General features: G+C 68.2%; 46 protein-coding genes and 2 pseudogenes (1 of these 48 only partly in view). 19 read left to right on the top strand and 29 right to left on the bottom strand.

The genetic code is table 11. The features are described 5' to 3' along the window. Nucleotides 1-175 precede the first annotated feature (175 nt). The 4 genes from AB0B91_RS03395 (at nucleotide 176) to AB0B91_RS03380 (ending at nucleotide 4,955) form a co-directional block, all read left to right on the top strand. Complete coding sequence (locus tag AB0B91_RS03395) at nucleotides 176-2,710, top strand: SDR family oxidoreductase (protein WP_358314632.1); 2,535 nt, start codon at nucleotides 176-178, stop codon at nucleotides 2,708-2,710. Next, the gene (locus tag AB0B91_RS03390) at nucleotides 2,707-3,150 is read left to right on the top strand and encodes an acyl-CoA thioesterase (protein ID WP_358314630.1); all 444 of its coding nucleotides are present in this window, start codon (nucleotides 2,707-2,709) and stop codon (nucleotides 3,148-3,150) included. Before AB0B91_RS03395 ends, AB0B91_RS03390 begins: the two co-directional genes overlap by 4 nt. Before the next feature lie 18 nt (nucleotides 3,151-3,168). Further along, nucleotides 3,169-3,981 carry an SAM-dependent methyltransferase gene (locus AB0B91_RS03385; RefSeq protein ID WP_358314627.1) on the top strand — a complete coding sequence of 271 codons (813 nt, stop codon included), beginning with the start codon at nucleotides 3,169-3,171 and terminating at the stop codon, nucleotides 3,979-3,981. Between the two features lie 125 nt (nucleotides 3,982-4,106). Beyond that, nucleotides 4,107-4,955 (top strand): serine protease, encoded by an 849-nt coding sequence (locus AB0B91_RS03380; RefSeq protein ID WP_358314624.1) that lies wholly within the window; start codon nucleotides 4,107-4,109, stop codon nucleotides 4,953-4,955. A 12-nt stretch (nucleotides 4,956-4,967) separates the two neighbouring features. Here the strand turns inward: AB0B91_RS03380 and AB0B91_RS03375 are convergent. From AB0B91_RS03375 to AB0B91_RS03350, 6 genes and pseudogenes are all read right to left on the bottom strand, one after another. After that, nucleotides 4,968-5,204 (bottom strand): annotated as a pseudogene (locus tag AB0B91_RS03375) (cupin domain-containing protein); the annotation flags it as partial. Nucleotides 5,205-5,512: 308 nt separating this feature from the next. Continuing rightward, nucleotides 5,513-6,220 (bottom strand): PLP-dependent aminotransferase family protein, encoded by a 708-nt coding sequence (locus tag AB0B91_RS03370; RefSeq protein ID WP_358315693.1) that lies wholly within the window; start codon nucleotides 6,218-6,220, stop codon nucleotides 5,513-5,515. A 131-nt stretch (nucleotides 6,221-6,351) separates the two neighbouring features. Further along, a complete protein-coding gene (locus AB0B91_RS03365; protein ID WP_358314621.1) occupies nucleotides 6,352-6,855 on the bottom strand; it encodes an N-acetyltransferase family protein in 504 nt (167 codons plus the stop codon). After that, the gene (locus AB0B91_RS03360) at nucleotides 6,852-7,274 is read right to left on the bottom strand and encodes an arsenate reductase ArsC (protein ID WP_358314618.1); all 423 of its coding nucleotides are present in this window, start codon (nucleotides 7,272-7,274) and stop codon (nucleotides 6,852-6,854) included. Before AB0B91_RS03360 ends, AB0B91_RS03365 begins: the two co-directional genes overlap by 4 nt. Nucleotides 7,275-7,282: 8 nt before the next feature. Next, a complete protein-coding gene (locus tag AB0B91_RS03355) occupies nucleotides 7,283-8,083 on the bottom strand; it encodes an aquaporin (RefSeq protein ID WP_358314615.1) in 801 nt (266 codons plus the stop codon). Further along, entirely contained in the window at nucleotides 8,080-8,463 is a 384-nt protein-coding gene (locus tag AB0B91_RS03350) for a metalloregulator ArsR/SmtB family transcription factor (protein ID WP_358314612.1), read from the bottom strand. Before AB0B91_RS03350 ends, AB0B91_RS03355 begins: the two co-directional genes overlap by 4 nt. An 83-nt stretch (nucleotides 8,464-8,546) precedes the next feature. Here AB0B91_RS03350 and AB0B91_RS03345 point away from each other — a divergent pair, with 83 nt between their 5' ends. Further along, nucleotides 8,547-9,053, top strand: a complete 507-nt coding sequence (locus AB0B91_RS03345; RefSeq protein WP_358314609.1) for an ArsI/CadI family heavy metal resistance metalloenzyme — start codon at nucleotides 8,547-8,549, stop codon at nucleotides 9,051-9,053. A 186-nt stretch (nucleotides 9,054-9,239) separates the two neighbouring features. On the opposite strand, the gene AB0B91_RS03340 is transcribed toward AB0B91_RS03345, so the two are convergent. The 5 genes from AB0B91_RS03340 to AB0B91_RS03320 all read right to left on the bottom strand — a co-directional run bounded on the left by AB0B91_RS03340 (nucleotide 9,240) and on the right by AB0B91_RS03320 (nucleotide 11,858). Further along, nucleotides 9,240-9,572 (bottom strand): YnfA family protein, encoded by a 333-nt coding sequence (locus tag AB0B91_RS03340; RefSeq protein ID WP_358314606.1) that lies wholly within the window; start codon nucleotides 9,570-9,572, stop codon nucleotides 9,240-9,242. A 107-nt stretch (nucleotides 9,573-9,679) separates the two neighbouring features. Then, on the bottom strand, nucleotides 9,680-10,132 hold the full coding sequence (locus AB0B91_RS03335) for a MerR family transcriptional regulator (protein ID WP_358314603.1): 453 nt from the start codon (nucleotides 10,130-10,132) through the stop codon (nucleotides 9,680-9,682). Between the two features lie 37 nt (nucleotides 10,133-10,169). Continuing rightward, entirely contained in the window at nucleotides 10,170-10,514 is a 345-nt protein-coding gene (locus AB0B91_RS03330) for a hypothetical protein (protein WP_358314600.1), read from the bottom strand. Between the two features lie 164 nt (nucleotides 10,515-10,678). Then, nucleotides 10,679-10,807 (bottom strand): hypothetical protein, encoded by a 129-nt coding sequence (locus AB0B91_RS03325; protein ID WP_358314598.1) that lies wholly within the window; start codon nucleotides 10,805-10,807, stop codon nucleotides 10,679-10,681. Between the two features lie 445 nt (nucleotides 10,808-11,252). After that, nucleotides 11,253-11,858 (bottom strand): TetR/AcrR family transcriptional regulator, encoded by a 606-nt coding sequence (locus tag AB0B91_RS03320; RefSeq protein WP_358314596.1) that lies wholly within the window; start codon nucleotides 11,856-11,858, stop codon nucleotides 11,253-11,255. Nucleotides 11,859-12,021: 163 nt separating this feature from the next. Between AB0B91_RS03320 and AB0B91_RS03315 the strand changes: the two genes are divergently transcribed. Next, complete coding sequence (locus tag AB0B91_RS03315) at nucleotides 12,022-12,474, top strand: DUF1801 domain-containing protein (protein ID WP_358314594.1); 453 nt, start codon at nucleotides 12,022-12,024, stop codon at nucleotides 12,472-12,474. A gap of 251 nt (nucleotides 12,475-12,725) precedes the next feature. On the opposite strand, the gene AB0B91_RS03310 is transcribed toward AB0B91_RS03315, so the two are convergent. From AB0B91_RS03310 to AB0B91_RS03290, 5 genes and pseudogenes are all read right to left on the bottom strand, one after another. After that, nucleotides 12,726-12,869, bottom strand: coding sequence for a hypothetical protein (locus tag AB0B91_RS03310; RefSeq protein ID WP_358314591.1), 144 nt, complete (start codon nucleotides 12,867-12,869; stop codon nucleotides 12,726-12,728). Between the two features lie 134 nt (nucleotides 12,870-13,003). Beyond that, on the bottom strand, nucleotides 13,004-14,986 hold the full coding sequence (locus AB0B91_RS03305; protein WP_358314588.1) for a recombinase family protein: 1,983 nt from the start codon (nucleotides 14,984-14,986) through the stop codon (nucleotides 13,004-13,006). Then, the gene (locus AB0B91_RS03300) at nucleotides 14,983-15,336 is read right to left on the bottom strand and encodes a hypothetical protein (protein ID WP_358314585.1); all 354 of its coding nucleotides are present in this window, start codon (nucleotides 15,334-15,336) and stop codon (nucleotides 14,983-14,985) included. The genes AB0B91_RS03305 and AB0B91_RS03300 overlap by 4 nt, the downstream gene beginning before the upstream one ends. After that, nucleotides 15,333-15,761: a hypothetical protein gene (locus AB0B91_RS03295; protein ID WP_358314582.1), complete on the bottom strand. Its 429-nt coding sequence runs from the start codon at nucleotides 15,759-15,761 to the stop codon at nucleotides 15,333-15,335. Before AB0B91_RS03295 ends, AB0B91_RS03300 begins: the two co-directional genes overlap by 4 nt. Nucleotides 15,762-16,041: 280 nt before the next feature. Next, nucleotides 16,042-16,209 (bottom strand): annotated as a pseudogene (locus AB0B91_RS03290) (ATP-binding protein); the annotation flags it as partial. 476 nt (nucleotides 16,210-16,685) lie between these two features. Between AB0B91_RS03290 and AB0B91_RS03285 the strand changes: the two are divergent. Then, complete coding sequence (locus tag AB0B91_RS03285; RefSeq protein WP_358314579.1) at nucleotides 16,686-22,148, top strand: LamG-like jellyroll fold domain-containing protein; 5,463 nt, start codon at nucleotides 16,686-16,688, stop codon at nucleotides 22,146-22,148. A 73-nt stretch (nucleotides 22,149-22,221) separates the two neighbouring features. Next, nucleotides 22,222-23,124 (top strand): hypothetical protein, encoded by a 903-nt coding sequence (locus tag AB0B91_RS03280; protein WP_358314546.1) that lies wholly within the window; start codon nucleotides 22,222-22,224, stop codon nucleotides 23,122-23,124. A 52-nt stretch (nucleotides 23,125-23,176) separates the two neighbouring features. Here the strand turns inward: AB0B91_RS03280 and AB0B91_RS03275 are convergent, their stop codons facing one another. From AB0B91_RS03275 to AB0B91_RS03265, 3 genes are all read right to left on the bottom strand, one after another. Next, nucleotides 23,177-23,551, bottom strand: coding sequence for a hypothetical protein (locus AB0B91_RS03275; RefSeq protein WP_358314543.1), 375 nt, complete (start codon nucleotides 23,549-23,551; stop codon nucleotides 23,177-23,179). A gap of 133 nt (nucleotides 23,552-23,684) precedes the next feature. After that, nucleotides 23,685-24,698, bottom strand: a complete 1,014-nt coding sequence (locus AB0B91_RS03270; protein WP_358314540.1) for a hypothetical protein — start codon at nucleotides 24,696-24,698, stop codon at nucleotides 23,685-23,687. Between the two features lie 23 nt (nucleotides 24,699-24,721). After that, nucleotides 24,722-25,027, bottom strand: a complete 306-nt coding sequence (locus AB0B91_RS03265; protein WP_358314538.1) for a helix-turn-helix transcriptional regulator — start codon at nucleotides 25,025-25,027, stop codon at nucleotides 24,722-24,724. A gap of 222 nt (nucleotides 25,028-25,249) precedes the next feature. Here AB0B91_RS03265 and AB0B91_RS03260 point away from each other — a divergent pair, with 222 nt between their 5' ends. Continuing rightward, a complete protein-coding gene (locus AB0B91_RS03260; RefSeq protein ID WP_358314535.1) occupies nucleotides 25,250-25,684 on the top strand; it encodes an ATP-binding protein in 435 nt (144 codons plus the stop codon). A gap of 402 nt (nucleotides 25,685-26,086) precedes the next feature. Here the strand turns inward: AB0B91_RS03260 and AB0B91_RS03255 are convergent, their stop codons facing one another. Further along, entirely contained in the window at nucleotides 26,087-27,217 is a 1,131-nt protein-coding gene (locus AB0B91_RS03255) for a hypothetical protein (protein ID WP_358314532.1), read from the bottom strand. 109 nt (nucleotides 27,218-27,326) lie between these two features. Beyond that, entirely contained in the window at nucleotides 27,327-28,691 is a 1,365-nt protein-coding gene (locus tag AB0B91_RS03250; protein WP_358314530.1) for an alpha/beta fold hydrolase, read from the bottom strand. Nucleotides 28,692-28,792: 101 nt separating this feature from the next. Here AB0B91_RS03250 and AB0B91_RS03245 point away from each other — a divergent pair, with 101 nt between their 5' ends. Further along, complete coding sequence (locus tag AB0B91_RS03245) at nucleotides 28,793-29,884, top strand: histidine kinase (RefSeq protein WP_358314527.1); 1,092 nt, start codon at nucleotides 28,793-28,795, stop codon at nucleotides 29,882-29,884. A 5-nt stretch (nucleotides 29,885-29,889) separates the two neighbouring features. Then, nucleotides 29,890-30,519 (top strand): response regulator transcription factor, encoded by a 630-nt coding sequence (locus AB0B91_RS03240; protein ID WP_358315690.1) that lies wholly within the window; start codon nucleotides 29,890-29,892, stop codon nucleotides 30,517-30,519. Nucleotides 30,520-30,538: 19 nt separating this feature from the next. Here the strand turns inward: AB0B91_RS03240 and AB0B91_RS03235 are convergent, their stop codons facing one another. The 4 genes from AB0B91_RS03235 to AB0B91_RS03220 all read right to left on the bottom strand — a co-directional run bounded on the left by AB0B91_RS03235 (nucleotide 30,539) and on the right by AB0B91_RS03220 (nucleotide 34,130). Beyond that, nucleotides 30,539-31,903, bottom strand: coding sequence for an MFS transporter (locus AB0B91_RS03235; RefSeq protein ID WP_358314498.1), 1,365 nt, complete (start codon nucleotides 31,901-31,903; stop codon nucleotides 30,539-30,541). After that, nucleotides 31,900-32,784 carry an alpha/beta hydrolase gene (locus AB0B91_RS03230; RefSeq protein ID WP_358314496.1) on the bottom strand — a complete coding sequence of 295 codons (885 nt, stop codon included), beginning with the start codon at nucleotides 32,782-32,784 and terminating at the stop codon, nucleotides 31,900-31,902. The genes AB0B91_RS03235 and AB0B91_RS03230 overlap by 4 nt, the downstream gene beginning before the upstream one ends. An 80-nt stretch (nucleotides 32,785-32,864) precedes the next feature. Beyond that, nucleotides 32,865-33,401: a DUF1707 domain-containing protein gene (locus tag AB0B91_RS03225; RefSeq protein WP_358314494.1), complete on the bottom strand. Its 537-nt coding sequence runs from the start codon at nucleotides 33,399-33,401 to the stop codon at nucleotides 32,865-32,867. Between the two features lie 3 nt (nucleotides 33,402-33,404). Next, complete coding sequence (locus AB0B91_RS03220; protein WP_358314492.1) at nucleotides 33,405-34,130, bottom strand: PadR family transcriptional regulator; 726 nt, start codon at nucleotides 34,128-34,130, stop codon at nucleotides 33,405-33,407. 330 nt (nucleotides 34,131-34,460) lie between these two features. Here AB0B91_RS03220 and AB0B91_RS03215 point away from each other — a divergent pair, with 330 nt between their 5' ends. Both AB0B91_RS03215 and acnA read left to right on the top strand, forming a co-directional pair. After that, nucleotides 34,461-35,189 (top strand): metal-dependent hydrolase, encoded by a 729-nt coding sequence (locus AB0B91_RS03215; RefSeq protein WP_358314490.1) that lies wholly within the window; start codon nucleotides 34,461-34,463, stop codon nucleotides 35,187-35,189. Between the two features lie 146 nt (nucleotides 35,190-35,335). Then, complete coding sequence (gene acnA / locus AB0B91_RS03210) at nucleotides 35,336-38,080, top strand: aconitate hydratase AcnA (RefSeq protein WP_358314488.1); 2,745 nt, start codon at nucleotides 35,336-35,338, stop codon at nucleotides 38,078-38,080. A gap of 199 nt (nucleotides 38,081-38,279) precedes the next feature. Here acnA and AB0B91_RS03205 read toward each other — a convergent pair whose 3' ends face one another. After that, nucleotides 38,280-39,116 (bottom strand): ABC transporter permease, encoded by an 837-nt coding sequence (locus tag AB0B91_RS03205; protein WP_358314485.1) that lies wholly within the window; start codon nucleotides 39,114-39,116, stop codon nucleotides 38,280-38,282. A 29-nt stretch (nucleotides 39,117-39,145) separates the two neighbouring features. Then, nucleotides 39,146-40,075, bottom strand: coding sequence for an ATP-binding cassette domain-containing protein (locus AB0B91_RS03200; RefSeq protein WP_358314482.1), 930 nt, complete (start codon nucleotides 40,073-40,075; stop codon nucleotides 39,146-39,148). A gap of 70 nt (nucleotides 40,076-40,145) precedes the next feature. Here AB0B91_RS03200 and AB0B91_RS03195 point away from each other — a divergent pair, with 70 nt between their 5' ends. Continuing rightward, on the top strand, nucleotides 40,146-40,781 hold the full coding sequence (locus tag AB0B91_RS03195; protein ID WP_358314479.1) for a TetR/AcrR family transcriptional regulator C-terminal domain-containing protein: 636 nt from the start codon (nucleotides 40,146-40,148) through the stop codon (nucleotides 40,779-40,781). Between the two features lie 116 nt (nucleotides 40,782-40,897). Here AB0B91_RS03195 and AB0B91_RS03190 read toward each other — a convergent pair whose 3' ends face one another. After that, entirely contained in the window at nucleotides 40,898-41,227 is a 330-nt protein-coding gene (locus AB0B91_RS03190) for a type II toxin-antitoxin system PemK/MazF family toxin (RefSeq protein ID WP_358314476.1), read from the bottom strand. Further along, nucleotides 41,193-41,528 carry a ribbon-helix-helix protein, CopG family gene (locus tag AB0B91_RS03185; RefSeq protein ID WP_358314473.1) on the bottom strand — a complete coding sequence of 112 codons (336 nt, stop codon included), beginning with the start codon at nucleotides 41,526-41,528 and terminating at the stop codon, nucleotides 41,193-41,195. The genes AB0B91_RS03190 and AB0B91_RS03185 overlap by 35 nt, the downstream gene beginning before the upstream one ends. 136 nt (nucleotides 41,529-41,664) lie before the next feature. Between AB0B91_RS03185 and AB0B91_RS03180 the strand changes: the two genes are divergently transcribed. From AB0B91_RS03180 to AB0B91_RS03160, 5 genes are all read left to right on the top strand, one after another. Beyond that, nucleotides 41,665-42,354 (top strand): sulfite exporter TauE/SafE family protein, encoded by a 690-nt coding sequence (locus AB0B91_RS03180; RefSeq protein WP_358314470.1) that lies wholly within the window; start codon nucleotides 41,665-41,667, stop codon nucleotides 42,352-42,354. Between the two features lie 304 nt (nucleotides 42,355-42,658). After that, nucleotides 42,659-45,529, top strand: coding sequence for an AAA family ATPase (locus AB0B91_RS03175; RefSeq protein ID WP_358315687.1), 2,871 nt, complete (start codon nucleotides 42,659-42,661; stop codon nucleotides 45,527-45,529). Nucleotides 45,530-45,809: 280 nt separating this feature from the next. Further along, a complete protein-coding gene (locus AB0B91_RS03170; protein WP_358314467.1) occupies nucleotides 45,810-46,916 on the top strand; it encodes a substrate-binding domain-containing protein in 1,107 nt (368 codons plus the stop codon). A 61-nt stretch (nucleotides 46,917-46,977) separates the two neighbouring features. Beyond that, entirely contained in the window at nucleotides 46,978-47,730 is a 753-nt protein-coding gene (locus tag AB0B91_RS03165; RefSeq protein ID WP_358314464.1) for an ATP-binding cassette domain-containing protein, read from the top strand. Next, a protein-coding gene (locus AB0B91_RS03160; protein WP_358314461.1) for an ABC transporter permease crosses the window boundary here: on the top strand, nucleotides 47,727-48,694 show its 5' portion. 295 nt of this gene lie beyond the right edge of the window; the window shows 968 of its 1,263 coding nt (coding positions 1-968); the start codon lies at nucleotides 47,727-47,729; the stop codon falls past the right edge of the window. The genes AB0B91_RS03165 and AB0B91_RS03160 overlap by 4 nt, the downstream gene beginning before the upstream one ends.

Here is a 48,694-nt window from a genome sequence, read left to right as displayed (position 1 = left end):
GCCTTCGCCTTCGCCTTCGCCTTCGCCTTCGCCTTCGCCTTCGCCTTCGCCTTCGCCTTCGCCTTCGCCTTCGCCTTCGCCTTCGCCTTCGCCGTCGGGGTCGGGGGCCGAGCGGCTGGCGGTGCTGCGTGCCGCCGCCGACGCGGTGCTCGCGGGCAAGGAGGTGACCCGGTGCGTGATCGTCCAGGAGGATCCCGGTGGGGCCGGCTTCGCCAAGAGCCTGCACCTGGAGGCGCCCTGGGTGGCCACCACCGTGGTGACCCTGCCGCTCGACGCGGCCGAGGCGCCCGCGCGGATCACCGCGGAGGTCACCGCGACCGACCGCTTCAAGGAGGTCTGCTACGACGCCGATGGAGTCCGGACAGAGCCCGTGCTGGTGCCGGTGGAGCTCAACGGCGCCGCGCTCCCGCTCGGCCCGGACGATGTGCTGCTTGTCACCGGCGGCGGCAAGGGCATCACGGCCGAATGCGCCCTGAGCCTGGCCAAGGAGACCGGCACGCGCCTGGCCCTGCTGGGCCGGTCCGACCCGGCGGCGGACGGCGAACTGGCCGCCAACCTGGAGCGGATGGCGAGCACCGGAGTGACCGCCCGCTACCTGCGCGCCGACGTCACCGACCGGGCGAAGATGGCCGAAGCGGTCGCCGCGCTCGAAGCGGACCTCGGCAAGGTCACCGGCGTCCTCCACGGAGCCGGCGGCAACGTGCCCAAGCTGCTCGGAGAGCTCACCGACGACGACTACGCCGCCACGATCGACCCCAAGGTCGCGGGGCTCGAAGCGGTACTGGCCGCCGTCGACACCACCGCCCTGCGGCTGCTCGTCACGTTCGGCAGCATCACCGGACGGGCCGGGCTGCGGGGCGAGGCCCACTACGCCATCGCCAACGAATGGCAGAGCGACCTGGTCGAACGGCTCGCACACGAGCTGCCGCACTGCCGATGCCGGGCCGTGGAATGGTCGCTGTGGTCGGGCGTCGGCATGGGCGAGCGGCTCGGCTCGGTGGAGAACCTCGCCCGCGTGGGCGTCACCACCATCACCCCCGACCAGGGGGTGGCCATGCTCCGCGAGCTGATCGCCGACCTCGGCGCGCCCGTCGTCACCGTGGTCACCGGCCGGTTCGGCGAGCTGCCGACGGTGACCTTCCGCGCCGGACGGGAGGGGAGCGATGATCTGCCACTGCTCCGCTTCCTGGAGCAGCCGCGCGTCTCCTACCCCGGCATCGAGCTCGTCGCCGACTCCGAGGTCAGCTGGGCCAGCGATCCCTACCTCGCCGAGCACGTCTTCGGCGGCGGGGAAGGGGCCGTCCTCCCGGGCACGGTGGGCATGGAGATCATGGCTCAGGCCGCGGCCGGGCTGCTCGGCACCGAGACCGTGCCGGTCCTGGAGGACGTGGAATTCCTCCGGGCCATCGTCGTTCCCGAGGACACTCCGGTGACGGTACGGGTGGCGGCGCTGCGAACCGGGCCAGGCCGGGTCACCACCGCGGTCCGTACGAGTGCGACCAAATTCCAGATCGACCACTTCCGGGCGGTCTGCGATTACTCGGGCGCCAAGCTGGAAACGCTCGGGCACACCGGCGATCACTCCGGCGCAGAGCCGGAAACGCTGGGGTACACCGGCGACTATTCCGGCGCAAAGCCGGAAACGCTCGGGCTCACCCGGCCCGGCGACGTGGCGCTGCCGCCGCTGGCGTTCGACCCCGCGACGGACCTCTACGGGCCGATGCTCTTCCACGGCCCGAGGTTCAAACTCGTCGAGAGCATCCACCGAACCGGCGCCCAGCACGTCACAGGCCGCCTCCTGGCCGGCACGGGCTCCTCCTGGTTCGGGCGGTATCTCCCTTCCCGGCTGCTGCTCGGCGACCCGGCCGCCCGGGACGCCTACATGCAGCCGATGCAGACCTGCGGGCCGACCGTGCTGGCCATCCCCTCGGGAGTGGAACGCATCGTGCCGGGCCCGTCGACCGGCGAGCAGGCGACCGACGTCTACATCCGGCACCGCTTCGACGACAAGTGCTGGGACATCGAGGTCACCGACCGCGACGGCGCCGTCATCGAGACCTGGCAGGGCTTCCGTACACAACTGGTCAGCAAGTACGAGGTTCCCCGCGAATGGGTTCCCATGCTGCTGGGCTCCTACCTGGAACATGTCCTCATCGAGCAGAACCTGGCGGGCCGCGTCCTGTTCGACGCCGACGGCGACGGCCTGGAGCGGCGACAGGCCAGCCGGCTGGCGGTCCAGCGGCTGCTCGGCGCCGACGCCGAGGTCGTCTGGCGCCCGGACGGCAAGCCGGAGGTGGTGAGCGGCGACACCGTGTCGATCGCGCACGCGGCCGGCGTCACCATGGCCACGACCACCGCGGGGTGCGACCTGGAGACGGTCACGGCCCGGAGCAGGCAGACCTGGTCGACGCTGCTCGGCGCCGACCGGCTCGCGCTGGCCGAGGCCATCGCGGACGAGGCGGGGGAGGACTTCGACACCGCGGCCACGCGGGTATGGACGGCCGCCGAGTGCCTGGTGAAGGCGGGCCGGCCCGTCGACGCCGCCGTCACGTTCGACTCGGCGCGGGAAGGCGGCTGGGTGGGGCTCGTCGCCGGCGACCACCGGATCCTGACGATGTCCACCAGGCTGCGTGGCGTGGCCGCCCCGGTCGTCCTCGCGATCCTGGCCGCGACCGACCCGAACGCCGGCAAGGCCGGTGAGCTCCGGTGACCGGCGACGCGTACGAATACCGGCACGTCGTGGGCATCGAGGACACCGACCTGCTCGGCAACGTCAACTACGTCAACTACATCCGCTGGCAGGGCCGCGCCCGGGAGATGTTCCTGCGGGACTTCGTCCCCGACGTGGTGGCCGGTTTCGCCGACGGGGTGCGCCTGCTGACCGTGAGCTGCCACTGCGACTACCTGCGGGAACTCGCGGTCTTCGACGAGGTGATCATCAGGATGCGTCAGGGAGAGCTGGGCCAGACCCAGTCGGTGATGACATACGAGTACTGGCGTCAGCTCCCCGACGGCGGAGAGGAACTGGTCGCCACCGGCGAGCAGCGGATCGCCTGCGTACGTCCCGACGAGAAGGGCCACCTGGTCCCGGCGCGGATCCCGGAACAGATGCGGCGCCTGCTCGAACAGGTGCGCGGCCCTCGCCGTTGACCATCGAAGGGAATGACCATGCACGCTGTTTCCGCCACCGCCCGCTGGACCGCGGCCGCCAGGGCGAAGGAGTCGCGGCGCGATGACGCGATCTTCACCGACGACCTGGCCGAGGAACTGGCCGGAGAGGAGGGCGCGACCCTCTTCGCCCGCTACGACAACCCGGGCGTGGGCGAGTTCATCGCCATCCGGACCCGCTACCTGGACGACGTGATCTCCGTACGCTCCGACCTCACGCAGGTCGTCCTGCTGGCGGCCGGCCTGGACACCCGCTCCGTACGGCTGCCATGGCCGCCGGAGACCGTGCTCTACGAGATCGACCAGGCCGACCTGCTGGACGACAAGGACAAGAGGCTCGCCGAGCTCGGCGCCCGGCACGGCTGCGTTCGGCGGCCCGTCGGCGCCGACCTCACCGGCGCGTGGCCGGAGGCGCTGCGGGAGGCCGGCTGGGATCCGTCGGCGCCGACCCTGTGGGTGGTCGAGGGGCTGCTGTTCTATATCCCGGAGCCCGACGCCCGCGTGCTGCTGCGGCGGGTCGCGGAGATCTCCGCCCCGGGAAGCGTGCTCGCCGGGGATCTGCTCAGCCACCAGTCGATGATCAGCGAGTTCTCGCAGGAGGCACTGCGCAGGCTGACCGAGGACGGCTGCCCGTGGCTGTTCGGCACCGACGAGCCCGAGGAGTTCCTGTCCGGATGCGGCTGGCGGGTCACCGAGCTGAAGACCCCCGGCGAGGAGGGCGCCTCCTACGACCGGTGGCCGTGGAACCCGCCATTGCCCCGAGACGTCATGGGCTTCCCCCGGAACTTCCTCTTCATCGCCGACAACGGGTAGCCTTGCGGGTGCGGCTGGTGCCTCTGACCAGCCGCTTTCCACCCTCAGATCGTCTGGGTGCGGTTGCTATCGCGTTGAGTTCGCAGCGTTCAAGGTGTCTCCTCAGCCGCTCCCTTAGGAGACATGTGTTCCAGGCAACAGGCAGGCGATCAGTGATGCTGGCCACCCTCATGGCCTTCGCGATCGCACTGATCACCACCACCACGGCCGCTGCGAGCGTGAACCGTACCGCCATCATCGGGGGCAGAGCCGCGACGGCACCCTACTCGTTCATGGTGTCCTTCCGGCTGCGGGAAGAGCCCGACCACCACTGCGGCGGCGCCCTCATCGCCGCGGACTGGGTCGTCACCGCCGCCCACTGCAAGGGACTCATGAAACCCGGCGAGACCCGGGTACGGATCGGCTCCCTCAGCCGCGACAAGGGCGGAGTCCTCACCAGCGTCAAGCGGGTCATCACCCATCCCGACTGGGCCGGACTCCACACGCGCGGGCAGCGCGAGGGCGACCTCCTGCTGGTCCAGCTGGACCGGCGAGTAGACCTCCAGCCCATTCGCATCGCCGACGCCCCCGGCCGGGTCGGCGACCTGAGCCGCGTCATCGGCTGGGGCATGACCTGCGAGGACGAGACCAGATGCGGGAACGGTCCCCGGCAGTTGCAGGAGCTCGACACCGTCCGCGTACCCGACGACCGTTGCGAGGGTCTCGACCACGGCACCGAGCTGTGCACCGGTGACCGCGCCGGGCGCGCGGCCAGCGCCTGCCACGGCGACTCCGGTGGCCCGCAGATCCGCATGATCGCCGGCCGGTGGGAGCTGATCGGAGCCACCTCACGCGACGGCGACGACGTGGACAGCCGCATGGGTGGGGGAGCAGGCTGCTCCACCAACCCGAACGGCGGGCCGGGAGTCGGCATCTGGACCGACGTGACCCACTACCGCTCCTGGATCACCCGCACCATCGGGGAACAGGTCTGACCTGCGTCCCCGCTACCACAGTGCTGCGCTCCCCGACCAAGTCACGCGGTCACCTTGGGTGGTCGGGGCGCTGATGGCCAGGAACCGGAGGATTCCGCCCGAGTCGTTGGCCATCTGGTGGGGCAGCCCTGGCGGGATCTGTATTCCCTGGCCGGGTTCGAGTACGACCTCTCCATCAGGGGTGCGCATTGTGGCCTGGCCGTCCAGGACGTAGAAGTACTGACGAGCGTGATCGTGATAGTGCCACGTCTCTGCGGTTCGGGGGCATGTGCTCCTCGATCACGGACAGGCCTCCGGTGTTCACCAGCCGTCACCCGTCGCATCCGTGGCCCCATGAGTAGTGGGGGGTCCTGCTTGGCCCGTACGACCGGTGGCACCAGGCGGGGCGGCAGGACCATCCAGGCCAGGCGGAGGGCGGGACCGAGGGTCTTGGAGGGAGTGCCGCAGTACACGACATGGTCGGGGGCGGTGCCCTGCAGGACACCGACGGGCTGGCGGTCGTAGCGGTACTCGCCGTCGTAGTCGTCCTCGACGATCACCGCGCTGGTGGTCCGGGCTCAGGCGCTCAGTGCTTGGCGGCGTTGGGAGTGCAGCGGCACACCGGTCGGGTACTGGTGGGTGGGGGTGAGGAACGCCGCCCCCGTGTCCGATGTGAGCGCGTCGACGCGGGCGCCGCGGTGGTCGACGGGCAAGGGCAGAACGGTGGGACCGGCACGGCGGACGACGTCGCGGAAGAGCTTGTGGCCTGGGTCCTCGATGGCGACCGTATGGATTCCGGTTGCGGCGAGCACGCCGCTGAGCAGGCTCGGCCCTCGGTAGTAGCCGGAGATGATCACGATCTGGTCCGGGGTGGTCACCACGCCACGGGTACGGCCGAGGTAGCCGACGAGCGCGGTGCGCAGCTCCACGTGGCCTTGCGGGTCGCCGGCGCCGAAGACTTCCGGCCGTGCGGTGCCGAGGACGCGGCGGGTGGCGGCGAGCCAGGCCCGGGTGGGGAAGGCGCTGACATCGGGAAGCCCGGGGCGCAGGTCGTGGCCGGGCGTGGTCGGTGTGGTGGGCCGGCCCGCGGACGCCGGGGCCGGCTTGGAGATGTGGGCGACGGTGGTGCCTGATCCGGGGCGGATCGTGAGGTAGCCCTCCTCGGCGAGTTGGTCGTAGGCGGCGGTGACGGTGCCCCGGGCCAGGCCGAGTTGCCGGCTCAGCCCTCTGGTCGAGGGCAGGCGCGTGCCGGGGGACAGCCGACCTTCGCGGATCGCCGTGCACAGGGCGGATTCCAGTCCGGCCCGCCGCCCGCTCGGAGCGCCCGCGTCGAGGAGCTGAACGCCCTGAGCACGGCGTAGATGCCAAGCGACATGATGAGAACGTCAGGCGTCGCGACACGAAAACGAAAGTAGATTCAGGCGATGACCGGGCTGCGACGCTCGATGAGTACGACGTCGCGCCAGAGGCCGTGATGGCGGCCGACTCGCTCCCGGGTGCCGATCACCCGGAACCCGGCCTGAGTGTGCAAGGTGAGACTGGCGGTGTTCTGCGGGAAGATCCCGGATTGGATCGTCCAAATGCCGGCGGCCTCGGTGGAGGCGATCAGGGCGGCCAGCAAGATGGAGCCGACGCCTTGACGACGAGCGCCGGGATGGACATAGACCGAGTGCTCCACCACCCCGGCGTAGACGCACCGGTCGGAGACCGCGGTGGCCGCCACCCAGCCGAGCACCCGGCCGGTGTCGTCCAGGGCGACGTGGCGGTGCGCGGGCAGCCTGGCCTCGTCGAAGTGCGACCAGGTGGGGGCAGCAGTCTCGAAGGTCGCCTGTCCCTCGTCGATGCCGAGCTGGTAGATGGCCAGCACCTGGGCGGCATGCTCGGGTGCCATGGCGGCGACCTGCACGGTCGTGCTGTTCATCCCCGTCTCCCGGGGAGGAGGTCGTCGATCAGCACACGGACGCGGGCCTCGATCTGATCGCGGATGGGGCGCACGGCGTCGACACCCCGGCCTGCGGGGTCGTCGAGTTGCCAGTCCTCGTAGCGCTTGCCGGGGAAGATCGGGCAGGCATCGCCGCAGCCCATGGTGATGACCACGTCGCTGGCTTGAACGGTGTCGCCGGTGAGCACCTTGGGGATCTCGGCGGAAATGTCGATGCCGGTCTCGGCCATCGCCTCCACCACGGCAGGGTTCACCTGGTCGGCGGGCGCCGATCCGGCCGAGCGGACCAGGACGCGATCGCCTGCCAGGTGGGTGAGGAAGGCGGCGGCCATTTGGGAGCGGCCGGCGTTGTGCACGCAGACGAACAACACCTGCGGCTTGTCGGGCTGGTCGGACACCGTTTCTCCTATCGGGGCAGGTCGGCCGCGGCCGTTTGGTGAGCAGTGTCAAGGGCGGGTGCCGTGCCGGGCCGGGGCGCGTTCGGGTAGAGGGCGGTCAGCAGCAGGCCGCCGAGCCCGGCCCCGGCCAGCTGGGCGGCGATGAAGCCGGGCACCGAGGCGGGCGCGATCCCGGCGAAGGTGTCGGTGATGGCCCGGCCCAGGGTGACGGCGGGGTTGGCGAAGCTCGTACTGCTGGTGAACCAGTAGGCGGCGCCGATGTAGGCGCCGACCGCCACCGGCGTCAGCGCCGGGCGGCCTTGCCGGGCCAGGGCGAAGATGACCACGATGAGCCCGGCGGTGGCCACTACTTCGCCCAGCAGCAGATGCGGCGCTGAGCGGTCCCGGGCCGAGATTTGGACGGCCTGCAGTGCGAACATCGCGTTCGCCAGCACGGCTCCGGCGAGCGCGCCGGCGATTTGAGCGGGCAGGTAGGCGGCCAGATCGCGGCCGCGTACGGCTGGGTCCGCCTCGCGGCGGGTGAGGAGCCAGGCCACCAGGGAGACGACCGGGTTGAAGTGCGCGCCGGACACCGGCGCGAAGATCACGATGAGCACGGCCAGGCCCGCCGCGGTGGCCAGGCTGTTGGCCAGCAACTGCACGCCGACGTCGCGCGACAGGCCGGCCGCCATGATGCCGGAGCCGACCACGATGGCGACCAGGGCCGCGGTGCCGGCGAACTCGGCCAGTGCCCGGCGCGCCAGGGAGGCTGGCGCGTCGGCAGCGCCAGCAGTCGGACGCCGGCCTCGACCGACCCGGGCCGGGCTCACCGGGCATCCAGGGTGAGTGTCTCGGGCAGGGCGAGCACGCCGGTCAGGCGCTTGAGCGTGGCCGGGATGATCCAGTAGTAGACCCAGGTGCCGCGCCGCTGGCTGTCGATCAGACCGGCCTCGCGGAGCACTTTGAGATGGTGCGAGATGGTCGGCGCCGTCACCGCGAACGCGCCGGTCAGCTCGCAGACGCACACCCCCTCCCCGGCCTGGCGGCCGCCTTCGTGCGCGCCGATCAGTGACAGCAGCCGCAACCGGATCGGATCGCCCAGGGCCTTGAACACCCGCGCCAGCTCGGCCGCTTCGTCCTGGCCGATCGGCTCGGCGACCAGCGGCGCGCAGCACCCGGAGGCGAGCACCGGCAATTCCTGCTTCGACATATCTCTAATTTGACAGAATCCTAAGCAGGAGCGCAAACTCGAAACTGCTTAGACATCCGTCGAAACAACGATCGGAGATCGTCATGTCCCGCGTCCAACTCGCCCTGCGCGTCGCCGACCTGGAAGGCTCGATCGCCTTCTACTCCAAGCTGTTCGGCGCCGCACCGGCCAAGCTGCGGCCCGGCTATGCCAACTTCGCCATTGCCGAGCCCCCGCTCAAGCTGGTGCTCATCGAAGGCGAGGAGGGCCAGGACACCCGCATGGATCACCTGGGCGTCGAGGTAGAGGACACCGCGCAGGTCGACGCCGCGACCCAGCGGCTCAAGGACGCCGGGCTGGCCACGTTCGAGGAGAACGACACCTCCTGCTGCTACGCCCTGCAGGACAAGGTCTGGGTCCATGGCCCTGGCAACGAGCCCTGGGAGGTCTACGTGGTCAAGGCCGACGCCGACACACTCGGCAAGTCGGCCACCGCCCAGGATGCGCCAGCCCAGGATGCGGCAACCGCGCCGTGCGTGTGCGGTCAGGCCACGCAGCAGCCTGGCGGGCAGGACGTCCCCGCCGCCGGGGCGAGGGCCGGCTGCTGCTGACCGGCTTGACGGGCCCGCCGCATCCCGCGGCAGGGCGCCGTCGCCGATCGGCACGGCGCCGACCGCCCCAGGAAGCCTCCACAGCGCAGCAGGTTCATGCTCGCGGCGATCACGGGCGTCGCCGGCGGGGGAACCGCTGATCCCGACGATCGTGCCGCTCTATTCGGTGGACATCAAGACCGCAGGTCAGCCGCGCGGCGCGTACATGATCACAGCGACACCGGCCAGGCAGACCAGCGCGCCGATGACGTCCCACCGGTCGGGCCGGAACCCGTCGGCGACCATGCCCCACGCCAAAGATCCGACGATGAACACGCCGCCGTAGGCGGCCAGGACGCGGCCGAAGTCGGCGGCCTCCTGCAGAGTGGCGACGAACCCGTACAAGCCCAGCGCGATCACCCCGGCGCCGATCCAGGCCAGGCCGCGCTGCTCGCGAACCCCCTGCCAGACCAGCCACGCCCCGCCGATCTCGGCGAGGGCGGCCAGAGCGAACAACAGCAGCGAGCGAACGATCGTCATGGCAGGTAGTACAGCGCATGCGCTGACCGAGATGGTGAGGGGAAGGACGGTCGGTGCGCGGTGGTCGTGGTCGGCGCTCACGTGGTCGGCGCTCACGTGGTCAGTGCTCACGTGGTCAAGTGCTCTTCGGCAGTGCGACCGGCGGCCAGGGCGGCAAACGGCAGCGGGCAGTCCGGGCAGGTGCAGTTCGTCAGGCTGTCGCAGCCCGCGCTGACCACCTGGGTCAGCGCGGCACGGATGGTGGTCAGGTCGGCGATGCGCGCGTCCACCTCGGTGATCTTGGCCTGGGCGCGGACACGCAGGTCGGAGGTGGGGTGGCCGCGACGGCCGGTGTCGATCAGCTCGGCCACCTCCTCCAAGGTGAAGCCGAGCCGTTGGGCGGCTTTGATCACCGTGAGCAGGGTGACGGTCTCCGGCGGGTAGGCGCGGTGCCCGCCGGGGCTGCGCGCCGGTTCGGCGATCAGCCCGCGCCGCTCGTAGTAGCGCAGCGTCTGCAGGTTGACCCCGGCCCGCTCGGCCACCTGCCCGCTGCGCAGGAACGGCCCGCCGATGTGGTCCATCACACCCTCCTCTCCCGCTGGTCGGCGCGCGGCCTGTTCACACCGACGCCGCACCGGCGCGGGCCTGCAGCGCGTCCAGCACCGCCACCTGCTCCGGCGGCACCGCCACCTCCAGCGTCATGCCGCCGTGGGCGATGGTCAGGGTGAAGGTGAAGAACGAGCAGCACCCGTTCTCTCGCGCGCTCAGCTCAGCGGCCCGCGCCGCGAGCTCCGGACTGAAGACGAGCGCCAGCCGTAACCGCGTACGATCCAGCCGCACCACAGCCTGTACCGCGTCGGCGAACAACGCGTCGAACTCGGCCACCCGCAACGGCTGCTCAGCCGTGGGCAGCGTGCACGCCGAGGGCACCCATTCCTGGTCAAAGGCGATGTCCCGTGTCATACCTCGACGGTAAACCTGTACCCAGGTACCGGATGCAACCCTGCTCGACACTACTCTTTCCAACCGCTTCAGCGTGCGCGAGCGGCGGGCTCACGCCGGGGGCCTGCCAGCGTCGCGAGCCCCCGCAGCTTGGCAATGTTGTCGGGTCACGGGATGTTGCTGTGTCACGGGATCACCACCGCCATCCAGATCGGCTCGCGGCGGTCCTGGATCGCCGCGATGGCCTGGTCGACCTCGGCGAGCGGAAACCGGTGCGTGATCAGTTCCTCGGCGTTCAGAACATCGGTGGCCAACAGGTCGAGGACTTGATGGACGTCCGCCCGCGTGTGCCCCGGCGCCCGACAAAGCGCCAGCAGTTGGCCATCATCGCCATACGAGAACCAGCTTGGCCTCGCACATCCGGGCGTAGCGCCGCGCCACCGTCCGGTCCACCGAGCTCCTCGGTTACCGTACGGACGCCCGTTTGTGGGCCTCCGTACCGCCCTCGCACCTCGCCGAGACCGGCGCCGCGATCGCCGCACACCCCGAGGTGGCCTTCTGCGCGGCGACGACCGGACCGACGAACCTGCTGGTCTCGGCCCGTTTGCCGGGACAGCAAAGACCTTTACCGCTACCTCACCGACCAGATCGGGGCACTGCCGCTGGTCCACAAGGTCGAGACCGCACCGGTGATCCGGACCGTCAAGCGGGCGGGCCGCTATTTCTAGTCAGCGCTGTGAGGGCCCTGCGGACGCCGCTCTATGTGCTTCGAGATCTAGTTGATGTTCCGTACGCGGCCATGAACATGTCCAGCAGCCCATCGACCGCGCTCTCGTCGACGAGACGGGTTGACAGCAGGTGGCGGTAGTACAGAGTGCCGCACAGCACCTCCGCGGCGAATTCCAGGTTCGCTTCCGCGACCAGTTCGCCGGTGTGCTGGGCGCGGGTGATCCGGTCGAGGGTGCTCTGCTCGACGGTGACCAGGAATCGTTCGTGCAGGGTCGCTCGCAGCGTGGAATCGCCCTGTGCCTCGGCGATGACCGCGCGGTAGGCGGGGCCGATCGGCGGGCTGGAAAGGGCAAGGCTTGAGCGCAGGAACTGTTCGCGCAAATCCGCGCGGACGTCCCCGGTGTCTCGATAGTCCAGGTCGCTGGCCCACACGCGGTTGAGCGCGTCGAGCAGCAGCGCCGCCATGGACGGCCAGCGCCGGTAGATGGTGTGCTTTCCGACCCCGGCCCGTCTGGCGACCGCCTCGATGCTCAGGCCCGCGTAACCGACCTCCGCGGCCAGATCGAGAGTTGCTCGCAGCAGCTCTTCAGTGCGCGCAGCGCCTCGGCGCCGTGGCGTGGCAGGCGTGTCGGTCATGATCCCATTCTATCGGCACGTGGCGTGCCGTTGACAGTGTCGAGGGCTACGTGCAGGATTAGCTCTCGATCGGCACGATGCGTGCCGATAGGGGAGTGGTTGGTACGTCGCCACCCACGCGCCCAAGATTGCGCCACATCAGACCCACAAAGGGAGATCTGCCATGAGCAGCACGCACGCGGGATTCACGGCCGAGGAGCGGGCCGCGATGAAGGACCACGCCCAGGAGTTGAAGACGGCCGCGCGCCGCGACTCGCGCGCAGGTAAGGCGGCGGAGAAAGCGGCGGAGGCGGAACGGGAGGTGCTCGCCAAGATCGCCGAGATGCAGGACTCGGACCGGATCATGGCCGAGCGCGTCCATGCCGTTATCACGGCCAACGCCCCTGTCCTAGCGCCGAAGCTCTGGTACGGGATGCCCTCCTACGCGCTGGACGGCAAGATCGTCTGCTTCTTCCAGAGCGCGGAGAAGTTCAAGGCGCGCTACGCGACGCTCGGGTTCAGCGACCAGGCGAAGCTGGACGAGGGCACGATGTGGGCAGCCGGTTTCGCCCTGACCGAGGTGACGGCCGAGGTGGAGGCGCGGATCGGCGCGCTCGTGAAGCAGTCGGTGAGCTGAGGCGCGCCCTGGCGCGTTCAAGCCCGACATACCGGGTTGGTCGTGACCCACGGCTACAGCGCAGGGGTGACCATGGCTGCCGGCGTACTCCTTCCTGCGCAGACGTGCGCGCAGGTAACCGCGCGGAGCCGACTCGTGACGGTGATCCCGCCCGGCCGGATCACCGTTGAGTCTGTTGCTGCTCGCGCTGATCGGGGCAGTCCCCCACTCGCGTAGCCACCGCTAATCCGGCGCTGACAACGATGGGATTGTCACTGCCTGGCGGTTTCGGTCGTCTCCCTGATGTGCGCGTTGCGCAGCAGGATTAGCTTGGTCATGTAACGGCGCAGGACAAGGGCGTCTACGGCAGTGCCCAATGGGCCGGCGGGCGCGGCAAAGTCGACGATGTCTTTCATCAGAGTCGCCTCGATGCCGCTGTCGCCGTCGTGTGTCGATTCGAAAGTGTGCGCGTGGCGCCAGTGCCGGAATGGCCCGTCTACTTGTTCGTCGACGAAGTACGAGGGGCTGTTGTAGGCGCTGATTGTCGAGGTCAGGTGCCAAGTGAAGCCGAAGTGCCGTGCTCGCCAGGTGACTTGATCGCCCAGGGAGAGCTGCCCGGAAGTGACCCCCGCGACTGCTTGCTCGCGTGAGTCGCGCATGGAGGAGGCGTGCAACTCGACCGACAAGGAAGCATCGAAGACGACCGCGGGCGGCGCGAGGACCAAGGTGGCCACCTCGAAACGGGACATGCGCGGAGCTTAGCTGTCGCGTAAAAGGCGTAACCCGGTGGGTGCGGCGCTCTGTTGATCGGTTCGGGCCAGGTATCTGGTGCTGTAGGTGTCGGCAGCTGGCGACGTTGGCTTGGGCTGCGACGAGTCGGCTCTTGAGCCGGTAGCTGGGTCCGTTGATGGCCACCAACGGAACGCAGGCGGTCTTGGCTGGACGGCCCGGGACGTGACGGTTGAGTGCTGGGTGAGGGAGGGGCGGATGAAGGGTCATCGAGAGGGATCCGCAGTTGGATCTTCACTTGCCAGCCGGTGACTTCCACTTCCTCGACGACCAGACGGAGCAGGGCTTGCTGCTGGTCGAAGTCGAGGATGTCGATCCCGGTAAGAGCGCGCTCGGCGAAGGTGGCCAGTCGGTGGTGAAGCTGACCGGCTTGGGCCAGTTCGTGTTGCTGGGAGGTGAGCGCGTCTCGTCGTGCGGTCAGGTCTGAGCGGCGGCGCTCGATGCCGTCCGCGCGTCGTTGCAGGTCGGGCAGGTCGGTTAATCCGGCCTGGTAGAGGTCGGCGAGACGGCGGCGCTCGGCCTGGGCTTCAGCAAGCTTGCGATCCAGCCGGGCGAGTTCGTGCTTCAGCAGGTCAGCGTCGCCGATCTGGTCGGCGCGTGCCTGCTGACCAGCCATGAGGACCTCGGGACGCAGGAGGGCGTCGCGGATCTGGGCGAGCACGAAGGTGTCCAGGGCCTCGGCGCGGATGTTGCGCTCGGGGCAACGCCGGTCGCTGCCGCCGGACCGGAGCGGGTCGTGGTTGCGGCAGTAGTAGTAGCGGTGCCAGGTGCCGTTGCGGCCGCGCATCTTGTGGCAGTTGGTTCCTATGCGGCAGGGACCGCACTTGACCAGTCCTCGGAGCAGCCACTGTCCGGGCTCGGTCCGCCGCGGGCTCCACTTGCTGTTGTCCCAGGTGACGTGCTCGACAGCGGCGAAGGTGGCCTCGGACACGATGGCGGGCACCGTGATTGCGATCCACTCCTGCCGCGGTCGCGGCACCTGACGTGGCCGGTGGCTGGGCCCCGGCTGCGGCACCGACTCGGTGCGGTTGAAGTAGACCCGGCCGATGTATGCCTCGTTGTGCAGCAGTCGGGCCAAGGTGGAGGTGCCCCAGGTCCCGCGACCGCTCCTGGGGGTCGCTACCCGGTCGGCGGCCAGGCCCCGGGCGATCTGCCGCAGCGACAGGCCACGGGCCGTGTAGTCGTCGAAGATCCGCCGGACCACCGCTGCCTCCGCCTCGAAGACCTCCAGATGGGCGGGACGATCGTGTGCGCGCACCAGACGCCGGTAACCGTAGGGCGCCCGCCAGGACACCACCTCCCCGGCCCGGGAACGAAACAGCTTGCCGCGCCGATAACGCTCAGCGATCTTCGCCCGCTCGTACTCGGCGATCACGCCCTGCACCTGGGTCAGCAGCGTGGCCTGCGGATCGTTGGAGATCGGCGGAGCATCGGTGAAGACCACCGTGACCTGCAGACGGGCCAGTTCATCCAGGACGACGACCTGGTAGGCATAGACGCGGGCCAGCCGGTCCGGGGACAGGCACCACACGCGCTCGAACATCCCGGCTTCGGCGCCGTCACGCAGCGCGTCCAGGCCCGGACGGTCCAGCCGCGCACCTGAGCAGCCGTCGTCGACGAACTCCGCGATCAGCTCGTCACCCGCTGCCGCCACCCGCTCGCGCAGGACGGCCAGCTGCGAGCCGATGGTGCCACGGGCTTGCTGGCTCTCGGTGGACACCCGCGCATATAGCACCGATCTCATCGTGCCCACCGCCCCTTGCGCCGCTGCGCCCACTGGGGCGCCGGTCCCTCGCAGCGGTCGGCGCTCTCCAGCAGCAGAGCGAAGGCCTCGGCCAAGACCTGTAACCGCGGATCGGCATACGGGCTCCAGGCCGGGCGGCGGGCGCCCACCAGCACGGCGCGGAAGGCCACCTCCCCGGCAGGCCAGGCGATCAGGCCGGCCAGGCCCCGGCGGGCGAACCGGGCCGCAGCCGGCGAGGACGGCATCCGCCCGTGCTCCAGCACCTGTGCGCGCAGAATTTCATACTCGGCCTGGGACGGCTCGCCTGGCAGCGGGAACCACATGCCCTCCCCGGTCCTGCCAAAGATCACCGCCGCCGGATCCGCTCGATGGTGCGGCGGTGCAGCACCACTCCGAACTGCTCCGCCACCACGCCGACCAGAACCGCACCGGACATCGTGGCGGGGGCATCGCGCAGCATCGATGCGATCTCCTCGGTCATCTTGACCGGCCCGCGCCGCCCTGGCCGGCCGTCCAGCAGACCGGTCATGCCCATGCGGAGGAAGGACGACTTGATCAGGTAGAACCCCGATCGTGAGTAGCCGTGGGCTGCGGCGGCCTGGGCCGGGCTGAGGTGTTCGACCGCGTGGGCCCGCAGCAACTCGTACTTGGCCTGCACCTTGTCCTCGGGCAGGAAGAACCCGCCGGAGGCGAACAACGGGGCCGAGACCGCGTCGGGTTGTGGGTGCACCAGCCCGGAGGCTGCCAGGAACCTCAACCGTTCCGTCGTGTCCATCGACACCGCCTCCTGTGCCCGACGGTAGTCGCACCAACGGTCGTTGTCGACGGTTTCGCGCCGCAGGCTGCGGCCAGCTCGCGTCAACGTCGGCCCCAAGGCCAGTTGATGATGAAATGCGAGGAATGTCCGCAGGATTAGGCGGTGTATTCCACTGGACGCTGCGGCATGGATCACTACGCATCATGGACTCCTTCGACGGCGGACCGACGTAGACGTCGACGATGCTCAGGGTGGAGATAGAGCCCATCCACCGGACCGTCAGATGCCAGCGTGACCGTCAGATACAGCTTTGCGTTCCGTTGGTGGCGATGACTTCGCAGTGGTGCGGCAGGCGGTCAAGGATGGCGGTGGCCAGGACCTCGTCGCCGAAGCCCCGGCCCCACTCGCTGAAGGCCTTCTTGCTTGTCAGCAAGATCGAACTCTTCTCGTACCTCTTCGAGATCACGGTGGTCGAGGAGGCGCGCACTTCTCATCCCGCCTCTCTTGCGTCGTGCTGTAACCGGGATCTGATCGTGGTTGTGCATTGGCGCTGTAAGGCAAATATAAAGATCAGGCCCTGCGGGGGCGGCTCTATGTGCGAGGCCGAAACCATCCTGTTGGCGTGCCAGGGGTGTTGGGGCCGGTGGTGTTGTCGCTCGTCAGGGCTGGATCTTGCTCTTATCGGGCGCACCCCATCGTGCTGGGGCTCCAGGCGTTACAGATAATGTGTTCGAATTTTGAGTGATCTATCTCACTCTTGTCAGCTTTGTTGGTCAAGGATATTGATCTTGTGTCATGCCAACTCACGCCTGATTGAGGGTGTTAGTGAACGAATTACGACGTACAACGAGGTTGGGTGGGAAACCACCCCGGCAAATCGCTCTGGCGACGGTGCTCACGGTGGCAGCATCGCTACTGGTAGCGGGAACGGTTACGTCGGCCATGGCCGACCCCGAGCCGACTGGGAGCGCTCCCGGCTCGACGAAGACCGTCTTCCCACGTCCTGACGATCCGGACGCCCCACTGCGTGCCGCGCTCCAGGAGGCGAAGCAGCGCAACCAGACTATCCCCGTTGAGTCCGCATTCACCGAGACATCACGTACGTGGGCCTACCCGGACGGGCATCTGGCGACGGAGTCGTATTCCGGCCCGGCTCAGCTCAAGCAGGGCGACGGTTCGTGGGCGTGGATCGACACCTCTCTGGTCGAGCAGAACGGGGTGCTGCGACCCAAGCGGGCCAAGGGCGGCGTGCGCCTGTCGGCTGGTGGCACGCAGCCTTTCGCGACCATGAAGCTGGGCAGGGACCGTTCGTTCGGGCTGTCCTGGCCGACGGCGTTGCCACACCCTCAGATCAAGGGCAACGTGGCCACGTACGTAGGAGCGGCCGGACCGTCGGCGGACCTGGTGGTAACCGCCCTGCCGACCGGATTCCGGCACGACATCGTGTTACGCGAACGGCCGGCTGGAGCGGTGGAGTTCCGCATTCCGGTGCAGGCACGTGGGCTGGCCCTCAAGACGACCAAATCGGGTGGCCTCTCGCTGACGGTCGCCAAAGGCAAGCAGGTAGCGTCGGCTCCGACGCCGCTGATGTGGGACGCGGCGACCGACAAGCCGAGCGCTGAGCACCCGGGCCGCCAGGCCAAGATCGAGACCACGGTCGAGACGAAGGACGAGTCGACCGTACTGGTGCTCAAGCCGGACACCGCGTGGCTGGCCGACCCGGACACTCAGTATCCCGTCACCGTGGACCCCACGACCACGCTCGGGGTGAGCCAGGAGGTCGGGATCAGTTCCCCCAGCCTCCAGTCGGGACCGGGGTTCGTCCGCCGAATGCAAGTGGACGGAAGCGATCGGATCACCCGCGCACTGATGGCCTTCGACACCGCCTCGATCACCGGGCGGCAGGTGGTCAAATCCACCATGCAGCTGATGCTGCGCTCGGACGCCACCAACTGCAGCGCCTTTCAAGGGATCGTCGCTCAACGCATCACCACGCCGTGGGTGGCGGACAAAACCTTCTGGGGTAACCAGCCCACCACCACGCCGGAGGGCCGGTCCACCATCGACCCCTGTGCTCTGCCGCGCACGACCGGCTCGGTGTGGAGCTGGGACCTGACCAGCATGACCCAGCAGTGGGCCTCGGGCGCCGCCAACAACGGCCTGATGCTGAGCCTGACCTCGGAAAGCCCTGTCCCCAAGAACTTCATCGAGGACTTCCTGTTCTGGCCGTTGATGTTCAACCAGAACGTGCCCAAGCTAAGCGTGGACTGGGTGCTCCCGCCGGAGATCCCCACCGTCGCCGCCGAATCAATCGACTCCATGAGCGGCAACGACGCCATCGCACGCAGCACCAACGTCAAGGTGTCCTACAGCTCCAAGGTCCCCGAAGCCACCAACCTGAACTACACCGTCACGGTCAACGACTCCACCATGACGCCTCCGGCCGCTCAACTGCCGGGCCAGGAGGCGGCCTACTGGAAGTTCGATGAGGCCTCCGGCGCTTCCGCCACCGACTCCTCCGGCAACAGCCGGAACGCAACTCTGAGCGGCAGCTACAGCCGCGTGACTGGGCAGCTCGGCCAGGCCGTGAAGCTCACCAACGGCGGAAAGGCCGCCACCAGCCAGCCGGTCCTCAACACCGACCAAAGCTTCACCGTGGCAGCCTGGGTGCGGCTCAACAGCAGCGCAACCGACCAGACCGTGTTTTCGCAGATGGGAGTCAACCAACCCGCTTTCGCACTGAACTATGCGACTTCGGGGCTGTCAGATGTTGACCAGCACTGGTGGTTCACGACCATCGCCAAGGATGACCCGACCACGATCCAAGAGCGAGGAGTCCCCTCCAGCGGGCTGGCGAAAATCGGTGAGTGGACACATGTCGCGGCGCAGTACGACCAGGCCGCGCACAAGATCCGGCTGTACGTGGACGGGGTACTGTCCGGCGAACGGCCCTACTCCCTGGACTGGAACGCACGCGGCCCGTTCGAGATCGGCCGTGGCCGGGTACTCGCCAAGAATCTCGACGGATCGGTGGACGACGTCCACATCTATCAGCGGGTGCTGACGGCGGATGAAGTCCGGACGCTGGTAGGCGTGCCTGGTACCACCACGCACAACGACATCCCCTCAGGCCAGGTGCTGGACAAGGTCTTCACCTTGGACAACCCGGCCAGCTTTAAGTTCGTGGTCAAGGCGTGCCGCAGCGGCGTCGTCCCGCCGTCGTGCAACGAGAGCCCGGCCTACCGGATCACCTCGGACGCGCCCATGCTGCCGTCCGACACCGAAACCGGCATGGCCGACCCGACCCAGCCGATCTTGTCCGGCATGGTCAACCGGCCCTCTGGCGGACCGGTCACAGCCAAGTACTACCTCTATGACAACAACGGCCTGCCGGTCGGTTCTGCCCCGCTCGGCAGCCGCACGGTCAACGGCGGCGAACGCGCCTCCTTCCAGGTTTCGGCCAACACCGTGCAAGCGGGCAGTACCTACAAGTGGCAAATGAGTGCCTGTGTTACCGGCCCGCAAGACGGCGGCTCCGGCACCGATCCCACCACCCCAACTCCGACTCCCACGCCTACGCCAACCCCGACACCTACGCCATCGCCCACGGGACTGGTGGCTGCTTATGGCATGAACGAGGGTGCCGGCACCGCCATTGCCGATGCGACCGGCACCGCCAACGGCACCGCCAGCGGCACCAGCTGGGTGGCGGGCAAATACGGTCAGGCCCTGTCCTTCAACGGCATCTCCAGCTGGGTCGCCATTAATGACTCTCCCTCACTGCGGATGACCAACTCGCTGACCCTGTCGGCATGGGTCAAACCCAGCGCCCTCGACGGATGGCGAGCCGTCATCGCCAAGGATTACGACACCATCGGCGACCTGTCCTACGGCCTATACGCGACCAACGGCGCCGCTCCCGTGGGCTGGTTCATCACCGATGACGGTGCCCCGTCGGTAGTCGGAACCAGCGGCCTGACCCTCAACACCTGGGCCCATCTCGCCGTCACCTATGACGGCACCACAGCCCGCCTCTACCGCAACGGCACGCAAATCGGTCAAAACCCCCTCACCGGCACCATCCTCGACGACGGCGGCGCACTCCACCTCGGTGGCGACACCGCTTACGGCGAATACTTCAAGGGCGCCATCGACGACGTCCGCATCTACAACCGCGCCCAAACCACCGCCGAAATCACCACCGACATGAACACCCCCCTCGGTGGTACGGCGTCCCCGGCCATTGCCAACCGATCGGCCACCTCTGCCACCGTCGCAGCGGACGACACCCTCACTGAGGTCTGCACCTCCAAGACCGCCCCCGTCAGCTTCACCACTCCCGGCACACCCCCTGCCGACCCAGTGGAGGACGTCCGGCATCTGACGCTGGGCAAGGACAGCTTCGTCATCAAGACCGCCAAGACTGACCCCACCGCCTGCAGCGGACAGCCGTGTACGGTGACCGACGGTACGGTGATGCGGCTCGGTAGCACCGGCACTGACAAGACAGCCGCCGTCATCGGGTTCAAACTCGAAGAGCTCCCCGACGGCGCAGCTATATCCGAAGGGATACTCAAGCTCGGCACGCCAACCTGCCCAGCGGGCACCTGCCCGACGGATGCCGTCATCACCGCGACGCCATTGAAGAGCCCAGTCACTGGCGACAGCAAGGGCTCGGATCTGCCGGGCGACGCTGACACCAGCGGCAACTTCTCGCTGCCGATCGGCGATCCGAAAGCAAACATCGCTGACGACGCATTCCGGTGGCTGCTACTTACCACCAACAAGAATGAGATCATCACTCTCGGCGAGGCGGCAGCGGCTGAACAGCCGTCGCTGGCGCTCACCTATCTACCGGCGAGACCACCCAGCAAGGTGCTCAACCTCCGCACGCAGGCTGGGGACTCCAGCGCTGTCGCCAGCTGGGGACTGCCGGAATCCAATGGCAGTGTCGCGATGCTGGATGGCTACGACGTCGAAGTCACCAACAGCGCTGGCACTGTCGTCAAGACACTCGACGTCAAAGACCCATACGTGACGATCGCCGGGCTGACGAACGGCGGAGCTTACACGGTGAAGGTGCGTGCAAAGACCGCGTTCGGGGAGAGCGATTGGGAGGCGGCGACGGTCACGCCGAAGGCCGTGCCGCCCCCACCGGTCAAGGACGCGACCAACCCGTGCATCCCATTTCTTGATGGTGAGCAGCCGCAGTCGAAGGCCTCCGTCGAAGAGTCAGGGGCGCAGGCGTATATTGACCGTGTAAAAGCGTACTACCAGGCGCAGGATGCCGTGCTGGAGGGGCGGGTCGCCACGATTTGGGACGCGCCGGGGGGTGCGCCTCAAGATCCGAATACGGCGAAGTTGTCGCTGCTTAATGCGGCCCTGGTGCAGTACGCCGCCAGCATGGAGCGAGCCGAAGAGACGCGCAGCGAATCCAGCGTCACGCTCAACGACGTCGTCGTCCGGCCCGGTGCGGGGGGATCCGTTCACGTTGTCGCCACCGTCATGCGAACTTGGAAGCAAACCTCGCCAGAGGGGGGTTCACGACAGTCGGGGGCCAGTACGCTGGGTGTTGTCGAGCCGATCGAGTCGACCATCTCGATTCACGTGTTCGACCGGTGCGGCAACATGACCGAAATTCAGGCTCCGATGCCGAAGTATCAGGATTCCACGGACGGCTATGACCGCTGTGCTGGGTTCGTTGACCCGGACGGCAGCGAACGTGAGGTGTGTGAAGGCTCGGGAGGTGCAAACCAGGGAGGTACCGGACCGACCGGACCGGAGGGATGGAGTGCCCGCAGGTTCTGCGTCGCTAATATGACCTGCAGGTCCGATATGTTCGGCTGGAACTACCTCACGAAGGGACTCTCGTTTGAGGCCGGCGGAGTCCTCAGATGGCAATACGAAGATTCGAACCCCGGGATTCCTTTTGTCGTCAAGGAATGGAGCGTATACACAGAGGTAAAACCATCAGGATCGTTCGGCAAGAGCAAGGTCGACAAGCTGATCCTCGACAATCTTCAGCTCAAGGTCGAGACGAGCTTGACATTCAGGTCACCTCTCTTCCCTCCTTCAATCACGTGGCCTCCGGGGTTGGGCATCACACCAAGCGACACAACCGGCACCCTCTCATACGACGCACCAACCAGCGTCAGGCGGATCCTCCCAGAGCCTGTTAAGCCGTTCTCCCTCACCTGCGGAAATTGGTTCTGCGACGGGTTTACCGGTGTCAAGCACACAGTGAAAGGAACGCTCAATGTTCTCGCCCTGTGCAAGGCTGACGCCACCAAACCGTCAGACTGCACCAGTCGACCCAAGGTGATTTCGATCAACGAGCTCAGCGGGAAATTCTGGTGGGCTCGTACCGGGTGGCCCTATAACTACGACGACGGAGCCAGGGGATAAGTCCGGGACGGTGTATCGCGCGGCCTCGTTAGAGTCCACCGGCACGAGCATGCTCGGACGCGCGCTTGACTAGATGATGCGGGATGGCTGGGGAATGTGGGCTGACCATACTCCCCAGCCATCCCTGCTGCAAATTTCTAACCTTACGGAAAGGCCAGCCATGACATCGCGGCGGATGGTGCGCCTCATAGCCCTGATGGCGGCGAGTATCATCTCCCTAGTCGAGATCATTCATTTTCTCGCCGATGATCCCGAGCGTTTTCGCGAGGTGTATGGCGGCGCCGTTCAAGTGGCACATCCAGAGCAATGGCTGCTCGCCTCAGACGCGTCAATCGATCCAATCTCAACGCGCCTTGAATTTTGGGGTGACGAATATGGCGGATCGAAGACTGAATTCCTTCATGGCTCGGTAAGCATGAACGCTCTTAGATCCCTTAGCAAATCACTGCCTCCGAACACGAAAATGACGGGAATGCTCCAGTCGTTTAGAGGCGGGCAAGGTGCGGATGAGGTCGTGAAGATGCAAGCGCGTCGCGAGCTCACAAATCTGCCGGACAATAGTTTCTCGACCGCGATAATCGAGCTAGCCAATCCTTTGGATGAGTGGAAGCTGAGCACGACATTCGCAGGCTCTATAGACACAAAGACTGATACTTCATTTCTGTTCCTCTCTGGCCTGCAAGAGGGAATGAGGAAGCCCATCTTCTGGCGACCTTGCACGATTTATCGTAGCGCCGAATGCGAGCAGAAATCCAGTCTCGAGCTGTATCGCCGATGGGTGTCCCGACTCTCTTGGCTGGATGGGATCGGCCTGGCGCAATTGGATCTAGATATCAACCGATTGCGCGATGCTGCACGGGAAGGGCGTGCTTATGGTTTACTCACGAACGGCTATCCCAAACCCCGACTGTTGGAGATGTTGGACATTCCCGCAGTTCGCACGATACGCATTGTTGAAACACGGGCCATCGGCTAATCAGAAGACTACTAACTAGTACGGCAGTCGCCATTCATTAGCTGAGCTGGGTTTATGTGGTTGCCAGGCGGGCGCGTTTGTGGAACCGGCGGGCTCGGGCTTGGTGGCGGCGTCGCCAGGCTGACCAGTGGGCGGTGTGTGGCAGTGAGGGTGTTGTCGGTGTCGCGGCGTTGAACAGGCGCTTGATCTCGGGGATGGTGAGAGGGATCATGCCCGGGTCGGCGGGTGGCGGCTGATCGGGTCGGCGGGCTGGTGGCGCCTGGGTGTCGGTGCGGAACTTGTCGCCCTTCTTGATCCTCGCCTTGGCCAGGGCCTTCGATAACCGGATCCGCAGCCCGGAACGCTCTGCCGGCAGCCGCAGCAGCGGCACTCCGGCCGCGCCTATCAGTCCACCGGCCCCCGTGGTCATCTTCAGCGAAGCGCCCACGATTCGGGCACCGCGTGGGGCCGGGTAGGCAATACTAATCACCGTGCTCCCCTGAGCGCGCATCCCTCCTGCGGGTCCAGCTGCGCAGCCGGACGGTTGCTTACTCTAGTAACTGTTCAATCGCAGGGAGTGGTCAAACGCTGAGCAAGGTGCGAGCGCGGTCCAGGAAGCTGCGAGCTGCTGGCTCCGTCCTGTAAGGGGCCAGCAGTTCAACGAAGTCGCGGATGTGGTCGGTACTGCGCGTGGAGCTGATGTGCTCCGTCAAGCTCAGGGCCTGTCCGGCGGAGTCGCAGGCCCGGTCGAGGTCTTTCTGCTGCAGTTGGGCTGTGGCCATCCGGGTGAGGTAGAGAGAGTGGTCGCGTACGTAGCCTGGGCCGTATCCGGCGTCAGCTTCGGTGAATTTCTGCTGTGCTCTGGCAGGGTCGCCTAGGTCGAGCATGCACGACCCCGTCAGCATGTCCACTTCAGCCCGATTGACCCAGTATGTCCAAGGCGGGTCGTCGTCGCCGGTGCCTTCGTTCAGGCAGTCAACGGCCTGGTTCAGAGCGTGGTAACAGCGGCGGGCATCGCCCGCCTTGGCTAGCGCTCTGGCTTGGCGGGCGTGCAGCATCGCATCGACGATCGAGGTACCGCGTCCGCGTACCGCGGCTTGAGCCGTGCGGATCATGCTGTCGGCCTCGTGGGGGTTGCCCACGGAGTACTGCTGGATGGCGGCGAAGGCGAGGATATTCGCGCCCAGTAGACGGTCACCGCTGGTGTGAGCGGAGCGCAGGGCGGCGTGGAAGTAGCGTTGCGCGGCGGCGTGCTGGCCGGCGTCGAAGCGCATCCAGCCGGCCATTCGTGCCAAGTCGGCTGCTTGGGCGTTAAGGCGGATGCCTTGGGCCTGGGTGTAGGAGTTCTCGCTCAGCAAGCGGGTGACCAGCGACAGGTGGGCCTCGGCTTCACCGATCAGGTCGCCGCCGCCCAGAGTGTCATCGGCGCGTTGCAGGTCAGCGACGCGTTCATCAATGCGGCTGATCATCGCGGTGCTGACGCGGCGGCCGGACCCGGTAACGGCGTGGACAATCTCGGGTTCGGTGATCAGCCAGTCGTGGAGAAGCGTGGTCAAGGTGACGCCGGACAAGATGACGAAGCCGCGACGGTCCATACGTCCGCTCCTCAGCGAATCAGCTAGGACTTCCACCGACCCCTGGGGGTCCAGGGATAGTACAGCTCGGGAATGTCGGGAGCGGGTAGCCACAGCGGCCACGGAGCCAGCAGGTGTTCGCCTTCAGGGAGATTGAACACCTTGACGAGGAGTTCCTGCGTGACGATGTCGGGCACTTGGCCGTGCTCCCAGCGCGAGACCGTCTTCTTGCTGGTCGCCACGTTCACGTGCTCGCGACCGCCTGCATCGAGCACCTGCTCGGCGAGGTCCCTTTGCGACCAGCCGCGTAGCTGCCGAGCCTGCGTCAGGCGGTGATGTGCGACGTCCACAGCGCCTCCTGGAAGACCTGGCCTGGCCCTGGCGCCATGATAACGCTCGGTTGGGCGGCGGTCAGCAGATCGTCACCATGGCGGCGACCTTCAGGGAGTAGCAGGGGACCGGAGGGGACTTGACAGGGCTCTGTGTTCACGCTGAGCGGTCTTCCACAGCAGGCCGGTCGGGAGTTTCCTGTGGGACGTGAACGCGCCCGATCGAATCTTGGAGGTTGCCCAATGAACGGGCTGTTCCTGGCCGAGATCGTATTGCCGGGAGTGAAGCGTTCGGTGTCGGTGGCTCGCCGGTGTGTGGGCGAAGTGCTGAGGGTCGCCGGGCATGAGGACGTGGACGATGTCCAGCTGGTGGTCAGTGAGCTGATCACAAACGCCGTGGCGCACACCGCATCCGGCGAGCCTGGCGGGTTCGTCACGGTGGAGGTCACCTCCCTGGATGCCGCGACGGCCTACATCGAGGTGATCGACGAAGGGGCGGCGGTGACCGTTCCCGAGGTGCGTAACGCCGACGTCGGCGAGTGTGGCGGGCGGGGCCTGTGGCTGGTGGCGGCGGTCGCGGTCGGATGGGGCGTACGCGATGAGGGCTACCGGCGACGGGTGGTGTGGGCGGAGATGTCCACCAAGAACGGCACGTCCGCCGGTGCGGCAAGGACGTGAGGGCGCGAAATGAGGTGCACAGGAGTGTCCTGGACGATTGATCAAGCGTGGTTTCCTCCTCACTGCATTAGCCCGCATACGTCCCCCGTACAGTCGCATGTCGAGCGACTGGCGTGGAACGCATCGCGTGACCACAGCCCAGGCGTGCGCGTCGTTGCGTGGACCTGCGAGTGCAGCAGCCCCTTCTACGAACTGTGCCAGGCGGGGGCCAGCGCTTCATCCGACGCACCCGAAACGAGCTGAACAAGCGGATCGTCGACGAAAGCGACCGATGGAATGCCCGTCAGGCGAACGCGCAGTGGAACGCCATGCTGCTCGGCCTTCTACGCTGAGAAGACGAGGCGGCCCTGTGGCCGAAGAACGACCGGTTGTACGTCGGACGGTGACAGGGCCGGCCCGCGACTACTCGACCCGCTCGAACGGCGCCGGAGCCTGCCCCGTCCACCGGTGGAGCTGGGCGAGAGCCGTCTGCTTGGTCACCCCGTCCTCCACGACCGTCCCCTGCTGGGACACGTAGTAGCGCCCGTCGTCAAGAGACGCCAGACCGTACTGCCCGCCGTACTCCCACCCCCACACGTCCGTCGCGTCATCGTGCAGACCGCGCCGAACGAGAGACAGCGTCGCCCCCTGCTCCGCCTGCGGCTGACCCTCGATCGGCCCCTGAACAGGACGCTTGGCGCCGTCGATCATGAAGAACGAGTAGTTCGGGAAGGTCGGCTTGATGCCCTTATAGGCAGCCATGAACCAATTCCCAGTGAACCCGTCATACTCCAGGTTCTGCACGCCATACGTCGTGTTCCCGGTCCGCACGAAGTACTTGCCGTCGGACTTTTCAGGCCCCGAGGTGTGCGGGTCGGCCTGGGTCAGCGGGCGCTCGTACTTACGCCACTGCCTGATGTCGTACTGAAGGATGACCTGGTAGTCGTTGTCCTGGCGGTCGGCGTTGGCGTAGATGCCGTACGCGACCGTCAGCTTGTCGGCGCCGCCCCGCTTGCCGAACGCGGGGCCGAAGGCGACGCCGTCGATGCCGCTACAGCCATAGCGATGATCCGGAGTAGCGGCGGTGTCGCCGTCGAAGACGCCGTCGCCGTTCATGTCGGCGCTGTAGTCGTCCACCACGTCCTTGAGGTACACGGCCGTCACCACGTCGGAGGTCTCGGCGTTCATGTCGAGGCTGGTGATGCGGTCCACGTCGAAGATGGCGATGTAGAACGACTTGGCGGCCTTGTACTCCAGCGAGCCGTAGACGCGGCCGTCGCGGCTGTTGAAGTCCAGGTCGCCCAGGTGGCCGGTGAAACCGGTGACGGAGCCGATCGGCTTGCCGGCGAGGTCGGTCTTGACCAGGAGGTTGGTGAAGGAGAAGTACATGTACCCCTTCTTCTGGTCGATGGCGATCCCCTGGACGTGACCGGCCGGCCACGCTCCGCCGTACACCTCCGTTGGTAGTCGCGAGGGCCGGTCGGCCGCGTGGGCCGGGAGGGAGAGCAGGACCGACGCCGTCAGCGCCGCGAACAGTATGTGGGCGACCCGCATGCGATACCTTTCCGGAGGATCAGTGATGATCGACACCATAAAGGGACACGGCGCAACTTTACAGACCGTTGTTTGACTCTCTGCTTACACGCAGTTGAATACCTGAAGGTCAGGAGCACTTCACCCCGCGCGGTGGAAGCTCGCGGGTGAGGACGTACCGGCTGACATGGTCGATGACGCATGGGTTGGCCATCGCCCCGAAGAGGTTGTGCCCGGGACCGTCGAACCGAATGACCCGGCTGCCGGGAACCTGGTCCACCACCCGTTTCGTGGCCGCGTAGTCCAGCCAGGTGCCCGCTCCCAGCATCGGCGGCAGCTTCTTGGGCAGCGGCTTCGGCGGGTTGGCGACCGGGGCCGGCCAGCCGGCGCAGGTGATCGGCGCGTGCCACGCCAGCGGGAACGCGGCGCCGGTGTTGGGAGCGATCTTGCGCAGCCGCTTGACCGTGCTCGCCACCTGCGCCTGGGTGACGGGCCGGGGGAAGTCGAGGCATTCCTTGACGCCGCCACCCTGCAATCCGGGGTACGGATAGCGGCTCGAAACGGCGAACCCGGAGGCGTCACCGCCTTCGGCGGCCTTGATGGCCGCCGCGACCTCGTCCCACTGGTCGGGGCCCCTCTTGACCTTCTGGAACATGAGCGCCTGCAACTGCGTCCCGTCATAGCGGGCGTTCACCTGGGGAGCCGGGATCGGCTCCTTGTCCGCCTTGGCGACCAGCGCCTGCCAGCGGCCCTCCATGCCGGGTTCCGCCCAGTCGAGGAACCGCTTCATGAGGCGCTCGTTGTCGCGGGCGATGGCGTCGAGCTCCCGATCCCAGTCGCGGGCGCTGTGGTCGCCGGTGCCGTCCACGTACAGCGTGCGTACCCTGCTCGGGAACAGTCTGGCGTACGCCTGCGCGATCGTGCCTCCGTAGGAGGTGCCGATGAAGTTCATCCGGTCCTCGCCGAGCGCCACTCGGATGGCTTCGGTGTCGCGGGCGTCGCTGGCGGAGTCCATGTGGTCGAACAGCTCGGGGTCGGTGTCGCGGCACTTGGTGGCCCTGGCGCGGTTCTCCGCGACGAGGCGTTCGAACCCAGCCTGGTCATCAGGGAACGGTGGGGTACGCAGCACGCTCCAGTCACACTGGAGCACCGGGGTGCTGAGCCCGGGGTAGCCGCGCGGGTCCCACGTGACGATGTCCATCGACTCGCGGAGCTTGGCGAAGATCTCCGGACGGGAGCGCATTATCGCGATCTGGTCGCCCTGCGGACCGCCGAAGTTGATCAGTACTGACCCACGCTTGGTGCCGGTGGCGGGGAGGCGGGCCACTTTCAGGGTGATCTTCCTGTCGCTCTGCTTCGACAAGGCGACGGGAAGGTCCGCGCACACCATCTCGGACGTCCCCGCTCCCGGACACGGCTGCCACTGGAGGGTCTGCGGCGCCTGGGCCGGAAGGGACGGAGCCACGACGGCCAGCGCCAGGAGAGTTTGGATCATGCCCCCACGCTAGGATCGCGCCCCTCACGCGGTCTGTCGGCGAAAGTTGTCGATCGTGTACACGAAGGTTGGCGAGTTGAGGCGTCAGTAAAGTGACGCGTATGTCCAGATTTGCTGTCGGGACCGTTGTGGTGATCGCCGATGCGACGCTGCTGTGGCTGGACGGGACGACCGGTTGGGGGCTCGTCGCGTACGCCGTGCTGACGGCGCTGGTCATGGTGCTGGGTGCCCGGATGCCGTTCGTGGCGTTCGTGGTGGCGATCCCGATGGCGGTGGTGTCCGGCGCGTCGCTGGCCCTGCTGGTCTGTACGAGTTACCAGGCCGGGCGCCGCATGCTGGCACGCCGGGACGCGGTCGTGACGATCGGTGTGGTCGTCGCCTACGTGGGACTGCTGCTCATGATCGCGCACCGTGACGTGTTGCGGCCCGACCCGTGGCCCGGCTTGGCCCGAGCCGTGGTGCTGGTGGTCCTGCCGGTAATGGCCGGCCGTTACCTGACCCGGCAGGATGCGTACCTGCGCCGCGAGCGCGAGCTCGTCGCCGAACGCGAACGCCTGCGCGAGCGGCTGCGCATCGCGCGGGACATGCACGACTCGCTGGGCCAGGCGCTCAGTCTGGTGTCAGTGCAGGCGGCGGCGTTGGAGGTCGCCTCGCTGCCGCCGGACCAACGGCAGGTGGTACGCGACCTCGCGGGCGCCGCACGAGCGGCTATGGACGAGCTGCACGTGGCGGTGGGCCGCCTGCGCCGCGACGACTCGCCCGGCCTGGAGGGAATCGACTTGCCCGGGCTGGAAGGGATCGACGCGCTGGTCACGGAGTTCCGGCGGGCCGGTGTCGCCGTGCGGCTCGAACGCTCCGGCAGGGCCGCCCCGCTCGGGGGCGCGGACGCCGGCCACGCCGCCTACCGGGTTGTTCAGGAGGGCCTGACGAACGCCACCAAGCACGCTCCCGGCTCGCCCGTCACCGTCTCGCTCGACTGGCAGCCCGACGCCCTGCTGCTCGGCGTCAACAGCTCGGCGCGCGGTCCCGCCGACGCGGCCTCCACAGACGGCACCGGCCCCACAGGCGGCACCGGGCTCACCGGGCTGGCGGAACGAGTCCGCCTGGCCGGCGGGCTGCTGCGGGTCCACGACGAGCCGCACACGTTCCGGCTGGTCGCGATGCTGCCTCTCGCTCTGGAGGTCGTCGCTTGATCAGGGTGCTGATCGCCGATGACGAGCCGCTCATCACCACGGGCATCAGGACCGTCCTGGAATCGGCCGACGACATCGAGGTCGTGGCCAGCGCGCGGAACGGGCGCGAGGCCGTCGAACTCGCCCGCCGCCACCGTGTCGACGTGGCCGTCCTCGACATCACCATGCCGGTGCTGGACGGCCTGGCCGCCGCCGCGCAACTGGACGGGCCGCGTGTGGTGATGCTCACGGCCTTCGGCGACGACGACAACGTACGCATGGCTCTTCAGCGGGGTGTTTCCGGTTTTCTCCTGAAGAACTGCACGCCGGATGAGTTGATCGGCGCGGTGCGCGCTGTCCACGCCGGGGAGGCGTACCTGTCACCGGCGGTGACCCGGCAGGTGATCGGTATGGTCTCGCCCGGCGAGGACGAGCGCCGGCGCGAAGCCGTCCGGCGGCTGGCCGTCCTGTCGGCCCGAGAGTCGGACATTCTCGCCCTGGTGGCCGAGGGGCTGTCCAACGCCGAGGTCGGCAGACGGGTCCACATGAGCGAGGCGACCGTCAAGACGTACGTGAGCCGTATGTTCGCCAAGCTCAAGTGCGCGAACCGGGTGCAGGCGGCCCTGCTGGTCCGCGACGCGACACCGCCGTCGTAGGAGAGGAGTCGTGACGCGGTCATGCGTGGGACGTCATCGCCGTGCGGATGCCGCGCTGGAGCAGGGCGGGCAGACACAGTACGGTGCCCAGCGCGCCGATCCACACCGCCATGGCGAGCCCGCCCAGAGCGGTCGCCCCGGCGGCCAGCAGGCTGCCGAGCGCGATGGCCCCCCACAGCAGGAACCGCTGCACCGACCCGACCCGGCCCAGCAGGGCCGCCGGGGTGAGGACCTGGCGCATCGTGAGGGAGGTGGGGCTGAAGGCGCCCTCGCCGACGCAGTGGATGATGCTGCCCGCGACCAGCCCGATCGCGCCGGTCGGGCCGCCGAGGGAGCCGAGCGCGGGCATGGCGACGATGCCCAGGACGGACACCGAGGCGGCCAGTACGAGCGTGCGCGGCGAGCCGAGACGGCGGATCAGCCGGGTCGACAGCAGGTTGCCGATCGGGTAGCCCGCCGCGGCGGCGCCGATCACCACGCCGATCCAGCCGGGGGACAGGCCGAGGACGTTGCGGCAGTAGAGCACCAGGCTCGTCTCGACCATGGACAGGAACAGGACGTACGTCGTGCCGCACACCAGGACGGGACGGAGCATCGGATGCCGGAGCGCGAACCGCAGTCCCTCGGCGATGTCGCGCCGCATCCAACCGGGCTCGCGGGCGACGCGCGGGGTTGCCGTGCCCGGCTTGTGCGCGGCGTCGGGGTCTGTGGTGCCCGGTGTGTGCGCGGCGTCTGGCTCGTGTGCGACGCCCAAGGCGGCGGTGCCCGGCTCGCGGTGGCGGATCAACGCCAGAGAAGCGAGTGACGCGGCGAAGCTGGCCATGTTGGCCGCGATCGCGCCGACCAGCCCGAGCGCCGCGATGACCGGCCCGGCCGCCATCGGGCCCAGTGCCTTGGCGGCCGACTCCGACAAGGCCAGCCGCGTGTTGCCGCGATGCAGCGCGTCCGCCTCGTCGTACAGGCTGGGCAGGTAGGAGGTGTACGCGACCTGGAAGAACACCACCGCGCACCCGCTCACCAGGATCAGCGCGAACAACAGCGGGAACGTCAGCCCACCGGCGGCGGCCAGCACCCAGATCGCGCCGAACGCCAGCACCTGCACACCGTCACAGACCAGCATGACGGTACGGCGAGGCAGCCGATCGACGATGGCCCCGGCAGGCAGGCCCAGCGGCAGGAACGGTACGAACAGGGCGAACGGCAGCAACGCGGCCTGCGCCGGGGAAGCGCCCAGGACGGTCACGGCCAGCAATGGCAGGGCCAGGGTCATGAACTGGTCCCCGAACAGCGACAGCGACTGCCCCGCCCACAGCAGCCCGAAGTCCCGCCCGGCCGACCGGTCCGGCGGCGGCGAGGTCGTGGCGCCGGAGGTCACGACGCTCACAGCGACCGCCAGAAATCGCGCAGCAGACCCAGTACGGTCCCAGGCTCCTCGACATGGCCGAAAGAGCCGCTGCGCTCCAGCATCTCGAAGCGCGCCTGCGGGGCGAACCGCTGGAAGTCGAGCTGCAACGCCGGATACAGGGCCCGGTCATACCGTCCGGCCAGCACCATCAACGGGACGGCGATCTCCTTCAGCCGCGGCCGGAAGTCCGGAATGACCGGCACCTGGCCACCAATCACGAAATCGACGTCAGAGCCACAGAAAAGCGGATAAAGCGCCTCGTTCCGCGCCCCCGGCTCGGTGGCCAGGAGGGCGGCGTTGGCGGGATCGTAGAACCTGATCAGCGGCGCCGCCGTGGCGAACTCCGCCCGCACGGGCTCATCGGTCGAACGCAGGCCGGAGCGCCGCAGCGCCTGGATGCGTTCCCACGTCTCGGGCAGCTGGGCGGCCAGTTCGCGGTTGATGTTGGCGTGGTTGAGCTGCCACATCTCCGGGCTGTGCAGGGAGTTGGCCAGGGTGAGGGTCGTGACCAGGTGCGGGTGGTCCAGGGCGATGGCCTGGGCGATCAGGCCGCCGTAGGAGAAGCCGTACAGGTGCGCGGGGCCGAGTTCGGCGAGCAGGGCGGCCACGTCGGCCACGTCGCCCGCGAAGGTGATCTCGCCCAGGTCGGCCGGGTGGTCGGAACGGCCACGGCCGTGCAGGTCGACGTAGATCCCCCGATGGTCCGCGGCCAGCGCGTCGAAGTGCGGGTGGAAGACCACGTGCGAGCCGGCCGGGCCGAGCCCGGCCAGCAGAACGACGGGGTGGCCCGCACCGTCCTGCTCCACCCAGAGGCGGTGGCCGCGGACCTCGTGGTGGCGGCCGTTCGGGTGCTGAAACATGGCCCGAATTCTGCCGACCGTCGGCCCCCGACCGACGGCGGCGATCGGACCTATATATGCCCATAAATCGGGCTAAGGGGTCAGCGGCGGTGCGAGTGCCGGTGGATCATGCCGAAGACCATCGCCCCGATCCACACGAAGAACAGCACCTTCACGATGCCGAACCCGCCGAAGAGGAGCCCCACGATCAGCAACCCGAACACGATCGGCAGGAACGGCCCCGGCCCGCGGTGCGGCCGTCCCCACCCCCGGCGCATGTCGCGCTGCGTGTGACGCATGGCGTGCATCTGGTGCCGGTGCGCCTTCATCGCCGCCCGCCAGGCGTCCTTGTCGAACGCCTCCGGCGGGAAGCCGCCCTGCGGCTCGCGATAGTCGTACTGCCGCCGCTGGCCTGGGAGGTCGGCGGTGACCTGCGCGAGTTCGCGGGCGGTGCGCGCGCCCAGCGTCCGGTCGAGGCGCTGGTCCAGCTCTTCGCGGTCAAGGCGTCCCTGCGCGAAGTGCTCGCGCAGGTCGGCCATCGTCTGTTCGCGCTCGGCGTCGCCGATGCGGAGATCGTTGGGGTCCATGACTGGTTCCTCGCTCTCCCCGAACCGGCCTTCCAGTGTGGCGCCGGTCATGCGTTACTCCTCGCCCGGGTCGCCGTCGGCCAGAATCTGGTAGAGCTTGCGCCGGGTCTCTACCAGAGTCTTACGCGCTTCGCGGATTTGTGCGTCGCTCCCGGTCTGCAAAACCTGCATCATCGCGAATGCTGACTGGCGTGAGATGTCCCAGAGGTCCGCTGTGTTGTCGTCGATGTCGGGACGCATCTCGTCCCACGGCGCGCGGATCTCGTCGGCGTGCGCCTCGATGTAGGCGAGGCCGGTGTCGGTGAGGCGGAAGGTCTTGCGGCCCTCGTTCTCCTCGGCGACGACCAGTCCCTCGTCGGTGAGCTGCTGGAGCGCCGGGTAGACGGCGCCGGGGCTGGGCTTCCAGCCGCCTTCGCTGCGCTCGGCGATCTCCTGGATGATCTGGTAGCCGTTACGCGGCTCCTCGGACAGGAGTGCCAGGATCGCGGCGCGTACGTCGCCCCGCTTGGCCTTCCGGCCACCCCGGCCGCCCCAGCCGCCGCGGTGCCCGAACATTCCGGGTCCGCCGGGACCCCACGGACCCCAGGGCCCGCGCCCGAACTCGGGCGGGAAGCCGCGCCCCCGGCCGCGCTGCCGCTCCTCGTGCGGGCCGCCGCGGTGGTGGTGATGGTGTCCGCCCTGTTCCCACGCCTCGGCCACGGCCTTGAACGCTTCGCGGGCGGCACGCCGGAACTCTCGCGGCTCGGGCCACGATCTGCCTGCTGCTTGTGCGGAAGTCATGTGAATCTCCTTCTAACGAATGTTCTCGATGCTTCAAAGATATATCGCCAATATGTCGTTCGCAAGCGGCATCGGAGAGTGAGACAGATCACGAAAAAGTTGCGAATTCCGGGAACACGAGACGGGAGGGGGTCGTTGTTCAGAGCAGACGAGGTCGTTCCGCGTCGGCAGGGCTGGGGGGTGCTGTCGCCGCGGAGACGACCTCGTCTGCATTTCCGGGAAAGTTGCCCCGGTATGGGGTTGGCAAAGTCGCGAGGCGACGATCGGGCCAAGGCGCGTGCCAGGCGGGTCTCCGCGCGTAAAGAACGACTTTGCCGTACAGTTTTGATCATGATGGGGCATTCGCATGCGATGACCGGGGCCATCGCCTGGCTTGGACTCGCGCCCGGGCTCGCCGCGCTTCCGATGGTGACCGAATCGACCAGGTTCATCGAGACCGGGATCATGGCCAACGCCCTCACCCCGGCCGAGTTCATCGCCGGAGCCATCGTCTGCGCGGGCGCGGCCATGCTGCCCGACCTGGACCATCCGAGCGCGACGATCGCGCAGACGTTCGGGCCGGTCACCTGGGTGCTGAGCAAGGCCGTCAACTGGGCCAGCGGTGGGCACCGAGGGGCGACGCATTCGCTGGCGTTCGCGGTGGCGCTCGGGTTCGGGGCGCACTTCCTGGCCAACACCTATCCGATCGGCCGCGACATCATGGTCGTGCTGCTCATCGGACTGGCGTTGCGCGCCATCGGCATCGGCATCCCGGGCAACAAACTCGGCTCGGCGATGATCAACGTCGGCCTGACCGCCGGGCTCTATGCCGTCTTCCTGTCGCAAGGGGTCGGCTACGCCTGGCTGGGCCTGGCCGTGGCCATCGGCTGTCTCATCCACGTCGTGGGCGACTGCATGACCGAGCGGGGCTGCCCGGTGCTGTGGCCGCTGTCGGTCAGGTTCGTGCTGCCGTGGAAGATCGGGATCAAGACCGGCCAGACGTTCGAGCAGAAGATCCTGGCTCCCGTGCTGTCCGTCGCCATCCTCGGCCTGCTGTTCTGGCGGCTGGCGCCAGTTTAACTTGATGTCGAGATACTTTCCGAGATATCTTGATATCAAGACATCCGCCGTGTGACCCCGCGGGTTAGGTTCACCTAACGTTCTTACTGCTTCCGGGGTGCGGCAGGATTCAACTGAGCAAATGTCTATGGAGGAGGCGAATCACCGTGTCCGCGAACAGCTTCGGCAGCCGTGACACGCTACGCGTCGGCGACGCGTCGTACGAGATTTTCCGGCTGGACGCCGTCGAGGGCGCTGCCCGCCTCCCGTTCAGCCTGAAGATCCTGCTGGAGAACCTCCTCCGTACCGAGGACGGCGCGAACATCACGGCCGACCACATCCGTGCGCTGGGCAGTTGGGACCCCAAGGCGGCGCCGAGTGTGGAGATCCAGTTCACGCCGGCGCGCGTCATCATGCAGGACTTCACCGGCGTGCCCTGTGTCGTCGACCTGGCCACGATGCGCGAGGCCGTACGCGACCTGGGCGGCGATCCGGCCCGCATCAACCCGCTGGCCCCCGCCGAGATGGTGATCGACCACTCGGTCATCGTCGACTACTTCGGTCACCCCGACGCCTTCCGGCGCAACGTCGAGCGCGAGTACGAGCGCAACCACGAGCGCTACCAGTTCCTGCGCTGGGGCCAGACCGCGTTCGACGAGTTCAAGGTCGTCCCGCCCGGCACCGGCATCGTCCACCAGGTCAACATCGAGCACCTGGCCCGCGTGGTCATGATCCGTGACGGCAAGGCATACCCCGACACCTGCGTCGGCACCGACTCCCACACCACGATGGAGAACGGCATCGGCGTCCTCGGCTGGGGCGTCGGCGGCATCGAGGCGGAGGCCGCGATGCTCGGCCAGCCGATCTCCATGCTGATCCCGCGCGTGGTCGGCTTCAAGCTCAACGGCAAGCTGCCCGCCGGCGCCACGGCCACCGACCTGGTGCTGACGGTCACCGAGATCCTGCGCAAGCACGGTGTGGTCGGCAAGTTCGTCGAGTTCTACGGCGACGGCGTCTCCTCCGTGCCGCTGGCCGACCGGGCCACGATCGGCAACATGAGCCCTGAGTTCGGCTCCACCTGCGCGATCTTCCCGATCGACGGGCAGACGGTCGACTACCTGCGCCTGACCGGCCGCTCCGAGGAGCAGATCGCGCTCGTCGAGGCCTACGCCAAGGCCCAGGGCCTCTGGCTCGACCCGTCGGCGCCCGAGCCGGTCTTCTCCGAGTACATCGAGCTCGACCTCGGCACCGTCGTCCCGTCCATCGCCGGCCCGAAGCGCCCGCAGGACCGCATCGCCCTGTCGGCCGCCAAGGACACCTGGCGCCGCGACGTGCGCAACTACGTCACCGACTTCGACGGCGACGGCGTCGACGAGGCCGTGGAGGAGAGCTTCCCCGCCTCCGACGCGCCCGCCTCCAACTCGCGCGCCAACGGCTCCCGCCCGCACAAGACGGTCGCGGTGACGCTGGAGGACGGCACCTCGTTCGAGATCGACCACGGCATCGTCTCCATCGCCGCGATCACCTCGTGCACCAACACCTCCAACCCGTACGTCATGCTCGGCGCGGCCCTGCTGGCCCGCAACGCCGTCGAGAAGGGGCTGACCCGCAAGCCGTGGGTCAAGACCTCCCTGGCGCCCGGCTCGCAGGTCGTCACGGGCTACTTCGAGCGTTCGGGGCTCCAGCCGTACCTCGACAAGATCGGCTTCAACCTCGTCGGCTACGGCTGCACCACCTGCATCGGCAACTCCGGGCCGCTCCAGCCGGAGATCTCCGACGCGATCCAGGCCAACGACCTCGCCGTCACGGCCGTCCTGTCCGGCAACCGTAACTTCGAGGGCCGGATCAACCCCGACGTCAAGATGAACTACCTGGCCTCGCCGCCGCTCGTCGTGGCGTACGCGCTGGCCGGGACCATGGACCTCGACCTCGACACCGAGCCGCTCGGCCTCGGCGCCGACGGTTCGCCGGTCTACCTGCGCGACATCTGGCCGTCGCCCGAGGAGATCGCTTCCGTGGTCCACTCCTCGATCGGGCGCGACATGTTCGAGCGGGACTACGCCGACGTGTTCAAGGGCGACGACCACTGGACGTCGCTGCCGATCCCCACGGGCAACACCTTCGAGTGGGACCCTTCGTCCACGTACGTACGCAAGGCTCCCTACTTCGAGGGCATGCCCTCGACCCCCGACCCCGTCACCGACATCTCCGGCGCCCGCGTGCTGGTGAAGGTGGGCGACTCGGTCACCACCGACCACATCTCACCGGCCGGCTCCATCAAGGCCGGCACTCCCGCCGCCCAGTACCTGCAGGCGCACGAGGTCGCGGTCAAGGACTTCAACTCCTACGGCTCGCGGCGCGGCAACCACGAGGTGATGATCAGGGGTACGTTCGCCAACATCCGGCTGCGCAACCAGATCGCACCCGGCACCGAGGGCGGCTACACCCGCGACTTCACCCAGGCCGACGGGCCGGTGTCGTTCATCTACGACGCCTCGGTCAACTACGCCTCGGCCGGGACGCCGCTGGTGGTGCTGGCGGGCAAGGAGTACGGCTCGGGCTCGTCGCGCGACTGGGCGGCCAAGGGCACCGCGCTCCTCGGCGTCCGCGCCGTCATCGCGGAGTCGTACGAGCGCATCCACCGCTCCAACCTGATCGGCATGGGCGTGCTGCCGCTGCAGTACCCGGAGGGCGCCTCGGCCGACGCGCTGGGGCTGACCGGCGAGGAGACGTTCGAGATCACCGGGGTGGAGGAGCTCAACAAGGGCGGCATCCCGGCGACCGTGCACGTCAAGGCGGGCGAGGTGGAGTTCGACGCGGTGGTCCGCATCGACACGCCCGGCGAGGCCGACTACTACCGGCACGGCGGCATCATGCAGTACGTCCTGCGCTCGCTCCTCGCGAAGTCGTGAGCCTTCCCGTAAGGCTTCTCGTGAGGGTTTGAGACCTCCCGCGCTTCCGCCTCGGCCACCAGCCGGGCGGAGGCCGCCGGGATCCCGTGCCGCCCTTCCCGCGGCCGGGCGGGCGCGACCTCACGCGCCCATATCGGGGGTGAACCACCCGACCCTGAAGAGCCGCCCAGCACCACCCGTGCTGGGCGGCTCTTCGCTGTCAGCGGGAGGCTGAGCGGTAGCGATGGACGGCGAGGGGCGCGAAGATCATCAGAATCGCCACTGACCAGAGAAGGCTGGCCGTGATCGGGTGCTGGATCGGCCAGGCGGTGGAGTACGACGTCGGGTTGCCGAACAGCCGGCGGGTGGCGGCGACCATGGCGCTCATCGGGTTCCAGTCGGCGATCGGCTTGAGCCACGCGGGCAGCCCTTCCGTCGGCACGAACGTGTTGGCCAGGAACGTCATCGGGAACAGCCACCCGAACGTCGCCGCGTCCGCCTGGGTGCCGCTCTTGACGAACAGCCCGATGTACGTACCAACCCAGATCATGGCGAAGCCGAACAGGGCCAGCAGGCCGAACGCGGCCGCCGTCTGCCCGAACGTGCCGTGCGCCCGCCACCCCGCCAGCAGCACGGCCGCCGTCACCATCGAGGCCAGCGACAGCAGGTGCAGGGACAGGTCGGCGACGCTGCGCCCGATGAGCACGGCGCTGCGGGCGATCGGCTGGGCGCGGAACCTGTCGATGATGCCGCGTTCCATGTCCTCGCCGACCGCCGTGGCCGCCGCGGTCGCGGTCATCGCCATGACCTGCATGAAGATGCCGGGCATCAGGTAGCTGCGGTAATCGCCCCCGCCGGGCAGGGTGATCGCGCTGCCGAAGACGTAGCCAAACAGCACGGTCATGATGATGGGGAACACCAGGAATCCGGCCATTTCCGCTGGTTGGGCCCTGATCCTGGAGTAGGTACGGCGAGCGATGGTGAGGGAGTCGGAGATCGTCCAGCGGAGGCGCTCGCCGAGCGTCTTCGGTGGAGCGGGTACGTGGAGCACGGCCATGGGGAATCACCTCGGAAGATTCGGGCGGGTCAGTTCGCGGTCAGGTGGAGGAACACCTCGTCGAGGGTGGGCCGGCGGAGGGACAGGTCTTCGATCGGGATCATGGCCGCGTCCAGCGCGCCGGCGATGTGGATGAGCGACTGCGCCCCATGCTCGACCGCCACGGTCACCTGCCGCCCATCCACGACCACCGCCTCCGCCGTGTGGTCGTCGACCGCACGTCGTACCAGGTCCAGGCCCTTGGGGACGTCGGCGGACTCGCGGAAGACGACCTGCACCCGGTCGCCGCCGATCCGCTGCTTCAGCTCGGCGGGTGAGCCGGCGGCGGCGACCCGCCCCTGGTCGAGCACCACGATCTGATCGGCGAGCCGGTCGGCCTCGTCCAGGTACTGGGTGGTGAGCAGCAGTGTGGTCCCTTCGCCGACCAGCTCGCGCAGCAGCTCCCACAGCCCGAGGCGGCTGCGCGGGTCGAGACCGGTCGTGGGCTCGTCCATGAACAGGACGGGCGGCGAGACGATCAGGCTGGCGGCCACGTCGAGACGCCGCCGCATGCCGCCCGAGTATGTCTTGACCCGCCGGTTCGCGGCGTCGGCCAGGTCGAACCGCTCCAGCAGCTCACCGGCCCTGCGCCGGGCCGTCGCCTTGGGCAGGTGGTACAGGCGGCCGAACATCTCCAGGTTGCGCCGCCCGGTGAGCAGCTCGTCGACCGCCGCGTGCTGCCCGGCGAGCCCGACCATGAAGCGCAGCCGGTCCGCGTCCCGTACGACGTCCAGCCCGGCCACCTCGGCATGGCCGGCGTCGGGGCGGAGGAGGGTGGTGAGGATGCGTACGGCGGTGGTCTTGCCGGCCCCGTTGGGCCCGAGCAGCCCGCAGACCGTGCCCGCCGGGACGGATAAGTCGATGCCCGCGAGCGCGTCCTTGGCCCCGTACCGCTTCCGCAGTCCTTCCGCGTGGATCACGATGAGCCTCCTTAACAGCGTTAAATCTAACAGCGTTAAGGATGCATTGAACGTTGTTAAGCTGTCAACCGTGGCACTCGAAAAAGGCACGATCGTCGCGACGGCACTCCGGCTGCTCGACGAGGTGGGGCTCGACGGCCTCACGCTGCGGCGGCTGGCGGCCGAGCTCGGCGTACAGGCCCCGGCGCTGTACTGGCACTTCAAGAACAAGCAGCAGTTGCTCGACGCGATGGCGGCGGCCATGGCGGCGGAGCACGAGGCGCGGCCCGTGCTGACGGACCCGGCGTTGTGGCGGGAGTGGGTGGCCGACAACGCGCGCAGAGACCGCGCGATGCTCAACTCCCGCCGCGACGGGGCCAGACTGGCGGCCGGCACACGCCCGTCGCCTGAGATGTTCGCCCTGGTGGAGCGGGCGGTGGAGGCGCTGGAGCGGGCGGGGTTCACGGCGGTGGACGCGGCGCGGGGGCTGATCACGGTGAGCGGGTACGTGGCCGGCTTCGTCCTGGAAGAGCAGGCCGACCGGACGCGGAGGGGCGTGGACGAGTCGATGCCCGACATGGCGGACTTTCAGGCACGGTATCCGCGGCTGATGGCGGCCCTGACGGAGGCCGGCGACCCGCAGGGCGAGCAGTCGTTCGAGGCGGGGCTGGCACTCATCTTGGACGGCATGCGGGCGAGGCTGTCGAGCGGGCACGCCGCCAATTAAGGGCGGGCTGGTGATCGCAAGATCGATTGCGCGGGTTGGCGGACTGTCGATCCGCGGGTCTGGCACGATGAGGGTGCCACCCGGCGAACTTGCGCTTCGCCGGATGGCGCTACTTCTTAAAGGATGTCCGCGATCCAGTCGGTCACTTCGCGGACGACCTCGTCGGGGGCGATCCCGACTCGCTTGGAGAACCGCTGGGGAGACACGCTCCGCATGTGCTCCACCATGGCCCAGCTGGGTTTGTCGAGCCCCGTGCCCTCTTGGCCGATGGGGACGTGGTTGTCCCATCCGCGTTCGGTTGTGGTCAGGGGGACGATGATCTTGACTGCGGTCGCGGCGTTGAAGCCGTCGTTGCTGACCACGAGCACGGGTCGACGGTAGCCCTGCTCGCGGCCGGCCGGCTCGCCGAGATCAGCGAGCCAGATCTCGCCTTGGATCACCCTCATCTCTCTCCTCGGGAAACGTGATGAGCCCCTCCCACTCGGGTGCGATGCGGGGGTGGCGTGACGGTGGGCCCTGGACCAGCTCGGACTCCGCGAGATAGTCGGCCCAGGCTCGTGGGTCCTCCTTCCTTGTGCGCTCCATCTGCTCCGCGACATGTTGCCAGCGGTGTTTCTTCTCCAACTCCCGAATGGCCTGTTCGATGATCGCGGTCATGGGTTCACCTGCCTTTCGTGCTAGCGCGGCGATCCTGTCTCGGGTCTTGACGCTGACGCGTATCGTCGTGGCTTTTTGTTTCACGTTCATACTCCGGAGGCTACGTCTGCGTCGGGAAGAAACCTACACCCTCGCCGTCACTCATATCTCCCGAATGGAAACAGAGAGTAATGATGATTGACTCTCCTCCATGACTCAGATGGCATTAGTCCTGATTGTTGGCGGTTTGGCGGTCTTTGTTGGGGCGATCGTTCAGGGGAGTGTGGGGTTCGGGCTGGGGCTGGTGGCCGCGCCCGTGCTCACCATGCTCGACCACTCCCTCATGCCCGCCGCCATCCAGGTGGTCAACATGACGTTGCCGCTGTTCACGCTGGCCGTGGAGTGGCGGAAGGTGGACTGGCGCGGGGTGGCTTTCGGAGTGCTGGGGCGGGTGCCCGGCGGACTCGTGGGTGCGGTCATCGTGGTCTACATATCTGTCTACACACGAGGTGTCTTCGTGGGCGTCATGGTGCTCCTGGCGGTGGCGCTCACGGCGTGGGCGGTCAGTGTGCCGCGCAACGCCGTGACGATCGCGGCGGCGGGGTTCGTCTCCGGCATCACCGGTACCGCGACCGGCGTCGGCGGCCCGCCGATCGCGCTGGTCTACCAGAACGCCAAGGGGCCGCAGATCAGGGCGACGCTGGCGATGTTCTTCTTCCTCAGCGCCGCCCAGTCGATCGCTCTCCTGGCTTTGGTGGGGGAGTTCTCCGGGCGGGCGGCGGCCACGGGGGCGGTGCTGATCCTGCCGATGGTGCTCGGGTTCCTGGTTTCGGGGCCGCTGCGGCGTTATCTCGACGGCGGCAAGGTGCGGGTGGCGGTCCTGGTGGTGGCGGCGGTCTCGGCCGTCGCCCTCATCGGCCAGAGCCTGGCCGCCTGAGCCGCCCGCCCTGTCCGCGCCTCCATGTCATCCGCCCCTGATCAGCCGACGTCAGGCCCTGATCGGCCAACCGTCAGAGCCTGTAGCTGCCGTACGGCTTTATGAGATGAATTCCGCCGCCTGAGCCAACGGTCCGGACCAGGCGTCCAGATCAGGCTGGCCCGCGCCTGGTGCCGAGGGCTTCAGGGCGGAGCTCCAACCGCGACCCCAAGATTTGGCGAACCCGCCCCCGTGCGCTGGGGGCGTTTTATTGCGCAGACATAGGGGCCGTCGCCGTGCGATGGTGACGCGGGCGGTGAGAGCGATGGTGGGTCAGGTGCGGCTGTGGGAGCGCGAGGATCACCTCGCGTCCCTCGCTGACGCCGCGAGGTCGGCCCGAGCCGGGCAGGGCCGGCTCGTGCTGATCAGCGGGTCGGCCGGTCTGGGCAAGACCAGCGTGCTGGCGCAGGCGCGGCAGATCGCCGCTTCGGCGGGACTGCGGGTCCTGACGGCGCGCGGCACGGAGCTGGAACGCGATTTCGGGTTCGGGGTGGCGCGGCAGCTGTTCGAGCCGTGGCTGGCGGGCATGCCGGCGGGTGAGCGGGCCGCGTTGCTTTCGGATGCGGGACCGGCGGCCGAGGCCGTCTTCGGCCCGGCCAGGCCGGGGCAGGGCGCGGTGGGTGACTTCGCGGTGCTGCACGGCCTGTACGGGCTCGCGGCCAGGGGCGGCTCACTGGCGCTGCTCTGCGATGACCTGCATTGGGCGGATGAGTCGTCACTGCGGTTCCTGGCCTACCTGCTGCCGCGCCTGGACGGGCTGGGGCTGATGGTCGTGGCGGCGATGCGGCCCGGCGAGGCGGGCGCCGCGACCAGGCTGCTGGACCTGATCACCGCCGATGACGGTTGCCAGGTGCGCAGGCTCGCGCCGCTGACCGGGACCGCCAGCGCCGAGCTGCTGCACGAGCTGCTGCCGGACGGCTGCGAGGACGACTTCGTCGCGGCCTGTCAGACGGCCGCGGCCGGCAACCCGCTGCTGCTGCGCGAGCTGGCGTGCACCGTGCGGACCGGCGACCTCGCGCCGACGAACGCCAACGCCCCGCGCGTGGCGGGCCTGGGCGCGGACGCGGTCGGCCGCCGGATCGCGCTCTGGCTCGACCGGCTGCCCAAGGCCGACGCGGCGGTCGCGGGGGCGGTCGCGACACTGGGCGGCGCGCCGATCGGCATGGTGTCCAGGCTGGCCCGGCTGCCGGAGGCGGAGGCCGCGGACGCCATCGCGGACCTGGTCACGGCCGACATCCTTCGTGTGGACGGCGTCCGGGTGGAGTTCGTCCATCCCCTGGTGCAGGCGGCCGTCTACGACCGGCTGAGCGTGACAGAACGCGCCGATCGGCACCGGTGCGCCGCCGGGCTGCTGGCCACCGCGGGCGCCCCGGCCGAGCAGGCCGCGGTCCACCTGCTCAGGATTCCGCCCGGTGGCGACCGTACCGCGATCGCCACGCTGCGCCGCGCCGCCGACGACGCCCAGGCCCGCGGGGCGCCGCAGGCCGCGTTGAGCTACCTCCAGCGCTGTCTGGCCGCTCTGGACGAGAACGATGTCAGGCGGGTGGAAGTGCTGACGACGGCGGGCATGGTGGCCGCCCATGTCGATCAGAGCGCCGCGGTCACCCACTTGGCCGACGCGCTGGAACTGACCACCGATCCCCATGATCGGGCCGAGGTGGCCTACGCCCTGTCCCTCGCCTCCTCGCTGCTGGGCCGGATCGACGAGGCACTCAACGTGCTGGAGCGGGCCAGGGAATGGGTGCCCGCCGAGGACGAAGAGCTGCGCCGCAGGCTGCTGGCCAGTTCGACGCTCATCAAGAGCATCTTCACCGGAGGAGACCGCAATGCCGCCGACCGCGAGTTCCAGGAGATCCGGGCCCTGACGCCGCACGACAGCGCGGGCGGACGCATGCTCGACTGCGTGATCGCCACGCGCGACGGCATGGCCGGCGATCCGGCCGCCATCCAGCGAGGGCTACGCGGCCTGGCCGACGATGTGCTGATCCATCAGGCCGTCGGCTGGCCGGCGCTCAACGGCGCGTGGGGCGTGCTGCTGGGCGCCGACCTGGACGATCCCATGGCCAGCCTCGATCGTGCGCTGGAGCACGGGCGCGCGAACGGATCGACGTTCGCGCTGGCCGCCGTGCTCACCTATCGCGGCCTGGGCAGGTTATGGCGCGGACAGCTGCCCGGCGCCGAGACCGACCTGCGGGAGGCCGTACGAGTGATCGACCTCGCCGGGATCGACTCCGGGCGGCCCTTCGCCGGCGCGTTCCTGGCTCTCACCCTGCTGGAGCGGCAGCTGCCCGACCAGGCGGCGGCGGCGCTGGAGTGGGTGGGCGCGCCCGATCCCGTGCCGCCGGTCGGTCCGTGGTACTTCTACCTCGACGCCCTGGCCGCCGTGCGACAGGCTCAGCACCGGTACGAGGAGTCCGCCGTGCTGGCCACCGCGGCCGGCGACAACCTGGCCGTACACGGGTTCGGCAACCCCGCGTGCGTGCCGTGGCGCACCCGGGCCGCCGAGAGCCTGCACGCCCAGAGCCTGCACGCCCAGAGCCTGCACGCCCAGAGCCCGCACGCCCGGGGCCGTGCCGAGCAGGCGCGGGCGCTCGCTGCGGAAGAGCTCGAACTGGCGCGCCGATGGGGCGCGCCCCGCGCGCTCGGCCGCGCACTACGGGTGCTGGGCCTGCTGACCGGCGGTGAGCGGGGCCACGAACTGCTGCGGGAGTCGGTAGAGGTCCTGCGCGGATCACCCGCCAGGCTGGAGTACGCCCACAGTCTGCACCACCTCGGCGCGGCACTCCGCCGAGCGGGCACGCTCACCGCCGCCCGCGTGCACCTGACCGAGGCGCTCGACCTGGCCGTGGCCTGCGGCGCGCCCGGACTCGCCCAGACGGCCAGAAACGAGCTGCTGGCAGCGGGAGCACGACCCCGGCGCGGCCGCCTGCTGTCGGGGCCGCAGGCACTGACGAACGCCGAGCAGCGGGTCGCCGCCCTCGCCGCGACGGGCCTCTCCAACCGCGACATCGCCCAGCGCCTCTTCGTCATCCCCAAGACCGTGGAGGTGCACCTGACCAGCGTCTACCGCAAGCTCGGCGTCAGCAATCGGGCCGGCCTGAGTCAGGCGCTGGAACCCGCGCCTTGGCCTTTATAAAGCTCTGACCTGCGAGAATGCGCCAATAGCCCCAAGATGGCGATGGCATGTTGCCGGTGCTCTGATCAGGGTAGCTCTGCTGGTGCGGGCCGGAGACACGTTCGTCAACGACCCCCTCAGCCGCGCACGGTAGGTGAACCTACGGTGTCGGACGCGTTTCTGGATTGTTATCCGGAACAACAAACTCCCCCCTTGGAAGGTCTTCCAAAGCAGGCCGTCCCGGAATACGTTGCCGCAAACAACATTCATCCGGGCCCTCCGGAAGAAAGGACCCTGCACTATGCGCAAGGGGATCCTCAGCCTGACCGCCGCGGCCGCCGTTCTAGCCCTCGGTCTCACCGCCTGCGGGGGCAACAGCGGTCCGACCTCGTCCACGTCTTCCGCGTCGAGCTCGCAGAAGGCCGGCAAGATCGGCGTCATCCTGCCCGACAGCAAATCCTCGGCCCGCTGGGAGACGGCGGACCGCAAGTACCTGGAAGAGGCGTTCAAGGCCGCCGGTGTGGCCTACGACATCCAGAACGCCCAGAACGACAAGACGGCCTTCCAGACCATCGCCGACCAGATGATCACCAACGGCGCCACCGTGCTGATGATCGTCAACCTGGACAGCGGCACCGGCAAGACCGTCATCGACAAGGCCAAGTCCCAGGGCGTGGCCACCATCGACTACGACCGGCTGACGCTGGGCGGCGGCGCCGCCTACTACGTGAGCTTCGACAACACCAAGGTCGGCACCCTGCAGGGCGAGGGCCTGGTCAAGTGCCTGACCGACAAGAAGGCCAGCAAGCCGATCATCGCCGAGCTCAACGGCTCGCCGACCGACAACAACGCCACCCTGTTCAAGGCCGGGTACGACGGTGTGCTCAAGCCCAAGTACGACTCGGGCGACTTCGTCAAGGGCCCTGACCAGTCCGTGCCCGACTGGGACAACACCCAGGCCGGCACCATCTTCGAGCAGATGCTGACCAGCGCGCCGAAGATCGCCGGTGTGCTGGCCGCCAACGACGGCCTCGGCAACGCCGCCATCACGGTCCTGAAGAAGAACAACCTCAACGGCAAGGTCCCGGTGACCGGCCAGGACGCCACCGTCCAGGGCCTGCAGAACATCCTGGTCGGCGACCAGTGCATGACCGTCTACAAGGCCGTCAAGAAGGAGGCCGACGCGGCGGCCAAGCTCGCGGTCGCGCTGGCCAAGGGTGAGAAGCCCACGGCGAGCGGCAGCGTCAAGGACCCGCAGAGCGGCCAGGACGTACCGTCCGAGCTGATGGACCCGCAGGCGATCTACCTCGACAACGTCAAGGACGTCGTGGCGGACGGGTACGTGACCAAGGCGGAGCTGTGCACCGGCGACTTCACCGCCAAGTGCACCGAAGCTGGAATTCAGTAAGAAAGCGGAATCGGGTCCGGCCGCCGCGAAAGGCGGCCGTACCCCTCCCCAAGGGAGCCTCATGACCCCCCTGCTCGAAGTGCGCGGGATCGACAAGAGCTTCGGCCCGGTACAGGTCCTGCACGACGTCACGTTCGCCGCTCACGCCGGCGAGGTCACGGCCCTGGTCGGCGACAACGGCGCGGGCAAGTCGACGCTGGTCAAGTGCATCGGCGGCATCTACCCGATCGACGAAGGCGACATCGTCTTCGACGGCCGCCCCGTCCAGGTGCACGGCCCGCGTGACGCCGGCGAGCTCGGCATCGAGATCGTCTACCAGGACCTCGCGCTCTGTGACAACCTCGACATCGTCCAGAACATGTTCCTCGGCAGGGAACGCCGCAGCGGCCTCGTCCTCGACGAGGCGTCGATGGAGGAACTGGCCGCGCAGACCCTCGACGGCCTGTCCGTGCGTACGGTGAAGTCCATCAGGCAGCAGGTGTCCAGCCTGTCGGGCGGCCAGCGCCAGACGGTGGCGATCGCCAAGGCCGTCCTGTGGAACAGCAAGGTCGTCATCCTCGACGAGCCGACGGCCGCCCTGGGCGTCGCCCAGACCGCGCAGGTGCTGGAGCTGGTGCGCCGGCTCGCCGACACCGGCCTGGCGGTCGTGCTCATCTCGCACAACCTGAACGACGTCTTCGCCGTCTCCGACCAGATCGCGGCGCTCTACCTCGGCAGGATGGCCGCACAGGTCAGGACCGCCGACGTGACGCACGCGCAGGTCGTCGAACTGATCACATCCGGCCGCAGCGGAGACCTGGGGATCGCGCAATGAACAAGGTCAAGGAACTCCCCGGCGAGGCGATCGTCACCGCGACGCAGTCGCCGTCGATCGGGCACAGCGTCTACGCCTACATCGAGCGGGTACGCGGCGGCGACATGGGCGCGCTCCCGGCCGTGCTCGGACTGCTCGTGCTCTGCACCGTCTTCGCCATCGCACGTCCCGCCTTCATGACGGCGATCAACATCGCGAACCTGTTCACCCAGGGCGCCGCCGTCACGGTGATCGCGATGGGCCTGGTCTTCGTGCTGCTGCTCGGCGAGATCGACCTGTCGGCCGGGTTCGCCAGCGGCGTGTGCGCGGCGGTGCTCGCGGTGACGCTCACCAACATGGGCCTGCCCTGGTACGTCTGCGTGGTGGCCGCGATCCTCACCGGCGTGGTCATCGGCACCGTGCTCGGCACGCTGGTGGCCAAGGTGGGCATACCGTCGTTCGTGGTGACGCTGGCGGCCTTCCTCGCCTTCCAGGGTCTGGTCCTGGTGCTGGTCAGCGAGGGTACGAACATCTCGATCCGGGATTCCGTCATCGTCGCCATCGCCAACAAGAACCTGCCGGTCTGGCTCGGCTGGGCGCTCTTCGCCGCCTGCGTGGCGAGCTACGCCGCCGTCCAGCTCATCAGGGCCAGGAGGCGGGCGAAGCGCGGGCTGGTGGCCGACCCGCTCTCGCTGATCGCCGCCCGCGTGGGCGCGCTGACGGTCATCGGCGGCGTCGTCGTCTACGTGCTCAACCTGGAGCGGTCCCGCAACCCGGCCATCAGCTCCCTCATGGGCGTGCCGATCGTGGTGCCCGTGATCCTCGCGCTGCTGGTCGTGTGGACGTTCGTGCTCCGCCGTACCGCGTTCGGCAGGCACATCTACGCGGTCGGCGGGAACGCGGAGGCGTCGCGCCGCGCCGGTATCGGCGTCGACCGGATCAGGATCAGCGCGTTCGTGATCTGCTCCTCGATGGCCGCCGTCGG

This window comes from Nonomuraea sp. NPDC049141, from assembly GCF_040648415.1.
Lineage (GTDB): Bacteria > Actinomycetota > Actinomycetes > Streptosporangiales > Streptosporangiaceae > Nonomuraea.
Note: the sequence above shows the minus strand (reverse complement) of the source record. Positions and strands in the feature narration are given on the sequence as shown.

Bases quoted from the DNA above. Each gene is read 5' to 3' on its own strand.
- AB0B91_RS03215 (WP_358314490.1), top strand. From the start codon at position 34,461: ATGATGGGGCATTCGCATGCGATGACCGGGGCCATCGCCTGGCTTGGA.
- AB0B91_RS03270 (WP_358314540.1), bottom strand. From the start codon at position 24,698: ATGGACCGTCGCGGCTTCGTCATCTTGTCCGGCGTCACCTTGACCACG.
- AB0B91_RS03350 (WP_358314612.1), bottom strand. From the start codon at position 8,463: ATGTCGAAGCAGGAATTGCCGGTGCTCGCCTCCGGGTGCTGCGCGCCG.
- AB0B91_RS03340 (WP_358314606.1), bottom strand. From the start codon at position 9,572: ATGACGATCGTTCGCTCGCTGCTGTTGTTCGCTCTGGCCGCCCTCGCC.
- AB0B91_RS03305 (WP_358314588.1), bottom strand. From the start codon at position 14,986: ATGAGATCGGTGCTATATGCGCGGGTGTCCACCGAGAGCCAGCAAGCC.
- AB0B91_RS03205 (WP_358314485.1), bottom strand. From the start codon at position 39,116: ATGGCCGTGCTCCACGTACCCGCTCCACCGAAGACGCTCGGCGAGCGC.
- AB0B91_RS03250 (WP_358314530.1), bottom strand. From the start codon at position 28,691: ATGATCCAAACTCTCCTGGCGCTGGCCGTCGTGGCTCCGTCCCTTCCG.
- AB0B91_RS03175 (WP_358315687.1), top strand. From the start codon at position 42,659: ATGGTGGGTCAGGTGCGGCTGTGGGAGCGCGAGGATCACCTCGCGTCC.
- AB0B91_RS03260 (WP_358314535.1), top strand. From the start codon at position 25,250: ATGAACGGGCTGTTCCTGGCCGAGATCGTATTGCCGGGAGTGAAGCGT.
- AB0B91_RS03225 (WP_358314494.1), bottom strand. From the start codon at position 33,401: ATGACCGGCGCCACACTGGAAGGCCGGTTCGGGGAGAGCGAGGAACCA.
- AB0B91_RS03295 (WP_358314582.1), bottom strand. From the start codon at position 15,761: ATGGACACGACGGAACGGTTGAGGTTCCTGGCAGCCTCCGGGCTGGTG.
- AB0B91_RS03185 (WP_358314473.1), bottom strand. From the start codon at position 41,528: ATGAACGTGAAACAAAAAGCCACGACGATACGCGTCAGCGTCAAGACC.
- AB0B91_RS03190 (WP_358314476.1), bottom strand. From the start codon at position 41,227: ATGAGGGTGATCCAAGGCGAGATCTGGCTCGCTGATCTCGGCGAGCCG.
- AB0B91_RS03365 (WP_358314621.1), bottom strand. From the start codon at position 6,855: ATGAACAGCACGACCGTGCAGGTCGCCGCCATGGCACCCGAGCATGCC.
- AB0B91_RS03320 (WP_358314596.1), bottom strand. From the start codon at position 11,858: ATGACCGACACGCCTGCCACGCCACGGCGCCGAGGCGCTGCGCGCACT.
- AB0B91_RS03230 (WP_358314496.1), bottom strand. From the start codon at position 32,784: ATGTTTCAGCACCCGAACGGCCGCCACCACGAGGTCCGCGGCCACCGC.
- AB0B91_RS03315 (WP_358314594.1), top strand. From the start codon at position 12,022: ATGAGCAGCACGCACGCGGGATTCACGGCCGAGGAGCGGGCCGCGATG.
- AB0B91_RS03220 (WP_358314492.1), bottom strand. From the start codon at position 34,130: ATGACTTCCGCACAAGCAGCAGGCAGATCGTGGCCCGAGCCGCGAGAG.
- AB0B91_RS03285 (WP_358314579.1), top strand. From the start codon at position 16,686: ATGGCCGACCCCGAGCCGACTGGGAGCGCTCCCGGCTCGACGAAGACC.
- AB0B91_RS03255 (WP_358314532.1), bottom strand. From the start codon at position 27,217: ATGCGGGTCGCCCACATACTGTTCGCGGCGCTGACGGCGTCGGTCCTG.
- AB0B91_RS03385 (WP_358314627.1), top strand. From the start codon at position 3,169: ATGCACGCTGTTTCCGCCACCGCCCGCTGGACCGCGGCCGCCAGGGCG.
- AB0B91_RS03330 (WP_358314600.1), bottom strand. From the start codon at position 10,514: ATGACACGGGACATCGCCTTTGACCAGGAATGGGTGCCCTCGGCGTGC.
- AB0B91_RS03165 (WP_358314464.1), top strand. From the start codon at position 46,978: ATGACCCCCCTGCTCGAAGTGCGCGGGATCGACAAGAGCTTCGGCCCG.
- AB0B91_RS03245 (WP_358314527.1), top strand. From the start codon at position 28,793: ATGTCCAGATTTGCTGTCGGGACCGTTGTGGTGATCGCCGATGCGACG.
- AB0B91_RS03345 (WP_358314609.1), top strand. From the start codon at position 8,547: ATGTCCCGCGTCCAACTCGCCCTGCGCGTCGCCGACCTGGAAGGCTCG.
- AB0B91_RS03280 (WP_358314546.1), top strand. From the start codon at position 22,222: ATGATGCGGGATGGCTGGGGAATGTGGGCTGACCATACTCCCCAGCCA.
- AB0B91_RS03170 (WP_358314467.1), top strand. From the start codon at position 45,810: ATGCGCAAGGGGATCCTCAGCCTGACCGCCGCGGCCGCCGTTCTAGCC.
- AB0B91_RS03335 (WP_358314603.1), bottom strand. From the start codon at position 10,132: ATGGACCACATCGGCGGGCCGTTCCTGCGCAGCGGGCAGGTGGCCGAG.
- AB0B91_RS03310 (WP_358314591.1), bottom strand. From the start codon at position 12,869: ATGAAAGACATCGTCGACTTTGCCGCGCCCGCCGGCCCATTGGGCACT.